The sequence below is a fragment of the Streptomyces sp. NPDC051315 genome (assembly GCF_044455165.1).
Lineage (GTDB): Bacteria > Actinomycetota > Actinomycetes > Streptomycetales > Streptomycetaceae > Streptomyces.
On sequence record NZ_JBITEN010000005.1, the window covers coordinates 57,672 to 114,030 of the forward strand.

General features: G+C 73.1%; 51 protein-coding genes and 1 pseudogene (2 of these 52 only partly in view). 29 read left to right on the forward strand and 23 right to left on the reverse strand.

The features are described 5' to 3' along the window. Positions 1-951, forward strand: partial view of a wax ester/triacylglycerol synthase family O-acyltransferase gene (locus tag ACIBBD_RS11600; RefSeq protein ID WP_399419146.1) — the 3' portion only. The gene continues 372 nt to the left of window position 1, outside the view; only the last 951 of its 1,323 coding nucleotides appear in the window; its start codon lies beyond the left edge, outside the window; the stop codon is at positions 949-951. Positions 952-1,054: 103 nt separating this feature from the next. Beyond that, positions 1,055-2,560 (forward strand): SDR family NAD(P)-dependent oxidoreductase, encoded by a 1,506-nt coding sequence (locus ACIBBD_RS11605; RefSeq protein ID WP_399419147.1) that lies wholly within the window; start codon positions 1,055-1,057, stop codon positions 2,558-2,560. A 118-nt stretch (positions 2,561-2,678) separates the two neighbouring features. On the opposite strand, the gene ACIBBD_RS11610 is transcribed toward ACIBBD_RS11605, so the two are convergent. Further along, positions 2,679-3,128, reverse strand: coding sequence for a hypothetical protein (locus ACIBBD_RS11610; RefSeq protein WP_399419148.1), 450 nt, complete (start codon positions 3,126-3,128; stop codon positions 2,679-2,681). Positions 3,129-3,586: 458 nt separating this feature from the next. Here ACIBBD_RS11610 and ACIBBD_RS11615 point away from each other — a divergent pair, with 458 nt between their 5' ends. Then, entirely contained in the window at positions 3,587-3,760 is a 174-nt protein-coding gene (locus tag ACIBBD_RS11615; RefSeq protein ID WP_107483793.1) for a hypothetical protein, read from the forward strand. 26 nt (positions 3,761-3,786) lie between these two features. On the opposite strand, the gene ACIBBD_RS11620 is transcribed toward ACIBBD_RS11615, so the two are convergent. Both ACIBBD_RS11620 and ACIBBD_RS11625 read right to left on the reverse strand, forming a co-directional pair. Further along, positions 3,787-5,181 carry an amidase gene (locus tag ACIBBD_RS11620; protein WP_399419149.1) on the reverse strand — a complete coding sequence of 465 codons (1,395 nt, stop codon included), beginning with the start codon at positions 5,179-5,181 and terminating at the stop codon, positions 3,787-3,789. Positions 5,182-5,278: 97 nt separating this feature from the next. Next, positions 5,279-5,986 (reverse strand): FadR/GntR family transcriptional regulator, encoded by a 708-nt coding sequence (locus tag ACIBBD_RS11625; protein WP_399419479.1) that lies wholly within the window; start codon positions 5,984-5,986, stop codon positions 5,279-5,281. 146 nt (positions 5,987-6,132) lie between these two features. On the opposite strand from ACIBBD_RS11625, the gene ACIBBD_RS11630 reads away from it, so the two are divergent. From ACIBBD_RS11630 to ACIBBD_RS11645, 4 genes are all read left to right on the forward strand, one after another. Continuing rightward, positions 6,133-7,476 carry an L-fuconate dehydratase gene (locus tag ACIBBD_RS11630; RefSeq protein WP_399419150.1) on the forward strand — a complete coding sequence of 448 codons (1,344 nt, stop codon included), beginning with the start codon at positions 6,133-6,135 and terminating at the stop codon, positions 7,474-7,476. Continuing rightward, a complete protein-coding gene (locus ACIBBD_RS11635) occupies positions 7,473-8,231 on the forward strand; it encodes an SDR family NAD(P)-dependent oxidoreductase (RefSeq protein ID WP_399419151.1) in 759 nt (252 codons plus the stop codon). The genes ACIBBD_RS11630 and ACIBBD_RS11635 overlap by 4 nt, the downstream gene beginning before the upstream one ends. Further along, entirely contained in the window at positions 8,228-9,220 is a 993-nt protein-coding gene (locus tag ACIBBD_RS11640) for an aldo/keto reductase (protein ID WP_399419152.1), read from the forward strand. The genes ACIBBD_RS11635 and ACIBBD_RS11640 overlap by 4 nt, the downstream gene beginning before the upstream one ends. A 106-nt stretch (positions 9,221-9,326) precedes the next feature. After that, positions 9,327-10,205, forward strand: a complete 879-nt coding sequence (locus ACIBBD_RS11645; RefSeq protein ID WP_399419153.1) for an amidohydrolase family protein — start codon at positions 9,327-9,329, stop codon at positions 10,203-10,205. On the opposite strand, the gene ACIBBD_RS11650 is transcribed toward ACIBBD_RS11645, so the two are convergent. After that, positions 10,148-11,569 (reverse strand): lipase maturation factor family protein, encoded by a 1,422-nt coding sequence (locus ACIBBD_RS11650; RefSeq protein WP_399419154.1) that lies wholly within the window; start codon positions 11,567-11,569, stop codon positions 10,148-10,150. The genes ACIBBD_RS11645 and ACIBBD_RS11650 overlap by 58 nt on opposite strands. A gap of 184 nt (positions 11,570-11,753) precedes the next feature. On the opposite strand from ACIBBD_RS11650, the gene ACIBBD_RS11655 reads away from it, so the two are divergent. Continuing rightward, positions 11,754-13,841 (forward strand): SpoIIE family protein phosphatase, encoded by a 2,088-nt coding sequence (locus ACIBBD_RS11655; protein WP_399419155.1) that lies wholly within the window; start codon positions 11,754-11,756, stop codon positions 13,839-13,841. A gap of 31 nt (positions 13,842-13,872) precedes the next feature. Next, on the forward strand, positions 13,873-14,736 hold the full coding sequence (locus tag ACIBBD_RS11660) for an Fpg/Nei family DNA glycosylase (RefSeq protein ID WP_399419156.1): 864 nt from the start codon (positions 13,873-13,875) through the stop codon (positions 14,734-14,736). A gap of 137 nt (positions 14,737-14,873) precedes the next feature. Here ACIBBD_RS11660 and ACIBBD_RS11665 read toward each other — a convergent pair whose 3' ends face one another. From ACIBBD_RS11665 to ACIBBD_RS11685, 5 genes are all read right to left on the reverse strand, one after another. Next, positions 14,874-16,820 (reverse strand): caspase domain-containing protein, encoded by a 1,947-nt coding sequence (locus ACIBBD_RS11665; protein ID WP_399419157.1) that lies wholly within the window; start codon positions 16,818-16,820, stop codon positions 14,874-14,876. Between the two features lie 3 nt (positions 16,821-16,823). Then, positions 16,824-17,210, reverse strand: coding sequence for a hypothetical protein (locus tag ACIBBD_RS11670; RefSeq protein ID WP_399419158.1), 387 nt, complete (start codon positions 17,208-17,210; stop codon positions 16,824-16,826). A 232-nt stretch (positions 17,211-17,442) separates the two neighbouring features. Then, positions 17,443-18,096 (reverse strand): zf-HC2 domain-containing protein, encoded by a 654-nt coding sequence (locus ACIBBD_RS11675; RefSeq protein ID WP_399419159.1) that lies wholly within the window; start codon positions 18,094-18,096, stop codon positions 17,443-17,445. A 141-nt stretch (positions 18,097-18,237) separates the two neighbouring features. Further along, positions 18,238-18,756: a hypothetical protein gene (locus tag ACIBBD_RS11680; protein WP_399419160.1), complete on the reverse strand. Its 519-nt coding sequence runs from the start codon at positions 18,754-18,756 to the stop codon at positions 18,238-18,240. A gap of 137 nt (positions 18,757-18,893) precedes the next feature. Continuing rightward, positions 18,894-19,442 carry a sigma-70 family RNA polymerase sigma factor gene (locus ACIBBD_RS11685; protein WP_399419161.1) on the reverse strand — a complete coding sequence of 183 codons (549 nt, stop codon included), beginning with the start codon at positions 19,440-19,442 and terminating at the stop codon, positions 18,894-18,896. Positions 19,443-19,663: 221 nt separating this feature from the next. On the opposite strand from ACIBBD_RS11685, the gene ACIBBD_RS11690 reads away from it, so the two are divergent. After that, entirely contained in the window at positions 19,664-20,815 is a 1,152-nt protein-coding gene (locus ACIBBD_RS11690; protein WP_399419162.1) for a CapA family protein, read from the forward strand. 79 nt (positions 20,816-20,894) lie between these two features. Here ACIBBD_RS11690 and ACIBBD_RS11695 read toward each other — a convergent pair whose 3' ends face one another. Continuing rightward, positions 20,895-21,356, reverse strand: a complete 462-nt coding sequence (locus tag ACIBBD_RS11695) for a universal stress protein (protein WP_399419163.1) — start codon at positions 21,354-21,356, stop codon at positions 20,895-20,897. Positions 21,357-21,527: 171 nt separating this feature from the next. Between ACIBBD_RS11695 and ACIBBD_RS11700 the strand changes: the two genes are divergently transcribed. Next, a complete protein-coding gene (locus tag ACIBBD_RS11700) occupies positions 21,528-22,367 on the forward strand; it encodes a polysaccharide deacetylase family protein (RefSeq protein ID WP_399419164.1) in 840 nt (279 codons plus the stop codon). Positions 22,368-22,504: 137 nt separating this feature from the next. On the opposite strand, the gene ACIBBD_RS11705 is transcribed toward ACIBBD_RS11700, so the two are convergent. Further along, positions 22,505-23,176 carry a class F sortase gene (locus ACIBBD_RS11705; protein WP_399419165.1) on the reverse strand — a complete coding sequence of 224 codons (672 nt, stop codon included), beginning with the start codon at positions 23,174-23,176 and terminating at the stop codon, positions 22,505-22,507. Between the two features lie 1,075 nt (positions 23,177-24,251). Here ACIBBD_RS11705 and ACIBBD_RS11710 point away from each other — a divergent pair. Next, positions 24,252-24,653 (forward strand): annotated as a pseudogene (locus tag ACIBBD_RS11710) (hypothetical protein); the annotation flags it as partial. Positions 24,654-24,770: 117 nt separating this feature from the next. On the opposite strand, the gene ACIBBD_RS11715 reads toward ACIBBD_RS11710, so the two are convergent. Both ACIBBD_RS11715 and ACIBBD_RS11720 read right to left on the reverse strand, forming a co-directional pair. Beyond that, a complete protein-coding gene (locus tag ACIBBD_RS11715) occupies positions 24,771-25,535 on the reverse strand; it encodes a hypothetical protein (RefSeq protein WP_399419166.1) in 765 nt (254 codons plus the stop codon). A gap of 21 nt (positions 25,536-25,556) precedes the next feature. Then, entirely contained in the window at positions 25,557-25,694 is a 138-nt protein-coding gene (locus ACIBBD_RS11720) for a hypothetical protein (RefSeq protein ID WP_399419167.1), read from the reverse strand. Between the two features lie 813 nt (positions 25,695-26,507). Here ACIBBD_RS11720 and ACIBBD_RS11725 point away from each other — a divergent pair. The 3 genes from ACIBBD_RS11725 (at position 26,508) to ACIBBD_RS11735 (ending at position 30,718) form a co-directional block, all read left to right on the forward strand. Further along, complete coding sequence (locus tag ACIBBD_RS11725) at positions 26,508-27,497, forward strand: SCO0930 family lipoprotein (protein ID WP_399419168.1); 990 nt, start codon at positions 26,508-26,510, stop codon at positions 27,495-27,497. A gap of 276 nt (positions 27,498-27,773) precedes the next feature. Then, positions 27,774-28,586: an SAM-dependent methyltransferase gene (locus tag ACIBBD_RS11730; protein WP_399419169.1), complete on the forward strand. Its 813-nt coding sequence runs from the start codon at positions 27,774-27,776 to the stop codon at positions 28,584-28,586. After that, positions 28,583-30,718 (forward strand): putative bifunctional diguanylate cyclase/phosphodiesterase, encoded by a 2,136-nt coding sequence (locus tag ACIBBD_RS11735; RefSeq protein ID WP_399419170.1) that lies wholly within the window; start codon positions 28,583-28,585, stop codon positions 30,716-30,718. The genes ACIBBD_RS11730 and ACIBBD_RS11735 overlap by 4 nt, the downstream gene beginning before the upstream one ends. 355 nt (positions 30,719-31,073) lie before the next feature. Here the strand turns inward: ACIBBD_RS11735 and ACIBBD_RS11740 are convergent, their stop codons facing one another. After that, positions 31,074-31,919, reverse strand: a complete 846-nt coding sequence (locus ACIBBD_RS11740) for a LysR family transcriptional regulator (protein ID WP_399419171.1) — start codon at positions 31,917-31,919, stop codon at positions 31,074-31,076. 126 nt (positions 31,920-32,045) lie between these two features. Here ACIBBD_RS11740 and ACIBBD_RS11745 point away from each other — a divergent pair, with 126 nt between their 5' ends. Beyond that, positions 32,046-32,936, forward strand: a complete 891-nt coding sequence (locus tag ACIBBD_RS11745; protein ID WP_399419172.1) for an NAD(P)H-binding protein — start codon at positions 32,046-32,048, stop codon at positions 32,934-32,936. Positions 32,937-32,977: 41 nt separating this feature from the next. Here the strand turns inward: ACIBBD_RS11745 and ACIBBD_RS11750 are convergent, their stop codons facing one another. After that, the gene (locus ACIBBD_RS11750; RefSeq protein WP_399419173.1) at positions 32,978-33,862 is read right to left on the reverse strand and encodes a LysR family transcriptional regulator; all 885 of its coding nucleotides are present in this window, start codon (positions 33,860-33,862) and stop codon (positions 32,978-32,980) included. A gap of 120 nt (positions 33,863-33,982) precedes the next feature. Here ACIBBD_RS11750 and ACIBBD_RS11755 point away from each other — a divergent pair, with 120 nt between their 5' ends. The 6 genes from ACIBBD_RS11755 (at position 33,983) to ACIBBD_RS11780 (ending at position 40,866) form a co-directional block, all read left to right on the forward strand. Then, positions 33,983-34,654 carry a succinate dehydrogenase gene (locus ACIBBD_RS11755; protein ID WP_399419480.1) on the forward strand — a complete coding sequence of 224 codons (672 nt, stop codon included), beginning with the start codon at positions 33,983-33,985 and terminating at the stop codon, positions 34,652-34,654. A 2-nt stretch (positions 34,655-34,656) separates the two neighbouring features. After that, positions 34,657-36,603 (forward strand): fumarate reductase/succinate dehydrogenase flavoprotein subunit, encoded by a 1,947-nt coding sequence (locus ACIBBD_RS11760; RefSeq protein WP_399419174.1) that lies wholly within the window; start codon positions 34,657-34,659, stop codon positions 36,601-36,603. Next, entirely contained in the window at positions 36,600-37,349 is a 750-nt protein-coding gene (locus tag ACIBBD_RS11765; RefSeq protein WP_399419175.1) for a succinate dehydrogenase/fumarate reductase iron-sulfur subunit, read from the forward strand. Before ACIBBD_RS11760 ends, ACIBBD_RS11765 begins: the two co-directional genes overlap by 4 nt. A 108-nt stretch (positions 37,350-37,457) precedes the next feature. Then, positions 37,458-38,510 carry a hypothetical protein gene (locus ACIBBD_RS11770; protein WP_399419176.1) on the forward strand — a complete coding sequence of 351 codons (1,053 nt, stop codon included), beginning with the start codon at positions 37,458-37,460 and terminating at the stop codon, positions 38,508-38,510. Positions 38,511-38,668: 158 nt separating this feature from the next. After that, on the forward strand, positions 38,669-39,442 hold the full coding sequence (locus ACIBBD_RS11775; RefSeq protein WP_399419177.1) for a GNAT family N-acetyltransferase: 774 nt from the start codon (positions 38,669-38,671) through the stop codon (positions 39,440-39,442). Continuing rightward, positions 39,442-40,866 carry a 1-acyl-sn-glycerol-3-phosphate acyltransferase gene (locus ACIBBD_RS11780; RefSeq protein ID WP_399419178.1) on the forward strand — a complete coding sequence of 475 codons (1,425 nt, stop codon included), beginning with the start codon at positions 39,442-39,444 and terminating at the stop codon, positions 40,864-40,866. Before ACIBBD_RS11775 ends, ACIBBD_RS11780 begins: the two co-directional genes overlap by 1 nt. Here the strand turns inward: ACIBBD_RS11780 and ACIBBD_RS11785 are convergent. Further along, the gene (locus ACIBBD_RS11785) at positions 40,844-41,578 is read right to left on the reverse strand and encodes a hypothetical protein (RefSeq protein ID WP_399419179.1); all 735 of its coding nucleotides are present in this window, start codon (positions 41,576-41,578) and stop codon (positions 40,844-40,846) included. The genes ACIBBD_RS11780 and ACIBBD_RS11785 overlap by 23 nt on opposite strands. Positions 41,579-41,685: 107 nt before the next feature. On the opposite strand from ACIBBD_RS11785, the gene ACIBBD_RS11790 reads away from it, so the two are divergent. Further along, on the forward strand, positions 41,686-41,874 hold the full coding sequence (locus ACIBBD_RS11790) for a hypothetical protein (protein ID WP_399419180.1): 189 nt from the start codon (positions 41,686-41,688) through the stop codon (positions 41,872-41,874). A 52-nt stretch (positions 41,875-41,926) separates the two neighbouring features. Here ACIBBD_RS11790 and ACIBBD_RS11795 read toward each other — a convergent pair whose 3' ends face one another. The 4 genes from ACIBBD_RS11795 to rpmF all read right to left on the reverse strand — a co-directional run bounded on the left by ACIBBD_RS11795 (position 41,927) and on the right by rpmF (position 47,034). Next, positions 41,927-44,266, reverse strand: a complete 2,340-nt coding sequence (locus tag ACIBBD_RS11795) for an ATP-binding cassette domain-containing protein (RefSeq protein ID WP_399419181.1) — start codon at positions 44,264-44,266, stop codon at positions 41,927-41,929. Between the two features lie 297 nt (positions 44,267-44,563). Continuing rightward, positions 44,564-45,577, reverse strand: a complete 1,014-nt coding sequence (locus ACIBBD_RS11800; RefSeq protein WP_399419182.1) for an LLM class flavin-dependent oxidoreductase — start codon at positions 45,575-45,577, stop codon at positions 44,564-44,566. A gap of 93 nt (positions 45,578-45,670) precedes the next feature. Then, on the reverse strand, positions 45,671-46,858 hold the full coding sequence (locus tag ACIBBD_RS11805; protein ID WP_399419183.1) for a GTP-binding protein: 1,188 nt from the start codon (positions 46,856-46,858) through the stop codon (positions 45,671-45,673). Between the two features lie 5 nt (positions 46,859-46,863). Beyond that, entirely contained in the window at positions 46,864-47,034 is a 171-nt protein-coding gene (gene rpmF / locus ACIBBD_RS11810; RefSeq protein WP_399419184.1) for a 50S ribosomal protein L32, read from the reverse strand. A 115-nt stretch (positions 47,035-47,149) separates the two neighbouring features. Between rpmF and ACIBBD_RS11815 the strand changes: the two genes are divergently transcribed. Further along, positions 47,150-47,641 (forward strand): hypothetical protein, encoded by a 492-nt coding sequence (locus tag ACIBBD_RS11815; protein ID WP_399419185.1) that lies wholly within the window; start codon positions 47,150-47,152, stop codon positions 47,639-47,641. A 370-nt stretch (positions 47,642-48,011) separates the two neighbouring features. On the opposite strand, the gene ACIBBD_RS11820 is transcribed toward ACIBBD_RS11815, so the two are convergent. Then, positions 48,012-48,227, reverse strand: coding sequence for a dodecin (locus ACIBBD_RS11820; protein ID WP_399419186.1), 216 nt, complete (start codon positions 48,225-48,227; stop codon positions 48,012-48,014). 339 nt (positions 48,228-48,566) lie between these two features. On the opposite strand from ACIBBD_RS11820, the gene ACIBBD_RS11825 reads away from it, so the two are divergent. From ACIBBD_RS11825 to ACIBBD_RS11835, 3 genes are all read left to right on the forward strand, one after another. After that, complete coding sequence (locus ACIBBD_RS11825; protein ID WP_399419187.1) at positions 48,567-50,039, forward strand: sugar transferase; 1,473 nt, start codon at positions 48,567-48,569, stop codon at positions 50,037-50,039. A gap of 189 nt (positions 50,040-50,228) precedes the next feature. After that, entirely contained in the window at positions 50,229-50,789 is a 561-nt protein-coding gene (locus ACIBBD_RS11830; protein ID WP_399419481.1) for a putative colanic acid biosynthesis acetyltransferase, read from the forward strand. Continuing rightward, positions 50,786-51,913 carry a glycosyltransferase gene (locus tag ACIBBD_RS11835; protein ID WP_399419188.1) on the forward strand — a complete coding sequence of 376 codons (1,128 nt, stop codon included), beginning with the start codon at positions 50,786-50,788 and terminating at the stop codon, positions 51,911-51,913. Before ACIBBD_RS11830 ends, ACIBBD_RS11835 begins: the two co-directional genes overlap by 4 nt. A gap of 219 nt (positions 51,914-52,132) precedes the next feature. On the opposite strand, the gene ACIBBD_RS11840 is transcribed toward ACIBBD_RS11835, so the two are convergent. Then, positions 52,133-53,332, reverse strand: coding sequence for a glycosyltransferase family 4 protein (locus ACIBBD_RS11840; protein WP_399419189.1), 1,200 nt, complete (start codon positions 53,330-53,332; stop codon positions 52,133-52,135). Between the two features lie 49 nt (positions 53,333-53,381). After that, complete coding sequence (locus ACIBBD_RS11845; protein ID WP_399419190.1) at positions 53,382-54,362, reverse strand: NAD-dependent epimerase/dehydratase family protein; 981 nt, start codon at positions 54,360-54,362, stop codon at positions 53,382-53,384. Between the two features lie 256 nt (positions 54,363-54,618). Between ACIBBD_RS11845 and ACIBBD_RS11850 the strand changes: the two genes are divergently transcribed. Together ACIBBD_RS11850 and ACIBBD_RS11855 are read left to right on the forward strand one after the other, a co-directional pair. Beyond that, the gene (locus tag ACIBBD_RS11850; RefSeq protein WP_399419191.1) at positions 54,619-56,148 is read left to right on the forward strand and encodes a hypothetical protein; all 1,530 of its coding nucleotides are present in this window, start codon (positions 54,619-54,621) and stop codon (positions 56,146-56,148) included. Continuing rightward, a protein-coding gene (locus tag ACIBBD_RS11855) for a hypothetical protein (protein ID WP_399419192.1) crosses the window boundary here: on the forward strand, positions 56,145-56,359 show its 5' end (the start). It continues 1,336 nt past the right edge of the window; 215 of the gene's 1,551 nt are visible here — the first part of the coding sequence; it begins with the start codon at positions 56,145-56,147; the stop codon falls past the right edge of the window. Before ACIBBD_RS11850 ends, ACIBBD_RS11855 begins: the two co-directional genes overlap by 4 nt.

Here is a 56,359-nt window from a genome sequence, read left to right on the forward strand (position 1 = left end):
GGCGGCCGCTTCGCCGTCCTGTTCAAGTTCCACCACGCCCTCGCCGACGGCCTGCGCGCGCTGACACTCGCCGCGGCCGTCCTGGACCCGATGGACCTGCCCGCGCCCCGGCCCCGGCCGGCCGAGCCGGCCCGCCCTCTCCTGCCGGACGTGCGCAGACTCCCCGAGCTGCTGCGCGGCGCCCTGTCCGACGTGGGCCGCGCCCTCGACATCGGCGCCTCCGTCGCCGTCCACACCCTCGCCCGGCAGTCGACCGCCGCGCTCACCGCCGGACCCACCGGCACGAGGCGCACCGCCGGCGTGGTCCTCGACCTCGACGACGTGCACCGCGTCCGCAAGGTCGTCGGCGGCACCGTCAACGACGTCCTGATCGCGGTCGTGGCCGGCGCCCTGCGCCGCTGGCTCGACGAGCGCGGCGACGGCAGCGACGGCGTGGCGCCCCGCGCGCTCATCCCCGTCTCCAAGCGCCGCCCGCGCACCGCGCACCCGCAGGGCAACCGGCTCTCCGGGTACCTCATGCGGCTTCCCGTCGACGACCCGGACCCGCTCGGCCGGCTCGCCGCGGTCCGTACCGCCATGGACCGCAACAAGGACGCCGGGCCCGGCCGGGGCGCGGGCGCCGTGGCCCTGCTCGCCGATCACGTCCCCGCCCTCGGTCACCGCCTCGGCGGACCGCTGGTCAGCCAGGCGGCCCGGCTCTGGTTCGACATCCTGGTCACCAGCGTGCCGCTGCCCGGCGTCGGCCTGAAACTCGGCGGGAATCCGCTCGGCGAGGTCTACCCGTACGCCCCGCTCGCCCGCGGCCAGTCCCTGGCGGTGGCGATCTCGACCTACCGCGGGCACGTCCACTTCGGTCTGGTCGCCGACGCCGAGGCGGTCCCCGACCTCGACCGGTTCGCCCGGGCGCTGTCCGAGGAGGTGGAGACGCTCATCACGGCCTGCGGCTCTTGACCTGCGCGGGTTTGGAGGTGTGGCCCGGCGCTCCGTAGACTTCCCCGTTCGAAAGCGGGCGCGGTCGGAGCGCCGCACGGGTGAGCAGGGAAACGGCAGCGCCATGACGGTGACAGAGGACGGCTCGGCAATCACGGACGAAGCCGTGGACGAGGTCGTGTACGGGCCCGGGATCGACCCGGAGCGGCTCGCCGTCTGCCTGAGCGTGCTGGAGGAACTCGACAAGCTGGAGGTCGACCACCCGGACGCGATCGCCGTGCGCCGGGCCACCGCCGGCATCTACCGCACGGTCAAGCAGCGCCGCCGCCAGGAGCGGCGGGCCGCGAAGACCGCCCACGACAGGGCGGTCACCGAGGCCACCGCGACCGGCTCCGCCCAGCGCATCGACGACGAGACCGAGGGCCTCCTGCCGTCGTCGGCCACCGAGGAAGGCAGGATCGCGGGGATACTCCAGCGTCCGCGCTCGTGCTACACCTGCAAGGCCCGGTACGTCGAGGTCGACTACTTCTACCACCAGCTGTGTCCGGACTGCGCCCGCCTGAACCGCGGCAAGCGGGACGCCCGCGCCGACCTGACCGGCAAGCGCGCGCTGCTCACCGGCGGCCGCGCCAAGATCGGCATGTACATCGCGCTGCGGCTGCTGCGCGACGGCGCGCACACGACGATCACCACGCGCTTCCCGAAGGACGCCATCCGCCGCTTCAAGGCCATGGACGACTCGGCCGACTGGTTGCACCGCCTGGAGGTCGTCGGCATCGACCTGCGCGACCCGGCACAGGCCGTGGCCCTCGCCGACCAGGTCGCCGGGGCCGGCCCGCTCGACATCCTCATCAACAACGCGACGCAGACCGTTCGCCGCCTGCCCACCGCCTACGCCGCCCTGGTCGAGGGGGAGAGCGCCCCGCTGCCCGCCGGGGAACTGCCCGCCCACCACGTGATCGGCGCCTTCAACTCCGGCGCCGTCGACGGGCTGGCCGCGCTGCCCGTCGGCACCAGCGGCCTGGACGCGCAGAAGGTCGCCGATCTCGCCCTGGTCGCGGGCAACGCCAGCGTCGCCCGGCACCTCGACGGCACCGCCATCGACGCCGGTGGCCTGGTCCCCGACGTCGTCGAGACCAACACATGGGTGCAGACCATCGAGCAGATCTCCCCGGTGGAGCTGCTCGAGACCCAGCTGTGCAACTACACGGCGCCGTTCATCCTGATCAGCAAGCTCCGTCCGGCCATGGCCGACGCCGCCAGCAAGGCGACGAGCGGGCGCGCGTACGTCGTGAACGTCTCGGCGATGGAGGGCGTCTTCGGCCGCGGCTACAAGGGCGCGGGCCACCCGAACACCAACGCCGCCAAGGCCGCGATGAACATGGTCACGCGGACCAGCGCCCAGGAGATGTTCCAGACCGACGGCATCCTCATGACCTCCGTCGACACCGGCTGGATCACCGACGAGCGCCCGCACTTCGACAAGCTGCGCCTCGCCGAGGAGGGCTTCCACGCCCCGCTCGACCTGGTCGACGGCGCGGCCCGCGTCTACGACCCCGTCGTGCGCGGCGAGGCCGGCGAGGACCTGTACGGCGTCTTCCTGAAGGACTACGCGCCCGGCAAGTGGTAGTGCGCGAGCGGCCGTTGGCGGTGTCCGGCGGCCGCTCCACGCGGTGCCCCCGACGGCTGCCTCCCCGGCGTGGGCGGCCCTTCGAAGAGGCAACCGTTCCCCGGTCGCCGGGCAGGCGTCAGTCGACGGCCCCCAGCCGCGCGTGGTACGCCGCCACCAACTCCAGCACCGTCCGCCAGTCCTCCAGCACGCCCGCGTCGAACCCGGGGACCCACCCGTCCTCGTCCGCCTGCCGCAGACTGAGCAGGTCGTCGTCGTAGGTCGGTCCTTGCCAGGGGTGCCGCCGCAGCAGCCGCGCCACCCGCTCACCGAGCAAGGGCCGTACGGCGCCTGCCGCGCGCTCGGCCCGGCCGGCGGCGTCGGCGGGCCACAGCAGCCGGCCGATGGGGTGGACCAGGCCCGTGATCTGGAGTTCCTTGTCGGCGGGGCGACTTCGGCGCAGCAGCGCGGCGGTCTGCAGCGCGTGGTCGTGCAGGTCGACGCCCTGCGCGCCGTGCCCCGGCGCGTCCCGCACGCCCCGCCCCGCGTGCAGCAGGTCCATCAGCTCCTCGACGCCGCGCAGCTCCATGCGCCAGTCCTCCCGCGAGACGGCCGTAGCGGTACGTCAGCAGATCATGGCGACCTTGCGACCGGGCCAACGCCATCTGAACTGCGCGACGACACGGCGGTGGAGAGCGCCGCCGTAGTCCGTCCGGGTGAACCTCGAAGGGTGCACGGACGGGCGAAAGGGTTCAATTCACGTGCGGGGACATGTGGGTGACTCGCCATGGTTACCCCAAATTTTCAGCGCTATCGAGCGGCCCCCCGCTCATTTGGTTAGTCTGTAGGGGACGGACAGCAGAACGGAGTGCCACCACACCCACGGTCCGTCATGGGACAAGCCGGTTCACAACGGCCTGGTCTCCTCGGAGTTACCGGCGCCACCGCGTCCGAACTGCTTTCAGACAGACCCCAGGACGTGTCGAGCGCCGGACCCCGGACTGACCGGCACGCCCCGAGGGTGACCCGACACAAAAGGAGTGCGCGGTGACACCGGAGAAGACGAATCGCGAACAGCGCCCCAAGGAACGCACGGAGCGCGCGGGCCACCGGCCCGGGGACATCGGCAGCCTCGACGTGTGGGCCCGCTCGGCCCCCATCCGCCTGGCCGGCTACGAGGACGACCTCGCCGAGCCCCACATCCTGCCCAGCGTGGACTGATCCCGGGCGGGACCCCTCGCGATCGCCTACCGCATGGGCGTGCGCACCACGCCCATGCGGGACGCCTGCCGCTCCTCCCCAGCGAGCGGCGCCGTCCGTCGCCACGGACGCAGCTCCTCCAACTGCTCCGCCACCCGCAGCAGTTGCCCCTCCGACCCCGGCAGTCCCACCAACTGCACCGCGGTGGGCGCCCCCGACGGCAGCGTCCCGAACGGGACCACCGCCGCCGGCCAGCCGGTCACGTTCCACGCTGGTGTCAGCGGCGAGTGGTGCGAGTTCACCAGCACATTGCTCAGCCAGCCCCGCTCGTGCCACGGCGCAGCCTTCGGCGAGCGCCGCGCGAGCGCCGGGGTGAGCAGCACGTCGTACTCCGCGAAGAACGGCTCCAGCCGACGGCGCAGGTCGTCGCGCGCGGTGCCGCCGCGGACCCCGTTCAGGAACCGCCGGCCGAGTGCGGCGTGCACCCGGGTGCGCCGGACGAGCCGCCGCGCGTCCAGGGCCCGGGCGTCCACGGCCGTGCCCGCCGTCCAGTGCGCCAGCGCGGTGACACCCAGCGACAGCGGATACGGCGGCTCGGCCCGCCGCACCAGGTGTCCCGCCCGCACCAGCACCGCGGCCGCCTCGCGCGCCGCACCCACGTACGGCTTGCTCACCGTGACGCCGGGCAGGGGGCTGCGCAGGGAGGCGGCGATGCGGTGACTGCCCGGCTCGTCCGGTCGTGCGGCCGGGGTGCCGGCCAGGACCGACAGCATCAGGCGGGCGTCCTCGACCGTCGTCGCCAGCGGGCCGTTCTCGGACATGCCGAACCAGTCGCCCTCGCCGATCCCCGCGGGAACCACCCCGCGGCCCGGCTTGATGGTGACCAGACCGCAGTTGGCCGCCGGGATGCGCAGCGAGCCCATGCCGTCGTTGCCGAGGGCGATCGGTACCATCCCGGCGGCGACCGCGGCCGCGCTGCCGCCGGACGAGCCGCCCGCCGTGCGCGAGGCGTCCCACGGGTTGCGGGCGGTGCCGTGCACGCCCTCGGTGGTGCCGAAGACACACAGCTCCGGCACGTTGGTCAGCCCCACGACCACGGCGCCGGCCGCCCGGAGCCGGGCCACCGTGACGTGATCGGCCGCGGCGGGCGTGTCCGGGGTCGCGGCCGATCCGACGCGCATGGACTCGCCACGCACCGCGAGGTTGTCCTTGACGGCCACCGGTACCCCGGCCAGGGGCAGGCCGGCCAGGTCCGCCCGGGCGCCCACCTCGTCCGCCTCGGCGAGCGCCGCCCGCGCCCGCACCGTACGGAACGCCCCCACCCGGCCGTCCAGCTGTTCGATCCGCGCCAGATGTCCGGCCACCACCTCGCGGGGGGTGACCCGCTTCTCTCGTACGGCGGCTGCCACGGCGGCGGCGGTCCGGCCGACCCACTCGGTCACAGGGGCTCCTCGTCCACGGGTGCTACTCGCGAGTACGTGGGGAGAACTGTGCCGCGCCGGGAGCTCCGCGTCGAGAGGTGGTCCGGACGGGGCCCGGTCAGAGGTCGGGCTGAGCCCGCAGCCACTCCTCCACGGCGCCCACGTGCGCGGCCGCCGCCGCCCGGGCCGCCTCCGGATCGCGGGCGGCCAGGGCGCGGTGGATCGCGGCGTGCTCGCGGCGGGTGCGGGCGAAGGCCCCCTCCTCCCGGTGGCCGCGCCAGACGCGGGCGCGGAAGGTGCGTGAGGACAGGCCCTCCAGGATCGCCGCCATCGTCTCGTTGCCGGCGGCCGCCGCGATCTCCCGGTGGAAGGCCAGGTCGTGGGCGAGGATCTCCTCCGGGTCGTCCGTGGCGTCCATCGCCCGCACGTGGCCCTCGACGACGGCCAGTCGCTCCGGTGTGATGCGGGCGGCGGCCAGCGCGGTCGCCGTCGACTCCAGGACGCGCCGCACCTCCAGGAGCTCGACCAGGCGCGGCCCGCGCGAGAGGTCGGCCACCACCCCGAACGTCTCCAGCAGGTCGCCGGCCTGGAGCTGTGTCACGTAGATGCCGGAACCGTGCCGGGCCTCCAGGACACCCAGCACGGTGAGCGCCCGGATCGCCTCCCGCATCGAGCTGCGGGAGATGCCCAGCTGCGCCGCGAGGTCACGCTCGGTCGGCAGCCGCTGACCCGGCTCCAGCAGCCCCTCGGCGATCATCACCTTGATCCGCTCGATCGCGCGCTGCGTCACCGTCCCCCTCGGGGCGGCGGGCCCGCTCGGCGGCATCTCGTCGGCCTGGTCCACGTCACGTCTCCTGTCACCGGTGCGCCGCAGTCTAGCCACCGCAGTGGTCGGACCACTCAGGTCCACGAGGCGGTATTTACCTGTCACAGGGGTGTCAGAGGCAGCAAGTGGTCTGATAAATATGCGGCATGGCGTCCCCGACCCCCGCCCGCGTCACCGCGGTCGACACCCATGACATCCGCTTCCCCACCTCGCGCGAGCTCGACGGCTCCGACGCGATGAACCCGGACCCCGACTACTCGGCGGCCTACGTCGTGCTGCGCACCGACGCGCCCGACGGCCACGAGGGCCACGGGTTCACCTTCACCATCGGCCGGGGCAACGAGGTGCAGGTCGCCGCGATCGAGGCGCTGCGCGAGCACGTCGTCGGCCGGTCCGTCGACGAGCTCTGCGCCGACCCGGGCACGCTCAGCCGCGACCTCGTCGGCGACAGCCAGCTGCGGTGGCTGGGACCCGAGAAGGGCGTGATGCACATGGCGATCGGCGCGGTCGTCAACGCCGCCTGGGACCTCGCCGCCAAACGGGCCGGCAAGCCCCTGTGGCGGCTGCTCGCCGACGCCGACCCCGCATGGCTGGTCCGCCAGATCGACTTCCGCTACCTCACCGACGCCCTCACCCCCGACGAGGCACTCGACCTGCTGCACCGGGGCAGGCAGGGCGCCGCCGAGCGCGCCGCGCGCCTGCTGTCCCGGGGCTACCCCGCCTACACGACCTCCGCCGGCTGGCTCGGCTACGACGACGAGAAGCTGACCCGCCTCGCCGCCGAGGCCGTCGCCGACGGCTTCCGGCAGATCAAGCTCAAGGTCGGCGCGGACCTCGACGACGACGTACGGCGCTGCCGCGTCGCCCGTGCCGTGGTCGGCCCGGACGTCCGCATCGCGGTCGACGCCAACCAGCGCTGGGACGTCGACGAGGCGATCCGCTGGACCCGCGCCCTCGCCGTGTTCGACCCCTACTGGATCGAGGAGCCCACCAGCCCCGACGACATCCTCGGGCACGCGGCCGTCCGCGAGGCGGTCGCCCCGGTCAAGGTGGCCACCGGCGAGCACGTCCACAACCGCGTCGTCTTCAAGCAGCTCCTCCAGGCCGGCGCCCTCGACGTCCTCCAGCTCGACGCGGCCCGCGTCGGCGGCGTCAACGAGAACCTCGCGATCCTGCTGCTGGCGGCCAAGTTCGGCGTCCCCGTGTGCCCGCACGCGGGCGGCGTCGGCCTGTGCGAACTCGTCCAGCACCTGTCGATGTTCGACTACGTCGCCCTGACCGGCACCACCGAGGACCGCGTGATCGAGTACGTCGACCATCTGCACGACCACTTCCTCGACCCGGTGGTGATCAGGGACGGTCACTACACGGCACCCACCGCGCCGGGCTTCTCGGCCGCCATGCGGCCCGAGTCGATCGCGCGGTACACGTACCCCGGCGGCGCCTTCTGGGCCGCCGACCTCGAGAACCGGAAGGAGCCGGCGACGTGAGCGACTTCGAGGGACTCAGAGCCCTGGTGACGGGCGGTGCCTCCGGCATCGGCCGGGCCACCGCCGAGCTGTTGGCCGGGCGCGGCGCCACGGTCGCCGTCCTCGACCTCGACCCGTCGGGCGTCGACGAGCCGCTGCTCGGCTACCGGGCCGACGTCACCGACGACACCTCCGTCCGCGCGGCCGTGGCGGCGGCCGTCGCCGACCTCGGCGGACTGGACGTGCTCGTCAACAACGCGGGCGTCGGCGCCCAGGGCACCGTCGAGGACAACGACGACGCCGAGTGGCACCACGTCCTCGACGTCAACGTCGTCGGCATGGTCCGTACGGCCCGCGCCGCCCTGCCCCACCTGCGCCGTTCCGCGCACGCGGCGATCGTCAACACCTGCTCCGTCGCCGCCACCGCCGGGCTGCCGCAGCGCGCGCTCTACAGCGCCACCAAGGGCGCCGTGTACGCGCTGACCCTCGCCATGGCCGCCGACCACGTCCGCGAGGGCATCCGCGTCAACTGCGTCAACCCGGGCACCGCCGACACGCCGTGGATCGGACGGCTGCTCGACGCCGCCGACGACCCGGCCGCCGAACGCGCCGCCCTGGAGGCCCGCCAGCCCACCGGCCGGCTGGTCGACGCCGCCGAGGTCGCGGGCGCCATCGCCCATCTGGCGAGCCCGCTGTCCGGTGCCACCACCGGCACCTCCCTCGCCGTCGACGGCGGCATGCAGGGCCTGCGCCTGCGCCCGGCGGCCGACCGGTGAACACCCTCGGCCGCAGCGGCGTCCAGGTCACCGGCCTCGGTCTCGGCGCCGCCGGCATCGCCAACCTGTACACCGAGGTCGACGAGGAGCAGGCCCACGAGGCCGTGGCCGCCGCCTGGCGGCAGGGCATGCGCTACTTCGACACCGCACCCCACTACGGCCTCGGCCTGTCCGAACGGCGCCTCGGCGCGGCCCTGCGCGAGCACCCCCGCGCCGACTACACGGTCTCGACCAAGGTGGGCCGCCGCCTGGAACCCTCGGCGGACGGAGGCGACGACCTCGCCCACGGCTTCGCCGTCCCCGCCACCCACCGCCGCGTCTGGGACTTCACCGCCGACGGCATCCGCCGCACCCTCGACGCCGCGCTGGACCGCCTCGGCCTCGACCGGGTCGACGTCGTCTACCTCCACGACCCCGACGACCACGCCGAACAGGCCTTCCGCGAGGGCTACCCGGCCCTGGAGGAGCTCCGCGCGCAGGGCGTGGTCGGGGCGATCGGCGCCGGCATGAACCAGGCGGAGATGCTCACCCGTTTCGTCCGCGACACGGACGTCGACGTGGTGCTGTGCGCCGGCCGCTACACGCTCCTCGACCAGAGCGCCCTCACCAAACTGCTGCCCGCCGCCGAGGAACGGGGCGTCTCGGTGGTGATCGGCGGCGCGTTCAACTCCGGTCTGCTGGCGGACCCGAAACCGACGGCCACCTACGACTACGCGCGGGCACCGGGGGAGCTGATCGAGCGCGCCCTGCGTCTCCGGGCCGTCGCCGAACGGCACGGCACCACCCTGCGCGCCGCCGCCCTGGCCTTCTGCGCCGCCCACCCGGCCGTGGCGAGCGTCCTCGTCGGCGCCCGCTCGGCGGCCGAGGCCGACGACTGCGCCGAGCAGTTCCGGGCGCCCGTCCCCGCTGCCCTCTGGCAGGAGCTGCGGGAGACCGGCCTCCTGCCGCCCGACGCGCCGGTCCCCGACGCGCAGCCGGAGGAGCGCTGATGAGGACCGCCCCGCACACCGGGGTCCGCGCCGACCCGATCGCCGAGTACCGGGCCGCCCACCGCGAGGCCGGCGACGTCGGCCCGCCCGTCGTACCGGAGCCGCCGTGACCGTCGACGCGCACCACCACGTCTGGGACCTCTCCGTCCGCGACCAGGACTGGATCGACGACGACAGCCCGCTGCGGCGGACCTTCACCCTCGCCGACCTCGCACCCGAGGCCCGCGCCGCCGGCGTCGACCGCACCGTCCTGGTCCAGACGGTCACGGTGGCCGAGGAGACCCCCGAGCTGCTCGCCCTCGCGGCCGGGCACGAGCTCGTCGCGGGCGTCGTCGGCTGGACCGACCTGACCCGCCCGGACGTCGCCGAGGAACTCGCCCGGCTGCGCTCACTCCCCGGCGGCCGGTACCTCAAGGGCATCCGCCACCAGGTCCAGTCCGAACCCGACCCGCGGTGGCTGCTGCGCCCGGACGTGCACCGGGGCCTCGCCGCCGTCGCCGACGCGGGCCTCGTCCACGACCTGGTCGTCCTGCCCCACCAGCTGCCCGCCTGCGTCCGGGCGGCCGCCGACCATCCCGGCCTCACCTTCGTCCTCGACCACCTCGGCAAACCCCCCATCGCCTCCGGCGCCCGCGAACCGTGGGCCTCGGACCTGCGCGCCCTCGCCGCGCTGCCCAACACGGTCGCCAAGCTCTCCGGCCTGGTCACCGAGTCCGGCCCCGCCGCTCCGGCCCCCGACGACCTGCGCCCGTACGCCGGCATCGCCCTGGAGGCCTTCGGCCCGCACCGCCTGATGTTCGGCTCCGACTGGCCGGTGTGCACCCTCGTCTCCTCGTACGGCGAAGTCGTCACCGTGGCGGAGGAGCTGACCGCGGAGCTCGGCGAGGCGGAGCGGGCCGACGTCTTCGAGGGCACCGCCACGCGCGTCTACGACCTCTGCACCGCCGTCGACAGCCGGGTCGGCGGCAGATACTCGCGCACATAGGTCCGCTCCCAGCACGCGCCCGTCTCCCGCAGCTCCCGCCAGCTCGTGTACCGGTAGCGGAAGAGGCGGGCGCGGACGAAGCGCGGCGGCTCGTCCGGTGGGAAGGGGGAGCGGCGCAGCAGCCGGAGCGTGGCGCGGTCGTTCTCCAGCAGCCGCTCCACCAGCGCGCCGAACCAGGCGCCGGCGTACGCGGGGGAGAGCGCGGCGAACCACATCATCCAGTCCAGCCGCAGGTGGTAGGGGGCGAACTGGCGCGGCCAGTGCCGCGGGTCGCCCGGCTTGCCCCTGAACTCGTACTCCCGCCAGTCGGAGTCCTCGCGCGGCACGTCGTCGAGCGTGCCCTCGACCACCACCTCGTAGCGGATCCGGCTCACGCTGCCGAACGCGCCGTAGGTGTTGACCAGGTGGAGGGGGTCGAAGGAGCGGTTCATGACCTGGCCGCGGGAGAGCATGTTGAGGACCGGGCGGTGGCTGAGGAACAGCAGGAAAGCGGCCACGGCGAGGACCACCACCACGTACCAGAGCGGGGCGCCGGGCGCGGACGGCGGGTCGGCGGGCAGGGCCAGCGCGGGCACGGCCAGCACGATGGTGATCCAGTTCAGCCAGGAGAAGTTGCCGGACAGCACCAGCCACAGCTGCGTGAGGATCATCAGGGACGCGGCCGCCGTCGCCACGGGCTGCGGGGCGAACAGCAGGAACGGAACGACCAGCTGGGTGACGTGGTTGGCGGCCACCTCCACCCGGTGCACCGGCCTGGGCAGGTGGTGGAAGAACCAGCTCAGCGGGCCGGGCATCGGCTGGGTCTCGTGGTGGTGGTCCAGGCACGTCAGCTTCCGCCAGCAGGGATCGCCCCGCATCTTGATCAGACCCGCGCCGAACTCGACGCGGAACAGGATCCAGCGCAGCAGGAACAGCACGACGATCGGCGGGGCCACCTCGTCGTTGCCGAGGAACACCGCGAGGAAGCCCGTCTCCAGCAGCAGGGACTCCCAGCCGAACCCGTACCAGGTCTGGCCGACGTTGACGATGGACAGGTACAGCGCCCACGGCACCAGCCACAGCAGCATCGCGCCCCACAGCGGCAGACACCCGTCCAGCCCCGCCAGCAGCGCCACCGACACCGCGCAGCCCGACCACGCGCAGAGCGCGAAGAAGCGGTCCGAGTAGTGCCAGTGGAACAGGCTCGGCGCCCGCCGGAACGGCACCCGGGCGGTGAAACGCGGCACCGGCAGCATCCCCCGCTCACCCATCAGCGCACGGAACTGCAGGGCCGCCGTCAGGAACGCGACCAGGTACACGCCGGCCAGTCCCCGCTGGAAGACCTGCCGGCTCAGCCAGTACTCGGGTGCGGTGAACCAGTCCACAGTGGTGCGCTCCTCACTCCATTCTGACGCCGGTCCCCGTGCGTGTTCCTCACGTCGGCCCGGGCAACCCGGCGAGTGCGGCAGACGGACGGGGTGGAAGCGCGGACCTCGAGCGTGTCGCTGATCCGGGTCGAAAAACCTGATCCAGGTCGAAGAATCGGACAAATGCTGGCAAGGTGGCTCCATGGCTGATCGGGGAGCGAGCGCGCTGTCCCTCCCGGCCGACTGGCCCGCCCAACCGGATCCGATCCTGGCGCTCAACCGCATGGGCAGTTTCGACTGGGACCTGGACTCCGGGCTGTTCCACATGGACGCCCGCGCCCACGAGATCTTCGACGTGCTCCCCGACCAGTACGACGGCCGCCCGGAGAGCCTGTCCGCGCGCGTCCCGCCGGCGGAGGCCACTCGGCTGGACACCCTCGTCGCCCAGGCCATCAAGGACGGCAGCGAGAACTACGGCGCCTACTTCCGCGTCCGCCGCCGCGACGGCTCCCTGTGCTGGACCCACACCCAGGGCTACATCCGACGGGACCGGACGGGCCGTCCCCGCAGGATCATCGGCATCGTCCGCGACGCCACCGAGGAACTGCGCGACCTCGCCGACCGCCGCGACGGGGCAGCGCTCGCCGTCGCGCGCCGCGAGCAGACCAACGTCGTGCAGCTGGCCACCGCCGCCCTGGCGCACGCCCGGACCGTGCAGGACGTGATCGACGTCCTCAAGGACACCCACGGCCTGACCCATCTCGGCGCGACCAGCCTCGTCATGGGCCTGGTCGAGGCCGACCGCATCCGGCTGATCGCCGAGGGACCCGCGGGCAGCTTCGTCCCCGGCACCCTCGTCACCAGGATCGACGAGCCGTACCCGATGAGCGAGGTCGTGCGCACCCTCACCCCCCGCTTCATCGAGTCGCCGGACGAGTTCTCCGCCGCCTACCCCGTGCTGTGGCCGCACATCACCGACCTGAAGATCACCTCGGCCGCCTATCTGCCGCTGATCGTCCAGGCCCGCCCGATCGGCTCCATGGGCCTGCTCTACAGCGACCGGCACGGCTTCACCCCCGAGGAACGCAACATCCTCGTCGCCCTCGGCAGCAGCATCGCCCAGAGCCTGCAACGGGCCATGTTCTACGAGCAGGAGAAGGACATCGCCCAGGGCCTCCAGCAGGCCATGCTGCCCCGGACCATCCCCAGCGTCCCCGGTGCCGACGTCGCCGTCCGCTACCGCGCCGCCACCATCGGAGGCTCCCGCGGCCGGGACATCGGCGGCGACTGGTACGACCTGGTCCCCCTGCCCGGCGGCCGCGTGGGCGCCGTCATCGGTGACGTCCAGGGCCACGACACGCACGCCGCCGCCGTCATGGGCCAGCTGCGCATCGTCCTGAAGGCGTACGCCTCCGAGGGCCACACCCCGGCCACCGTGATGGCCCGAGCCTCCGTGTTCCTGCACGAACTGGACACCGACCGCTTCGCCACCTGCCTGTACGCGGAGGCCGACCTGTCCACCGGAGTGGTCCAGGTGGTCCGGGCCGGCCACATCGACCCGCTGGTGCGGGGCACCGACGGCGGCTGCCGGCGGATCCCCGTCCCCGGCGGGCTGCCGCTCGGCCTGTCCGCCGAGTTCGGCAGCCTGGAGTACCCGGTCTCCACCCTCGAGCTCGATCCCGGCGAGACCCTTCTGCTGTGCACCGACGGCCTGGTCGAGCAGCCCGGCGCCGATCTCGACGACGGCATGCGGACCCTCACCGCCCTCGTCGCCGCCGGCCCCGACGACGTACGCCGGCTCGCCGACCGTCTGATCGACATGGCCGAGGAGCGCGGCGGCGACGACGACGTGGCCCTGCTCCTGCTGCGCCGCCGGGGCCTCGACAGCCCTCGGGCCGGAGGCCGCCTCCAGCAGCGCGTCGCTCCCGGCGACCCCGAGGCCCTCACCTGGGCCCGGCACATGATCCGCGGTGCCGTCGGCGCCTGGGGCGGCCGCGACCGCACCGACGAGATCGAACTGGTCGCCGACGAACTGATCACCAACGCCCTCATGCACACCGAGGGCGCCGCGATCGTCACCGTACGGGTCCTCGACGGCTCCCAGCGCCGTCTGCGCGTCGAGGTCGAGGACTCCTCCAGCGCCCTGCCGCGCCGCCGTGAGGCGGGGGTGTCGGGCGTCTCCGGACGGGGCCTGCTCCTGGTGGACCTGCTCACCGACGTGTGGGGCGTGGAGGCGCGGGGCGGTGGCAAGTGCGTGTGGTGCGAGTTCGTGGTGGAGCGGCGGACCTGAGGACTCCGTCCCCGGATGGCACTCTGGACGTATGCCGGAACTCCCCGAGGTCGAAGCGCTCAAGGACTTTCTGACCGAGCACCTGGCCGGCCACGAGATCGTCCGGGTGCTGCCCGTCGCGATCAGTGTCCTGAAGACCTACGACCCGCCCCTGACCGCCCTGGAGGGCCGGGAGGTCACCGCGGTGCGGCGGTACGGCAAGTTCCTCGACGTGGCGACGGCCGGCGACCTGCACCTGGTCACGCACCTCGCCCGCGCGGGCTGGCTGCACTGGAAGGACCGCCTCCCCGACGGCCCGCCCCGCCCCGGCAAGGGGCCCCTCGCGCTGAGGGTCGCGCTGGAGACCGGCGCGGGCTTCGACCTCACCGAGGCCGGCACCCAGAAACGCCTCGCGGTGTACGTCGTGGGCGACCCGCGCGAGGTTCCCGGGGTGGCCCGTCTCGGCCCCGACCCCCTCGCCCCCGACTTCGACGAGGAGCGCTTCGCCGCCCTCCTCGGGGGTGAACGGCGGCAGCTCAAGGGAGCCCTGCGCGACCAGGGCCTGATCGCGGGCGTCGGCAATGCCTACAGCGACGAGATCCTGCACGCGGCGCGGATGTCCCCCTTCAAGCTCGCCGCCTCCCTCACCCCGCGCGAGACCCACACCCTCTACGAGGCCCTGCGCTCCACCCTCACGGACGCGGTGGAACGCTCCCGGGGCGTGGCGGCCGGCCGGCTCAAGGCGGAGAAGAGGACCGGTCTGCGCGTCCACGGCCGCACCGGCGAACCGTGCCCGGTCTGCGGCGACACCATCCGTGAGGTCTCCTTCAGCGACTCCTCACTGCAGTACTGCCCGACCTGCCAGACCGGCGGAAAGCCCCTGGCGGACCGGAGACTGTCACGGCTGCTGAAGTAGCCGACGGGAGCCGGCGGCTGCGGGAGCCGGCGCGGACGGGCGGGAGCCGAGCGGCCGGCGAAAGCCGCGGCGGGCCGGTGGCGGGCGGGACGCACCGGCACAGTCGGGCGGTCCCGGGACCCGGGCGGTCCGGCAGGTCACTGCATGTCGCGTGCCACGAAGTAGGCGATGAACGCCAGCGCGGCAAGGACGAGGGCGGGGATCGCCAGGCCCTTCGTCACCGTGGTCATGGTCTCCGTGGCGCTCGCCGCGGCGGGGGTGCAGTGGTCCCGCCGCACGGTCAGCTCGTGCCGGGCGAGCGCGCCCGACAACAGCGCCGCCGCGGCGGTGAGCAGCGACGTGGTGAGGGGCGCGAGCATCCCCGCCTCCTGGACGTGGTCCCGCAGGTAGCCCACCTGCCCCTCGGCGCGCCGGTTGTCGACGGCCTCCACCGCTGCCTGGACGGCGATCACGAGGGTGACGAGCGCGGTGACGGCCAGGGCGAGGGCCGCGACCGCGAGGGCGGGCGCGCGCCGTGACCCGGGCCGCGTCGCTCGGAACCCGGGCCGAGTCGGTCCGGACGGGATCGAGCCCGGCGGAGTCGACCCGGGCGGGATCACCCCGGGCGTGAGCGGTTCCGGGGGAACCGTGCCGGGCGGGGACGTGCCGGGCGGCGGTTCGGGCGCGGCGGGCTCCTGGGTGATGCCGGCGGGCTCGTCCGGAGTGGGCTCGACGGGCTTGGGCTGGACGAGGACCGTGTCCGGCGCGGCGCTCGGTCCGGTGGGCGGCGGAGGCAGCCGGGGTGGCTCGGGGAGGTCGGGCGCGTGTTCCGGCTCGGGCTCACGTGCGGGAGCGACCACCGCCTCCACGTGGACCACCGCGTCGTCGGCCACCCCCTTCAGCACGATGTCGCCGGACAGGTGTCCCTCGGTGGGTGTCTCCACGCGGACCTTGAGACCGTCCTCGGACGGTTCGACGCGCAGCCAGGACTCGGTGGACTGAGCCACGCAGTGCTGGGCGAGGGGCGGGCCGCCCAGGGTCACCGACTGCGGCTGTGGCGACGATCCCTGCGGCACCAGGCCGAAGTCCAGGCTTTCCGGAGAGGGCGTCGGGCGGATCTCCCGCAGGGCCCGGCACGCCTGCTCGGCGATCTGCCGGATGTCGTTGCGCGAGATCTCCTCCAGGTTCTGGCGCGCCCCCTCGGCGATGGCCAGGGAGTCGTCGTGCAGCCGCGCGCGCAGCTCGACGACCGCACCCTGCCGGGTGAAGGCGTTGTCGCTGTTGACGGCGGCCAGCAAGGACGGCGGCGAGGGGATCACGGGGATCTTGATACGGCCCCGCGGGCTGTGCGCCAGATACAGGTCGCCCTGCATCTCCACGGTCCGGCTCGGCGTCTGGTTCGGGTTCTGCTCCCGTACGTGGTCGAAGACGTAGTCGTACAGGTCGTCGAGGGAGACCTCGCCGTCCGCGTCGAGATCGGCCTCACCGGTCTCCAGACCCTGCACCACCGCGTGGGTGAACACCGACGGCCGCGGACCGGTGGTGTCGGCGAGCTCGGGACCCTCGAAGGCGTACTCCATGGAGTTGGAGGCGGTGATGACGGCCCAGCCCCGCCCGCCGGGAGGCTTGTCTCCGGTGAAGGACTCGAGGACGTTCACGTCGCCGGCCGCGCGTACGGAGGACGACCCCCGGGAGAAGGCGCCGCCGTAGCAGCAGTCGAGGAACAGGACGGTGCTGCCCGCCCGGGTGCGGCGCATGCACCGGTGCACGAACTGGGCGGGGATCGCCGTGGCGTCCAGCAGCCGGGGGTCGGTGTCCCTGGCCGCGAAGTACAGCTCGCCGGACTCGCTCTTGAGCCCGTGGCAGGAGAAGTGCACCAGCAGGGTGTCGTTCCGCCGGCGGTCGTTGAAGAAGGCCTGGATGCGCCGGTTGGTGACGTTGACCGGCTCGTTGCGCACGACCTCGACCTCGAAGTCACCGATCCTGGGATCGCGCAGGACCTCGGCGAGGGCGGCGGCGTCCCGCGCCGGTGCCCTGAGCTTCTTGAGACCCTGGTCGTCGTAACGGTCGTTCGCGATGATCAGCGCGTGCCGGGAGTCCGTCATGAGTCAGGCCTCCGCCGGGGCATGGCGTCGCAGGAAGAGGTCGAACGCCTCCGTGACCTGTTCGTCGGTCGCCTCGGAGATCTCCAGGACGTCCTCGTCCAGTGTCAGGCGCAGCGACGGGCGCTCCTCCCGGCACCGGCCCAGCCAGCCCCTCAGGACGGTCACGACCTGGCTGAGGGCGGTGGCCGAGCTGCCCAGGGCCACCAGCAGGGACCCGATCTGGGTGACGTCCACGGCCCGCGCTCCGGCCGGGACCTCCCCGCCGGGAACGGCCCTGACATCGTCGACGTCGAGATCGAGGAGTTCCTCGCGCAGGTAAGCGGTCAGTTCCGCCACGCGTTCGGCTTCCGCGCCCTCCTCGGAGAGGAGGATCAGCAATTGGTTCTCCACGGCCCAGCCCCTTCGTCGTGCTCCCAGGGGCGGCGCGGAGCGGGCCCATCACCAGGCTCCACGTCCGCTCTCTCCAGTCTCCGGCCACCGCCGGGCCGGGGCAACCCAGGCCGGGGGACGGCGCGCTGACCGGGAAGGCACGTCGTGCCAGGGTGCGGCTCGGGCCTCGGGCGGGGCGGCGTCGCGGGCCTCGGGCGAGCCGCCGCGAGCAGCGCGCGAGCCGCCGGCGGAGTCATCGCGGCTCCAGGGTCACGAGCCGCTCGCCCTCCTTCGTGCGCACCTCGTACCGCGCGATCTCGTCGGGGTGCAGGGCCGAGCCGCCCTTCATCGTGTTGGGGCGGGCGTCGTGGTGCGGGACGTTCCAACTGGTGACCGTCTGCTCCGAGCCGTCCCGGCCGACGACGACCAGGTGGCAGGCGCGCGGGCCCGCGGCGTCCTTGACCCGCAACTCGACCTGGCTGCCGTACACCTCGTCCTCGATCGTCACCTGCGCCCACACCCCCGACCTCTCGTCCGTGGCGGTGACCCGTACGGTCTCCTCACCGCCGTCGGCGGCCCTGAGCGCGACCGCCGGCCCGGCGAGGGCGACCACCACGGACGCGGCCAGGGCGAACAGCAGCCGGCGTTTGGCGGCCCGGCGCCTGCCCGCCACCTCGCCCAGGAGCCGGTCCAGCAGCCGCGGCCCCGGCCCGGCGAAGGGGTGCACCGTGCGCGGTGTCGCCCGCCGGTACAACATCAACTGCCGGGTGGTGGGGCCGAACTCGGTGACCTCCGCCGCGCACCGAGGACACTCCATGAGGTGGTCCTCGAAGCGGAAGGCCTCCGCCTCGTCCAGCACGCCCAGCGCGTACGCGCCGACGTCGCGATGCCTCTCCAGGGACCTCATGCCGAAACCTCGTGCCGTTGAGTGCCAGTGGGGTTACTCCTTGCTCCCACCGGTACGGACCAGGCACACGAATCACTCAAGGGACGTACCGAATCGTGACCCGAGTATTCGGAGCGGTCGGGGCCGCGGATTGGTCGGAATCTAAAAAAGATGGATCGCGAGGTGCCCCAGGGGCAGTCCGAGCTGCCAGGCGGGCGTCCAGACCTTGGGTCCCTCGTCCTCGCCGGCCCCGGGCGGCGCGCCGCCCGGCACCGCGTTGAGGTCGGGGGCGAGCAGCTCGGTCTCCTCCAGCCAGCGCCAGGCCGCCGACGCCAGCTCCAGATCGGGAGCGGGTTCCCCCGACTCGGCTGCCTCGGCGGTCAGTCGGGCCATCCGTTCGTCGACCCAGTCCTGCCACTGCTGGTCGTAGGCGGTCAGCGAGAGCCAGGTCTCCAGCTGGGTGACGACCCGGATGCCGGGGAGTTCGCCGTCGGTGTCGGACAGGAAGATGGTCAGCGCCAGCGCGTCGCGCCCGGCGCGGAACTCGAAGGACGTCGGCGGCATCAGATCGCCGGTCCGCAGCAGTTCGTCGGCGATGTACTCGGCGTAGAACCAGGCCATGGGGACGGTGAGCGCACCGCCGCCGGAGCCGTCCGTGCTCTGATGACCTCTGTGCAGCATCCCTTCCTGCCTTCCTCCGGTGCGTGCGCGTCACCCGCTGCCGGGATCCCCCATCCGGAACACGGATAAGGACACCCGATTACTCAACCGAGGTGTTCGGCAAGGCGCTTTACGGAGGTTTGACTCGCCCGTGGGTTTCAGCGCAGGTCGGCCGCGTAACCCGGAAGCACCCGACGCAGGGCGCGCAGCGCGTAGTACGCGCGGGACTTCACCGTACCGGGCGGAATTCCGAGGGTTTCGGCGGCCTCCGCCACACTGGCCCCCTGGAAATACACCAGCACCAGGACTTCACGGTGTTCCGGAGTGAGTGTCTTCACAGCCTCGCGCACATCGAGGGCCGCGGCCGCCCGCTCGGCGTGGTCGGCGCAGACCGGCGCGTGCTCCAGCACCGCGTCCCCGACCTCCGCCGGCCGGGCCTGCCGGGCCCGCCGCGCGTCGATCGCAAGCCGCCGGGCCACGGTGAGCAGCCAGGGCCGTACGGAGTCGAAGGCGTCGGCGCGCAGTGCCTCGGGATGCTGCCAGGCGCGCACCAGGGTCTCCTGGACGAGGTCCTCGGCCCGCTGGCGGTCGCCGTCACACAGCCTCAGCAGCAGCGCGTAGAGCGGCCGGCCGTGCTCGCGCTGGAGCGCGGCGAGCTCGTGCTCGGCGGTCGTCGTCCTGGTGGTGAGGGTGGTTCCGGCCGTCATGGGCGTATGGCACCGCAGGGCGGCCGGGAGGGACAGGCCACGCACACGGATCTGCGACGGACGGTCGATCGCGTCGACGAACGGTTCGACGAACGGTCCGGGCTACGCCGATCGCGCGCATCGCGCGGGGCGACGGGAGCGCCGGGGGCGCGCTCCTCCGCGCATGGATTAGTAGTGAAGCGTGCGTAAATATGACAATCCGTATGAAACGGGGTGAGCCGGTGTTCGCACGCAGACACCAAGTGGCCCTGGTCCTGACGGCCGTCCTCGCGGCGGCCGCGGACTGCCAGGCCCACGACCACCGGTCGGCCGCCCGGCCGGGAGCCCCGGCCCCGGCCGCCGACCGCGACTTCACCCTCGTGGCCACCGGCGACGTCCTCCCGCACACCTCCGTCCTCGAACGGGCACGCTTCGACGCCGGCGGCAACGGCTACGACTTCCGCCCGATGCTCGACGGCGTCAAGCCCCTCGTCTCCGGCGCCGACCTCGCCCTGTGTCACCTGGAGACCGCCTACGGCGCGAGCGACGACCCCACCGGCCGCCCCCTCGTCACGTCCCCGCCCGAGATCGCCGACGCCCTCGCCGCCACCGGGTACGACGGCTGCTCCACCGCCTCGGACCACAGCCTCGACGACGGGGCCGCCGGCGTCCGCCGCACCCTCGACGCCCTCGACAGGGCCGGCGTACGTCACACGGGCACCGCCCGCACCGAGGCAGAGGCCGCCTCCGTCACCCTGCTGCGCGCGGGCCCCGCGAAGGTCGCCCACCTCGCCTACACCTACGACACCAACGGCCATCCGCTCCCCGAAGGGCAGCCGTGGGCCGTCAACCGCATCGACGAGAACCGGGTCGTCGCCGACGCCAGGACCGCCCGGGCGGCGGGCGCCGACGTGGTCGTCGTCTCCCTGCACTGGGGCACCGAGTGGCAGGATGCGCCGGACGACTTCCAGTTCACCCTCGCCCGGGCGCTCACCGCCTCCCGCACGGACGGCCGCCCCGACATCGACCTCCTCCTCGGCGCCCACGCCCATGTCCCGCAGGCGTACGAGAAGGTCAACGGCACCTGGGTCGTCTACGGCCTGGGCGACCAGGTCGCCGGTGACCTGTACAACCGGCAGGGCCTGCGCGACCCCCGCGGCAACCAGTCCAGCGCCGCCCGCTTCACCTTCACCGCCCCCACCCACCCCAAAGGCCGCTGGGAGGTGAAGAAGGCCGCGTTCGTTCCGCAGTTGTTCGACATCGACGCGGGCCGGGTGGTGAACCTCAACAAGGCCCTCGCGCAGGGCGCCGACGTCCGGGGCGTACGCGACCGGATCCGCGACGTCGTGCTCAGCCGGGGCGCGGCCGAGGACGGCCTGGCCATGGGGGAGTGACGAGACCTCCCCGGGGGCTCCCCGGGTGACGGAGGCGACGGTGGTGACAGCGACTCGGGTGAGCGGGGTGACGCGGGTGCTACGGCACCACCGTCACCGGCCACCGCCCCGCCTTCACCAGCCGCACCGCGACGGACCCCACGATGCGATGGCCCGCCTGCTCGGAGGCGCCCACCACCACCGCGTCCGCCTTCAGCTCGTCCGCCGCGCGCACCAGACCGTTGTAGGGGTCGCCACGGAAGGTGTGGAACTCCCAGCGCACGTCGAATATCCCCTTGAGCCGCTCGGCGGCGTCGCGGATCTGCGCCACGATGTCCTCGGCGATCTCGTCGGTCGTCTCCGCGACCGGCGCCCCGAGGACCGAGCTCGCCGCCATGACCGGCTGCACGTACACGACGGCGAGCAGCGCCCGCTGCCGCCGGGCCAGGCCGCCGGCGTAGGCCGCCGCCCGCAGGGAGGAGTCGGAGCCGTCCACGCCGACCAGGATGACCTTCGGGCCGTCCGTGCCCCGTTCGAACGCGGAGGAGTGCTGTTCCGTCACGCCACCGAGGCTATCGGAACCCGCAGGTCCGGCCCCCCGCGGGCGGTTCGACGGGCGGGCTCCGGCGGGTTCGGCAGGGTGGCGCCGAACACTGCGCCGGGCGGGTGGATTCATGCCGCCGGCCCGGTGTCGACGGGGTGCGTCGGGTCCCCGCCGGGCGACTGATGACTCATGCAGAAGGATCAGTTGTTCACGCGCCGCCGGATGCTGCTCGCCGGCACCGCCGCCGTCGGAGCGGTCGGCACCGCTGGACTGTTCGGGTGGGGAACGGGCGGCGAGCCCGGCCGCACCACCGCTCCGGCCGCCGGCGCCCCGGTGCGCCGCCTCCCGATGAAGCCCTCCGCCCACCGCCTCCAGCCACTGGCCGGATACGGTCCGCTTTCCGTCGCGCCCCGCCGCCCGCCCGTGCGGCGCACTCCGCTGCTGCGGATCTCCGGCCGCGGCCGGACCATGGTGCTGACCTTCGACGACGGCCCCGACCCCCGCTACACCCCCGGCATCCTCGACACCCTCGCCGAGTACGACGTACGGGCGATGTTCTTCGTGTGCGGGGAGATGGCCGCCGAGCACCCGTATTTGCTGGCCAGGATGGCCGACGAGGGGCACGTCGTCGGCAACCACACCTGGTCCCACCCTCTGCTCACCCGGCTCACCCGCCGTCAGATCCGCTCCGAGATGTCCCGCACCTGCGACGTCATCGAGGACGCCTACGGTGAGCGGCCCCGCTGGTTCCGCGCCCCCTACGGCGCCTGGAACCGCGCCGCCTTCCAACTCGGCGCCGAACTCGGCATGGAACCGCTGGCCTGGACGGTCGACACCCTCGACTGGACCACCCCCGGCACGCGCACCATCGTCGACCGGGTCGAGCAGGGCGCCGGCCCGGGCGTCGTGGTGCTCTCGCACGATGCCGGGGGCGACCGCAGCCAGAGCGTGCGGGCCCTGCGGACGTACCTCCCGCAGCTCCTGGACGCCGGGTACCACATCTCCGTCCCCCACCGGCGGCACCCATAGCGGGACACCCGGCGACCGCACCGGGCGGAACACCGGCGACGCACCGGGCGGGACACCCGGCCACCGCACCGGGAGGGGCCCCGGCGGACGCCCGGTCGGGGACGCCGGCGGGGCCCCTCCCGCCCGGTCGGGATGGCTCAGTGCACCTCGACCAGGCGGGCGAAGACGACCACGTTGCCGTCGTAGCCGTTCATCTTGGAGAAGCCGCCGCCGCAGGTGATCACCCGCAGTTCCGGGGATCCCTTGGAGGCGTAGACGCGGTCGCCGGGGAAGTTGTTCTTCTCGAAGACCTCGACTCCGTAGATCTCGAAGACCGCGGTCTTTCCGTCCTTGCGCGCCACCTCGACGCGGTTGCCCTTCTTCAGGGCGCCGAGGCCGTAGAACACGGCAGGTCCCTGCTGGTTGTCGACATGACCGACGACGACCGCCGTCCCCTTCTCGCCGGGGGAGACGGCGCCGGTGAACCAGCCGGCCAGGTTCGGGTCCTCCGGCGGCGGCGCGGCCACCCAGCCGTCCGTGTCCAGACCGACCGGCACGATGGGGGCGTCCACCTGGATGGCGGAGATCCGGACCCGGTCGGGCACGCCGTACGGCAGCGGTTCCGCGGCCCGCCCGAGGGTGCCTTGGGCGGCGTGGGCGTCGGCGGCCGCCGCCGAGGCGGGCTGCGGCGGGCCGACGTCGAACTCCCCCGAACCATTCCGGATGAGGGCGAGGCCGGACAGCAGAACAAGCGCTATCACGCCCCAGGGGGCGCGCTTCTTCGGCCGTTCCTCCTCTTCCGCCATCGCGGACAGCCCGTACCCGTACATTCGCCATCCCCTTTCGACGCGGCCGTCGCCACGTCCTTTCGCGCATACCAGGAACGCTACGTCCCGCACGGGAAACCGGCGACGGGGCAGAAGCGAACGGGTGGCCCCCGCGCTGTTCGGTGCGCCATCCGAGTCGCCGCCGACAGGAAATTTCTGACAGTCCGTGACCTGCGGCGATATCCCCCGTCGAGCTGTTCGCCCGGCGTGTCGTCTCACCAGGACGGACCACTCCCGAAATGCGGGGGAGTGCAGGGCATCTGAGGGTCATTGCGGGAGGCGTTTGCTCGCCGACATGCCGGGGACGGGCCCCGGGGCGCCTTCCGCGGAGGATCACATGCGAAACTCACGTGCCCTGGCGGCCACGGCCATCGCGGTCGCCGTCCTCGGGCTCGCCGCCCCCGTGGCCGTCGCGGACGGCATCCCCAACCCCGGCAGTCAGAACGACAACGGCTTCTTCGGCTCGGGCAACAACGAAGGGGGCGGCAACGGCTATCAGGGCGGGGGCCGCCCCGGAAACAATTTCCAGGGTGGCGGTAACGGGAACAACGACGGGGGCCGCCCCGGCAACAATTTCCAAGGTGGCGGTAACGGCGACAACGACGGGGGCCGTCCCGGAAACAATTTCCAGGGTGGCGGCAACGGCTATCACGGCGGGGGTCGTCCCGGAAACAATTTCCAGGGTGGCGGCAACGGGAACAACGACGGGGGCCGTCCCGGCAACAACGTGGGGGGTGGCAACGGCGACAACGACGGGGGCCGCCCGGGCAACGACTTCGGTGGCGGCGGTAACGGCGACAACGGCCACGGCGGCAATGGCGGGAACGGCAACGGTAACGGCGGCAACGGCAACGGTGACGGCGGCAACAACTTCCAGGGTGGTGGTAACGGCAACAACTTCGGCGGCAACGGCAATAACGGAAACAACGGCAACGGAAACCACGCCGGTGCCGGGGGCAATGGCAACCAGGCCGGTGCCGGCGGCAACGGCAACGGCAACGGCAACCACGCCGGTGCCGGCGGCAACGGCAACGGAAACCACTCCGGCAACGGCGGGAACAACAACAACTTCGGGGGGTCCCCGAGCAACATCGTGGCGCTGCCCAGCATCGTCGCTCGCGGCGGCCAGCTGACCGTCACGGTCAACGGCTGCCGCAGCGGCGGCACCATGAGCTCGGACGCCTTCCGCACGACCAACCTCACCTCGATCAGCGGCGCCGGCGGGACGTCACGGGGCACCGCGACGGTCAACAACAACGCGACCCCGGGCGCGCACAGCATCACGGTCAACTGCAACGGCAAGACCCTGACGAACCCGACCGCCTTCACCGTCCTCGGCGGTGTCCGCGGCGGTATCGGCGGCAGCAGCTCCAGCGGGGCCACCCCGACCGACATCGCCATCGGCGGCGGGCTCGTCGCCGCGGCCGTCGTCGGCGGCGGGATGTTCTGGATGCGCCGTCGCGCCGAACGCCGCACCTGAGCCCCCGCGGTGCACCCCTCGCCGTCGGGGCGGACGTCACAGCACGCACGGAACGGGCCTTCGCTCCGGTCCCTTCCGGGACCGGGGCGAAGGCCCGTCACGGGACGGCGGCGATGGTCAGCCCTTGGCGTCCGGGAAGAGGGCGAGGAAGGGCTCGGTGGTCGCGGTGATGCCCCGGCTGTAGGGCGCGTCGAAGTCCCAGATCAGGAAGAGCAGGAAGGCGATCAGGGCGGAGAACAGTCCGGCCAGGATCAGTTCACGGCTGGTGCGCCGGATCTGGAGCGCGAAGACCATGCCGATGGTGATGACGGCCCCGGCGACCAACCCGAACCACACCACCCCGGGCATGGTGGGATCCATCGAGTCCGCGCGGGCGGTCCGCGCCTGGTCGGCGGCGGTCATCTGGTCCAGGAGCGGCTGGTAGGCCTGCGCCTCGAAGTCGGACGCCGGCCGGTAGTCGGTGAGGTCGACCCGCAGGCGGTGGAGGAGTGCGTCGCCGCGCTCCGTCACCCGTCCCTCGTCGGCCATCGTCTTCCACTCGGTCGTGACGACGTGTCCGACATAGGCGTTGACATCCTCCCGAATGCGCTCACGCACACCGGCCGGGTACACCCGCACGCGCTCGTCGATCTCGTGCAGCGCCTGGGCCTCCGCCTGGACGTGGTCCTGGGCGATGCCGCGGGCCTCCCAGACCCCGGCGATGGCCAGGCCCAGGACGATGGCGTACACCACGCCGATCCACATGGTCATGTACTCGATGACGTCAGGGGTCTCGGAGGGGTCCTCGTCCTCGGCCGCCGTACGGTGCCGGACGAGGGTGATGACGACCACCACCGCGCAGGCGGCGACCATCGCGAGGGTGAGAACAAGCCATTCCGGCAAGAGGTGCCTCCAGGGGCGGCGTCAGCGCGGCCGCAGCGCGGCGACGGCGACCACCGCGGGCGCGGTGATGAGCAGGACGTAGGTGACCGGCGACGGGCCACTGCGGGTGGGCCGCGGACGCGGCGCCGAGTGGTACGCCGGGTAGTGCACGGGGGTCACGGAGGGACGTGGTGTGGGCTTCGGCGTCGGAGTGGGCTTCGGGGGCGGGGCGGGTGTGGGGCGCGCGCGGACGGGCTCCGGCGGAGGGAGCGGCGCCCCGGGCCGCGGTGGCGCGGGCGCGGGCGGAGGGGGTGCGGGCGGAGGGGGTGGCGGCGTGGGCCTCGCGCGCGGCGGCGGGGTCGGGCTCGGCGCTGGGGGAGGCGTGGGCGCCGGCTTCGGCGGCGGCGTCGGTTTCGGCGGCGGCGGTTTCGGTGGAGGTGTCGGCTCGGGCGGCGGGGGCGTCGGCTCGGGCGGCGGCTTCGGCTTCGGCGGGGGCGTCGGTGTGGGTACGGGGCACCCCGGCGGCGGGGGCCACGGGACATTCCCCGCGACCGCCACCGCCTCGGTGCCGTCCGGGCCCGTCGAGGCGTACGCGCAGGCGTCGGCCACCGCCACCCCGGCCGGCGCGCCCGCGAGGATCCAGGCCGCCGTCGCGAGGGCCAACGCCCGTGCGGCAAGGGCGGATCGGGTCGTTTCGGGTCCATGCACGACGGAGATCATGAGGCCTCGCACTCCCGCGTACGCCTGCGCGCGGGGGTGATTGCCCCGAACGGGGGAAGTCCGCCTCCGGCGGTTCGGCCGGTGGGCGTTCGCCTGTGCGGATCTTCGTACGCGTGTGCGGGCGGGGTGGCCGGAGCGGGCCCCGGTCACAGGTGGCGGAAAGAAAATCGTGCCGTGTTTGAACACAACGCCCACCGGCGTGCGTATCCATGGCCGTGCGGCGGCGCAGCAGGGCGCTGCAACACCCTTGTGATGATCGGGGAGTTGTTGACGATGAAGACCTCCTGGCGGAGCGCCTCACTCGTGGCGAGCGCCGTGTCCGTTCTGGCGCTGACGACGGCGTGCGGTCAGGAAAGCGGTACGTCGAACGCGAGCCAGAACGTGGGGGCCACGGCCCCGGCCGGCGGTATCGCGGGTGTGGGCAGCGGCATCGGCGGGGTCGGCGCCGGCACCGGAACCGGCACGAGCCCCAGTGCCAGCGCCCCGGCGGGCACGGGCGGTGTCGGTGCCGGCACCGGGACGGGCACGGGCACGGCGGGTGAGCTGTCCGTCTCCGCGAACGCGGAGCTCGGCAAGGTGCTGATCGACTCCAACGGCATGACCCTGTACCGCTTCGACTCGGACACCCAGGAACCGCCCAAGTCGAACTGTGACGGCGACTGCGCGACGACCTGGCCGCCCGTGCCCGCGGACGACGCCACGGCCGGCGACGGTATCGACAAGTCGCTGCTCGGCGAGGTCACCCGGTCCGACGGCACCAAGCAGCTGACCGTCGACGGCTGGCCCGTCTACCGCTACGCCAAGGACACCAACGCCGGCGACACCAACGGCCAGGGCGTGGGCGGCAAGTGGTTCGCGCTGGCCCCCGACGGCAAGAAGGCCAAGGTGTCCGACCTGCCCGGGCTGTCGGTGCGCAACGACCCCAAGCTCGGCGAGATCGTCGTCGACAAGAACGGCATGACGGTCTACCGCTTCCTGAAGGACAAGGCCTGGCCCGAGCCGGTGTCGAACTGCAACGGCGCCTGCCTGGAGAAGTGGCCGGCCGTCGCCCCGGTCGCCACCAACGACACCGAGGGCGTCCAGAAGAAGGGCCTGATGAGCTTCACCCGGTCCGACGGGGTCAAGCAGATGACGGTCAACTGCTCGCCGATCTACACCTTCTCCGGTGACAAGGCCCCCGGGGACATCAACGGCCAGGGCGTGGGCGGCACCTGGTACGCCGTGGCCCCCGACGGAAAGCTGGTCGGCGCGCCGGAGCAGTAGAGATCACCTCCCCAGGGCTGATCCCCGCAGCTGCCACGGCACGTACGACCCCCCGGTCCGCCCCCTCCGCGCCGCACGGAGGGGGCGGACCACTGTGCTGTCCGCGCCCCCGTCCTTCGGGTACTTTTCGGGGGCCCGGCCGACAGACGCCGATGCGGCACGTGCCGCAGGCAGTGACCGGGAACGGACGGTCAATTTCCGGTTCTGCTCGCTCGTTTGGCGGGCGATCAGTAGCCTCTGCTCGAACACCGGATCGCCTACGCCTTGGAGAGATGGATGGAGCGTCCCGCCTGGGCCCCACGGAGCATCGACATCTCCGTGCCCAGTGTCTCGCGGATCTACGACTACTACCTGGGCGGTTCGCACAACTTCGAGGTCGACCGGCAAGCGGCCCGCAGGGCCATGGAGTTCATGCCGGGACTTCCGAAGATCATGCAGGCGAACCGGGCGTTCATGCGCCGCGCGGTGCGCTACGCGGCGAGCGAGGGCATCACCCAGTTCCTCGACGTCGGGTCCGGCATCCCCACCTTCGGCAACGTCCACGAGGTGGCCCAGGCCGCCAGTCCCGGCGCCCGCGTCGTCTACGTCGACCACGACCCGGTCGCCGTGGCGCACAGCCAGGCCGTCCTGGAGGGCAACGAGGACGCGGACGTCGTCGCCGCCGACCTGTGCAAGCCGCACGAGATCCTCGCAAGTCCCCCGGTCGGTCAACTCCTCGACCTGGACCGTCCGGTGGCACTGCTCCTCGTTGCCATACTGCACTTCGTGGAGGACGAGGACGACCCGTACGCGGCGGTGGCCGAGCTGAGTGCCGCGCTCGCGCCCGGCAGCCTGCTCGTGCTCACGCACGCCTCGTACGAGGGAATCCCGCTGCCGCCCCGGCGGGCGGAGGGCGCGGTGGACGTGTACAAGGACATTCGCAACCCGCTGATCATGCGCTCGCGCGACGAGATCGCGCGGTTCTTCGAGGGGTACGAGATGGTGGAACCGGGACTGGTGCCGATGCCGCTCTGGCGGCCGGAGACGGCACCGGAGGACGAGGACCCGTATGCCTTCTCCGGTTTCGCGGGCGTGGGGCGTACTTCGTGACCGCCGCGCCGGACGGGCCGGAGGACAGACTGCGGCGGTTCGCGACGATCTGGAGCCGGGCGGTGTTCCCGGTGACGTCGACGTCGCTGACCCGGCCGGAGTTGGAGGAGCGACTCCTCCCGCTGGCCCGGCGGTTGAGCGAGGCACTGCTGGCCAGGTCGTTCGACGCCGGGGCCGCGAAGGAGGTCGGGGCGGCGCTGGTCGACGCGCACTGCACCGACCCGGACGCGCTGAGCCACAGCCTGGACTGCGTCGACGCCTACCTGGTGCTGTACTGCGGCGGGGACGGCCCGCAGGAGGACCTGCGCACCCGCTGCTCGCGGCTGCAGCACGCCATGGCCGCCGGGTTCGCGCAGGCGCTGCGCGAGCGCACGCTGGCCGAGCAGGAGGCCATCGCCCAGGCCGCGTTGCAGGCGCAGGGCGTGGTGGCACAGGCGCTGCACGCGAGCGAGGCCCGCTTCCGCGCCGTCTTCGAGGGCGCCGCCATAGGGATCGGCATCGCCGACCTGGACGGCAACGTCCTCCAGGTCAACGGGGCGATGCTGCGCATGTTCGGCGGCGGCGAGCAGGCGGTGCGCGGCCGCAACGTCCGCGAGTGGACGCACGCCGAGGACGCGCCCCAGGTCTGGCGGCTCTACGAGGAGCTGGTGCGCGGCGAACGCGAGCACTACCACGTGGAGAAGGCGTTCTACCGCCCGGACGGAACGGTCCTGTGGACCAATCTCACGGTCTCCCTGCTCCGCGACGCGGACGGCAACCCGCAGTACCAGCTGGCCCTCATGGAGGACACCACCGAGCGCCGCCTGCTCAACCTGCGGCTGCGCTACGAGGCCACCCACGACGCGCTCACCGGCCTGCCCAACCGCACCCTGTTCTTCGAACGCCTGGAGAAGGTACTGGCGGCCGGCGAGAACCAGCGCTTCGGCCTGTGCTACCTGGACCTGGACGGCTTCAAGACCATCAACGACAGCCTCGGCCACGCGGCAGGCGACCGGCTGCTCGTCGAGGTGGCCGACCGGCTCCAGTCCTGCGCCACCGCGCCGGGCGAGATGGTGGCCCGGCTGGGCGGCGACGAGTTCGTGGCGCTGACCACCGGCCCCGACACCCCCCGCGAGGTCGACGAGCTCGCCGCGCGCATCATGAACGCCCTGGTGGCGCCCGTACGCATCGACGGCCGGGAGCTGACCGTGCGCGGCAGTATCGGCATCGTCGAGGGGCCGGCGGGGGAGCGCAGCCCCGCGGAGGTGCTGCGCAGCGCCGACATCACCATGTACCGGGCCAAGTCGGCGGGCGGCAACCGCTTCGAGCTGGCCGACCCGGAGGCCGACGCCCGCGCGATCACCCGGCACGGGCTGACCACGGCGCTGCCGGCCGCCCTGGAGCGCGGCGAGTTCTTCATCGAGTACCAGCCGCTCGTCCACCTCGGCGACGGCAGTGTGCGCGGCGCGGAGGCGCTGGTGCGCTGGCTGCACCCGCAGCACGGCGTGCTCGGCCCCGACCGGTTCATCCCGCTCGCCGAGCACACCGGGCTGATCGTTCCGCTGGGCCGCTGGGTCCTGGAGCAGTCCGTGAGCCAGGCCCGCGCGTGGCGAGAACGCACCGGGGACACCAGCCCCCTGCGCATCAACGTCAACCTCTCCCCGTGCCAGCTCACCCACCCCGGGCTGGTGCAGGACACCGTCGACATCCTGGAACGCGCGGGCGTCGAGCCCGCGGCGCTCTGCCTGGAAGTGACCGAGTCGGCGCTGATCGGCGCCGACGACGACCTGCTCAAGCCGCTGCGCCGGCTCGCCGAGATGGGTGTCGACATCGCCCTGGACGACTTCGGCACCGGCTACTCCAACCTCGCCAACCTGCGCCGGCTGCCGGTGAGCGTGCTCAAGCTGGACCGGTCCTTCACCCAGAGCATGCAGCAGTTCCCGGCCGACCCCGTCGACCTCAAGATCGTCGAGGGGATCGTTTCCCTCGCCCACAGCCTGGGCCTCGCGGTGACCGTGGAGGGCGTGGAGACCGGCGCCCAGGCCGACCAGCTGCGGATACTGGGCTGCGACACGGCCCAGGGCTGGTACTACGCCCGCCCGGGCCCGCCCGACCGCCTGCACCAGCTGGCCCTGGTGGACGCGACCGGCTGACCGCGGGCCCCTTGTCCCGCTCCCTCCTGCCCCTCGCCCGACGCTTCCGGCACCACTGCCATCCGGCAGCGGACGGCGAGGGGTGATCTCCGGTCAGCCCACGTCGCCTTCCAGGACGGGGCCGGGCGGCATCCCGTCGAACCCGGTCCCTGCCGGCGATCCCGTCGACGGGGCTTTCGACGGCGGGGGCACCGCCGGGCGGGTTGCCCGTGCAGCCCTTCGTGCCCGTCCCCCTGTTCTCCCTCACTGCGCTGGTCACTCGGAGCTCCGGACACAAGGGGCGCCCGGCTCGCGGACTCCCCTTTCGTTCCGAGCCCTTGACCGCCGCTCGTGCGGTGACCTTCGCGTCCGCTCCTCACCCCGCCGCGCGTTCGGCGAGGTCGTCCGCCACGGCGACGGCGGCCCGTACCAGGGCCGCCGTCGCCGTCGAGCGGGACTGCTGCGGCCAGGCGACGGCCAGAACGGCCGGGGGTGCGTCGCGCACGGGGCGGTAGACGACACCGGGGCGGGGGTAGCGGTCGGCGACGGACGCGGGCAGCAGGGGGACCGCCTCGCCGAGGGAGACGAGGGTGAGGAGCTGGGCGAGGTCGGTGCCCCTGCCGCGGACCGCGTCGATGTACGCGTACGCCTCGTCGGCGCGCAGTCCCAGGTCGGCCAGGCACAGTCCGCCCCGCGCGGCCAGCGGATGGCTCGCGGCGAGGGCGGCGACGCGCGGTTCGACGGCCAGGTCCTCCGCGTCGAGGCCGGCACGGTCGTACGGCTCGTAGACCAGGGCGACATCGGCCACGCCCCGGCGCAGCAGCCGGGACTGCTCGTGCCACGCGCACAGCCGGACGGAGACCGGCACGGCGGCCGGGTCGGCCGCGTACCGGGCGAGGATCGCCTCCAGCAGTCCGCCGTCGCCGTCGGCCTTCACGGCGAGCTCCAGTTTCGGCCCGGCGGCGGCCGCACGCCGGGCCCGCCGACCGGCGGCCTCGAGCGCCTCCAGCGCGAACCGGGCCTCCGGCAGCAGGACTTCACCCGCCGGTGTCAGCGTCACGCTGTGCGTGGTGCGTTCGAAGAGCGTGGCGCCCAGCTCCTCCTCGAGCCGGCGGATCGCGCGTGACAGGGGCGGCGGCGAGATGCCCAACCGTTGCGCGGCACGGGCGAAGTTGAGCTCCTCGGCGACGGCGACGAAGTAGCGCAGCGGACGGGACTCCATGGGGGCCTGCCCTCCGATCGGTATTGCCCTGAGGGTAACAAGCGGGAGCGAACCGGTCCTTCAGTTCCCCGGGCACCGGCGGCAGGCTCGACGGCGCCCCAACGATCCCGATGGCAGGAGAAGTTCATGATTGTCGTCACCACCCCGACCGGGCAGATCGGCCGTGAGGTCGTCGCCCGCCTGCTCGACGTCCGACAGGGCTCGGCACCGGTCCGGGTGATCGTCCGCGACCCCGCCGCCCTCGCCCCCGAGGTGCGTGAGCGCGTGGAGACCGTCCAGGGGTCGCACGCGGACCCCGTCGTGCTGAAGGAGGCATTCCAGGGTGCCGACCGGGTGTTCTGGCTGGTCCCGCCGACCCCCACCACGGACGACGTCGACGGGCACTTCCGGGCCTTCACCGACCCGCTGGTCGAGCTGACCGGCGCCGAGGGCGTCACCCGGGTCGTCGCCGTCTCCACCCTCGGCCGCGGGGTCGCGCAGAACGCCGGACTGGTCTCCGCCTCGCTCGCGATGGACGAGGCGATAGCCGCCACGGGCGTCGCCTACCGGGCGCTGTGCGCGCCGTTCCTCATGGAGAACCTCCTCCACCAGGTGGCCCCGATCCGCGACACCGGTGTCTACTCCACGGCCCTGCTGCCCGACCGCGTCCTGCGCCTCTGCGCCGTCCGGGACGTCGCCGCCACGGCCGTACGGCTGCTCCTCGACGACACCTGGTCGGGGCAGGAGGACGTTCCGCTGGCCTCCCCCGACGACCTGACACCCGACGGCATGGCCGGGGTCCTGTCCGAGGTGCTCGGTCGGCCCGTGCGCGCGCGGTTCGTCACCAGCGCGCGGTACAAGGAGACCATGATGCGCTTCGGGGCAACCGAGGCCTGGGGACAGGCCCTCGCCGACATGGTCGACGCCCAGAACGCCCAGGGCCTCTACGGCGCCTCCCAGGCACCCACCCCCGACCTCGCCCCCACCACCTTCCGCCAGTGGTGCGAGGAGGTGTTCGGGCCGGCCGCCGAGAGCTAGAGCCCGTCCGGGGAACACGCCGGGGCGCGAGCCCTGGCCGTTCACCGCTCCAGCAGCATCCGCTGCAGCTCCCTCGCCGCCCGTGGCGGTGCCACGTCGCTGCGGTGCGCGAGGGCGATCGTCCGGTGCAGACCGGGCCGGGCGAGCGGGGTGACCCTGAGCCCCCGGCCCGAGCGGGCCGCCACCATCCGGGGGACGACGGCCACCCCGAGCCCCGCCCGCACGAACCCCAGCACCGCGTCCATCTCCCCGCCCTCCACCGCGAAATCCGGCTCGAAGCCCTCGGCGCGGCACGCGGCGACGGTCAGTTCGCGCAGGTCGTAGCCGTGGCGGAACATCACCAGGCGCTCGCCCTCCAGGTCGGCGATGCGGACCGTCCGCCGTCCTTCGCCGGGTCTCGGCGCCTCGGGGGAGGAGACCACCACCAGGTCCTCGCGCAGCAGCTCCACCGTCGTCAGCGCGGGGGACGGACTCGGCAGGGGCAGGACGACCAGGGCCAGGTCCAGGGCGCCGCGGGCCAGCTCACGGACCAGGTCGTGCGAGCCGCCCTCCTCGATCAGCAGCCGGATGCCGGGGTAACGGTCGTGGAAGGCGCGCAGGACGTCCGGCAGCAGCCCCGTGCACAGGCTCGGGGTCGCACCCAGCCGCACCCGGCCGCTGCGCAGCTGCACCAGCTCCTGCACCTCGTACCGGGCCGTCTCGGTGTCGGCCAGGATCCGCCGGGCCAGCGGCAGCAGCGCCTCGCCCGCGTCGGTGAGGGTGATGTTGCCGCGCGCCCGCAGGAACAGGTCCGCACCCAACTCCCGCTCCAGGGACTTGATCTGCTGCGACAGCGACGGCTGCGCGACGTGCACGAGCTCGGCGGCACGTGTGAAGTGCCGGGTCTCGGCCACCGCCACGAAGTACTGGAGCTGCTGGAACTGCATGCCGCCATGATAGGCGCGCCCTATCGAAACGAGGCGGACCATGTCTTGGACTGATGGCGTCCCGCGGGCCTAGCGTCCTGTGCCATGGCTCTGGCAACGCGGACGGACCGACGGCCGTCGATGGCGCGCACGGTGTGGGACTCCTCCGTCGGGAAGAAGACGGTGATGGCCGTCAGCGGCATGATCATGCTGCTGTACCTGGTCGCCCATGTGATCGGCAACCTCAAGATCTTCTTCGGCCCGGAGGAGTTCAACCACTACGGGCACTGGCTGCGCACGGTCGGCGAGCCGTTCATGCACTACGAGTGGACGCTCTGGCTGGTCCGCGTCGTGCTGGTCGTGGCGGTGGTCGCGCACGCCGTCTCCGCCTACCAGCTCAGCCGCCGCGACATCAGGGCACGCCCCACCAAGTACGTCCACAAGAAGCCGCGGGCGAGCTACGCGACGCGCACCATGCGCTGGGGCGGGATCATCCTCGGCCTGTTCATCGTCTGGCACGTCCTGGACCTGACGACCGGCACCGTGCACTCCGGCGGCTTCCAGGAGGGCCGCCCGTACCAGAACGTCGTGGACACCTTCTCCACCTGGTACGGGAACGTCGTCTACATCGTCGCGATGCTCGCCCTCGGCCTGCACGTCCGGCACGGCTTCTGGAGCGCCGCCCAGACCCTCGGCGTCGGCAGCCGCACCCGCGACCGCGCCCTGAAGACCTGCGCCAACGTCCTCGCGCTGCTGCTCACGGCCGGCTTCGTCGCCGTACCCGTGGGCGTCATGACCGGAGTGGTGAGCTGAAGATGACCTACACCGACTACGCGACCGGCGAACCCGTCGCCGACACCAAGGCCCCGTCCGGTCCGATCGACGAGCGCTGGGACAAGCGCCGTTTCGAGGCCAAGCTGGTCAACCCGGCCAACCGGCGCAAGCACACGGTCATCGTCGTGGGCACCGGACTCGCCGGCGGCTCCGCCGGCGCCACCCTGGCCGAACAGGGCTACCACGTCGTCCAGTTCTGCTACCAGGACTCCCCGCGCCGCGCCCATTCGATCGCCGCCCAGGGCGGCATCAACGCGGCGAAGAACTACCGCAACGACGGCGACTCGATCCACCGGCTGTTCTACGACACCGTCAAGGGCGGCGACTTCCGGGCGCGGGAGTCCAACGTCCACCGGCTCGCCCAGATCTCCGTCGAGATCATCGACCAGTGCGTGGCCCAGGGCGTGCCCTTCGCCCGCGAGTACGGCGGCCTGCTCGACACCCGCTCCTTCGGCGGCGTCCAGGTGTCGCGCACCTTCTACGCCCGCGGCCAGACGGGCCAGCAGCTGCTGCTGGGCGCCTACCAGGCCCTGAGCAGGCAGATCGCCGCGGGCACCATCGAGATGCACCCGCGCACCGAGATGCTCGACCTGATCGTCGTCGACGGACGGGCGCGCGGGATCGTCGCCCGGGACCTGATCACCGGGAAGATCGACACCTACTTCGCGGACGCCGTCGTCCTGGCCAGCGGCGGCTACGGCAACGTCTTCTACCTGTCGACGAACGCCATGAACTCCAACGCGACCGCCATCTGGCGGGCGCACCGGCGCGGCGCGTACTTCGCCAACCCCTGCTTCACCCAGATCCACCCGACCTGCATCCCGCGCACCGGCGACCACCAGTCGAAGCTGACGCTGATGAGCGAGTCGCTGCGCAACGACGGCCGGATCTGGGTGCCCAGGGCCAAGGGCGACACCCGGCCGGCGAACAAGATCCCCGAGGACGAGCGCGACTACTACCTGGAGCGCATCTACCCCTCCTTCGGCAACCTGGTCCCGCGCGACATCGCCTCCCGCGCCGCGAAGAACGTCTGCGACGAGGGCAGGGGCGTCGGGCCCGGCGGGCAGGGCGTGTACCTGGACTTCGCCGACGCCATCAAGCGCATGGGCCGCAAGGCCGTCGAGGCCAAGTACGGCAACCTCTTCGAGATGTACCAGCGGATCACCGACGAGGACCCGTACGAGGTGCCGATGCGGATCTACCCGGCCGTGCACTACACGATGGGCGGCCTGTGGGTCGACTACGACCTCCAGACCACCATCCCCGGCCTGTTCGCGATCGGCGAGGCCAACTTCTCCGACCACGGCGCCAACCGGCTCGGCGCCTCCGCGCTGATGCAGGGCCTGGCCGACGGCTACTTCGTGCTGCCGGCCACCATCAACGACTACCTCGCCCGCAACCCGCACCAGGGCCGGGTGACCGACGAACACCCCGCCGTGCAGGAGGTGCTGGCCGAGACCCAGGACCGTCTGAACCTGCTGCTGTCCGTCGACGGCGACCGCACACCGGACTCCTTCCATCGCGAGGTCGGCGAACTGATGTGGGAGTTCTGCGGCATGGCCCGCACCGACTCCGGGCTGCGCAAGGCCCTCGAACGCCTCCCGCAGATCCGTGAGGAGTTCTGGCGGCGCATCAAGGTGCCGGGCACCGGCGAGGAGTTCAACCAGTCCCTGGAGAAGGCCAACCGTGTCGTCGACTACCTGGAGCTCGCCGAGCTGATGTGCCTCGACGCGCTGCACCGCACGGAGTCCTGCGGCGGCCACTTCCGTGAGGAGTCCCAGACCCCGGAGGGCGAGGCCGCCCGCAAGGACGACGAGTTCGCCTACGCCGCCGCCTGGGAGTTCACCGGCACCGGCGAGGCACCCGTCCTGCACAGGGAAGACCTGGTCTTCGAGTACGTCCACCCCACCCAGCGGAGCTACGCATGAGGCTCACCCTGCGCGTCTGGCGGCAGAAGAACGCCGACGCCGACGGCACCATGTCCACGTACGAGGTGGACGGCATCTCACCCGACATGTCCTTCCTGGAGATGCTCGACACCCTCAACGAGGAACTCATCCTCAAGGGCGAGGACCCGGTCGCCTTCGACCACGACTGCCGTGAGGGCATCTGCGGCGCGTGCTCGCTCGTCATCAACGGCGACGCGCACGGGCCCGAGCGCACCACCACCTGCCAGCTGCACATGCGCTCCTTCCGGGACGGCGACACGATCGACGTCGAGCCCTGGCGGGCGTCGGCGTTCCCCGTGATCAAGGACCTGGTCGTGGACCGGTCGGCCTTCGACCGGATCATCCAGGCCGGCGGCTACATCACCGCGCCGACGGGTGCCGCCCCCGAGGCGCACGCCACGCCGGTGCCCAAGCCGGACGCCGACCTCGCCTTCGAGCACGCGGAGTGCATCGGCTGCGGGGCGTGCGTGGCCGCCTGCCCCAACGGCGCGGCGATGCTGTTCACCTCCGCCAAGGTCAACCACCTCAACGTCCTGCCCCAGGGGGCGCCCGAGCGGGAGACGCGGGTGCTGGACATGGTGGCGCAGATGGACGAGGAGGGCTTCGGGGGCTGCACCCTCACGGGCGAGTGCGCGACCGCCTGTCCGAAGGGCATCCCCCTGATGTCGATCACCGGCATGAACAAGGAGTGGCTGCGGGCCACCCGCAAGGTGGCGAAGCGCTAGCAGCCGCTCGACGAGAAGACGTTCGCCGAACAGCGCGGACGGGCGGGGCCGGGAGTGGTGCTCATCCCCGGCCCCGTCTGGCTCTTCGGCCCTCTGTACCCTGCGCGCATGATCTTTGGACGCAGGGGGAGGGAGCGGTTCCTCGACGCCCTCACGGGGTTCGAGGCCGCTGTCCGTGAGCAGGACACCGACGGCGCCGAGCGCGCCTTCCAGCAGGTGTACCGGGGTTTCCGGAAGGCGACGGACGAGGAGACCGGGCAGGCCGGGCCACGCCTGGCCGCACTGCTGCCGCAGGTGCCGCCCGGACCCGACGGGATGATCGCCGTCATGACGGGCGCCTGCGTCGAGAAGGGCGCCGACGCGTCGCGGTGCGCGCCGTACGTCCTCGACGGGCTCGCCGAGGCGCTCACCGCGGCCGGCGAATTCTGCGCACGCTGGGCGGCGAGCGGGGGCGGGGACCTCCCCGACCCGGAGTCCGACGCACCGGACGACGCCGTACTCGCCCGGGTCGGCCCCCGGGCGGCCGCGGCCTGGTGGACGCTGCCGCAGTGGGAGATGGCGTCCGTGGCGATGCTCAACCACGCCTCGGTGCGCACCGGCGCGGGGGCCGAACGCCGCACCCGGCTGCTGGAGTCCCTGCGCATCGTGCAGGAGGCGACCGGACACGACTTCAAGTGCCTGTGGTACGCCCTGCTGGTGCTGGACGAGGAGCCGCTGGTGGCCCTGCACCGGCCGACCGGCACCGGGTACGCGCTGCGGATGAGCGGCATAGGGGACACCTTCCAGTTGCACACCCTCCTCGCCGACGTCCTCGTGGGCGGCGGGCACCTGCCCGGCCGGGCCCCGTCCCCGCAGGAGGCCGCGGTGTGCCGCACCGCGCCCGGCCAGGTGCCGACCACCGGGTCGTTCAACCTCGTCGCGCCGGACGGAACCTGGCTCTGGAACGAGGGCACGCCCTGCGACATCCCCGTCGTCGACGGCGTACGCCTGCTCGTCCTGGACCCGCCGCCGTACGAGCGCGGCTGGCCGGCGGGGCGGTTCTTCCCCCACATGACGGGCGACCTCGTGCTCGAACGCGTCCTCGGCGAGGAGGAGACCCGGCGCCTGCTGGCGGGCTGCTCGCCCGCCCGCCGAGTGAACGGCACCGCACCTTCCGGCTGACGCTCCGGACACGCGGACGTGGACGGCCGTAACACGTCGGTGCCGTTCAACATCCCCACACCCGCGCTCCTGGCACAGGTCACGTACACGCCAACCGGCCTCGGAAGAAACAGGGGGTACCGCTCCGTCCCCACCTCGTGCGTGTCCAGGAGAGAGCCATGACCGGCGTTTCCACCCTCGCTCGGCCCCCGCAGTCCACGGCACCCGTCCGCTACACCGTCACCCTCGCCCAGGACGAGGCCGACGTACGGGCCGCGCAGCGGCTGCGGCACGACGTCTTCGCCGGGGAGATGGGCGCCCTGCTGACGTCCCCGCAGCCCGGCCTCGACGTCGACCCCTTCGACGCGTACTGCGACCACCTGCTGGTGCGCGACGCCGACACCGGGCAGGTCGTCGGCACCTACCGGCTGCTGCCCCCGGAGCGCGCCGCGGTCGCCGGGCGCCTGTACTCGGAGGGCGAGTTCGACCTGGCGTCGCTGGACGGGATCCGGCCCGGCCTCGTCGAGGTCGGCCGCTCCTGCGTGCACCCCGACCACCGCGACGGCGCCGTCATCGGCCTCATCTGGGCCGGCATCGCCCGCTACATGGTGGACCGCGGCCACGAGTGGCTGGCCGGCTGCTGCTCCGTACCGCTCGCCGACGGCGGCGCCCTCGCGGCCGGCACCTGGGACCGCGTGCGGGACAGGCACCTGGCGCCGGAGGCGTTCCGGGTGCGGCCGCTGCTCCCGTGGGTACCGCCGGCCGGCGTGGCGCTGCCCGCCCGCACCGAACCGCCCGCCCTGCTGCGCGGCTACCTCCGCCTGGGCGCCTGGGTGTGCGGCGAGCCCGCCCACGACCCCGACTTCGGGGTCGCCGACCTGTACGTGCTGCTGTCGATGCGCCGGGTCAACCCGCGCTACCTGCGGCACTTCCTCTCCCTCGTCCCGGCCTGATGAGCGCCTGGCTGCCCACCGCGCCCTGCACCCCGCGGGCGTGCGTCGAGGAGGCCGGGTCCGCGACCGCCGCACCCCGCGCCGTGCTGCGGCTCACGGCGGTGGTGCTGCTCGTCCTCACCGGGGTCCTGCTGTCACCGCTCGGCCGGGGGCGCCCCCGCTCGCGGGGGAGGATCCCGGCCGGGGCGGTACCGCGGTGGAGCCGGGCGGTCGTCCGGGCGGCGGGCGTCCGCGTCCGCACGACCGGCACCGCCGCGCCCGTCGGCGGGCTGCTGCTGGTGGCCAACCACATCTCCTGGCTGGACATCCCGCTGCTGGCCGCCGTCCGCCCGGCCCGCATGCTCGCCAAGGCCGAGATACGGCGGTGGCCGGTCGCCGGGGCGCTCGCCGCCCGCGGCGGCGTCCTGTTCATCGACCGCGACCGGCTGCGCGCCCTGCCCGGCACGGTCGCCCGGATCGCCGGGGCACTGCGCGCCGGGCGGGCCGTCGCCGTTTTCCCGGAGGGGAGCACCTGGTGCGGCCGCGCCCAGGGGCACTTCCGGCGGGCCGTGTTCCAGGCCGCCCTGGACGCCGGGGTCCCCGTCCAGCCGGTGCGCATCCGGTACCGGTACGCGGGGGGTGCGGCCAGCACGGCGCCCGCCTTCGTCGGCGACGACACCCTGCTCGCCTCCCTGTGGCGGGTGGTGAGGGCCCGGGGGCTGGTGGCCGAGGTCGAGACGGGACCGGTGATCGCACCGGAGGACCACCCCGACCGCGCGTCGCTCGCGGCCGCCGCCGCGGCCTGGGCGCTCGGCGCGCCGGGTGGCGTGCCGCGGGAGACGTCCGCGGCGCGCGCGGCCCGGTGGACGGACGGGGTGCACGCGGTGGACCCGGTGCGCGGGCCGGGCGGCGCACCTCACACGGCCACCGGACGTGCGCGCACGCGGGTCGGCGTGGGCGGTGGTGACCGGCCACCGGGTGTGTCCCCCGGGGACCGGCCGACTGGTGCCCCGCACGGGGCCCCGGCGGCGTCGGACGCTCGACCGGTCGGCGCGGGGCGCGGTGACCGGCCGCCAGCCGCACGACGCGGTCACCGGCCGGTCGGCGAGTTCCACGGTGACGGAACGACTGCGGGCCTTGGACCGGAGGGCTCGCGGGCGGTCTTCCCGTGGTCCGGGTCAGGAGTGGGTGCTGCCCCGGAGGCGAGTGCAGGTGTTCGACCGGAGGGCCCGTGGGCGGACTCTCCGCGGGGCGGGAGCGGAGCGGACGCCGGTTCGCAGGCCGCCGGTATGGGCGCCGCCCGGGAGGCCGCGACGGCGGGCTCCTCGCAGGGGGCCGCCGGTGCCTGCGCCGCGCCGCCCGCTCCTGTGGCGCCCGCTCCCGCCGCGTCCGCCCCCGGGGCGGTCGCCCCGGCCGTCCGCCCTACCCGTCCGCCGGCCGCATGAGCAGCAGGTCCTCGCCCCAGTCGTCCAGCACACCGCCGTGCCCGGCCGCCCGGGCCGCCGCCTCCACCCGGGCGAACAGTGCCCGCTGGGCGCAGACACCGGCGGTCGTCGCGATCTCGTCCGCGGCGTCGAGGAGGGCACCGGCGTCCCACCCCGGCAGCGGGTGGTGGGCCAGTTCCCAGCGCAGGTACTTGTTGTAGGGGCGGGGCCGGCGGTCGAGCGCGAACAGGAACTCCAGCAGGGAGCCCAGACTGTCGGCCGCGTCGAGGCGGGCTGCCAGTGCCTCGCCGTCGCGGGCGTTCTTGACCGACCGGTAGAGGGAGTTGGCGTACGCGTCGAGCCACCCGGCCGCGGCCCGGAACGCCTCGTCCGCCGTCAGCCGCGCCTTCGCGGCGAGGATCCGGCCGATCTCCCCGTCGAGCCGGTCCAGCACCACCCGCGCCCGGGCGAGCGCGTACCGCTCGAAGCCCGGCATCCCCGCCGCCCGCAGTCCGGCGAGCGACACGACCACCACGTCGAGCTCGCGGGTGCGACGACCCAGGTCAGGGGCGGGAGCCCCGTCCGCGAGGACGACGTACAGGTCGTGGTCGGAGTGCTCGGTCGCCATGCCCTCGTGGGCGTGCGATCCCTTGAGCACGAGGCCGACGACGGCCGGGTCGGCGGCCGCGTGTCCGACGAATTCCTGGTAGGTGAGGGGCGGTGGGGTGGTCATGATGCGATCATGACAGACCTCGGCCGGGCGGGGGCGGGCCGGGCGAGGGCCCACCGGGACGCACTGGGAGGATGAGGCGGACCGGAAGCGGAAGAAGGGGGAGGAGCATGGAAGTGCTCGTTCTGTCGTGTGTCCTCGCGCTCGTCCTGGGAGGCTGCGTCTGCGTGGTGTGGGCGGCGCGGGGCGGTCCGCGCTGGGTCCGCGCGGTGGCCGCCGTCACCGTGGCCGTGGGGCGCGTGATGAGCCAGGCCGGCGGCGGACGCCGCAGATCCGGCGGGACGTCGAGCGACGACTAGGACGGGTGCCCGGCCAGGCCCTGCTCGGCCCGGACACCCGGCAGCCCCGCCGTCAGCGTCCCGCCCCCAGCTCTCGTGCCAGGTACGGCGCCGTGGCGCTCCCCTCCGCCCCCGCCACCTCGGCCGGGGGCCCCGCCGCCACGATCCGCCCGCCCTCGTCGCCGCCGCCCGGTCCCAGGTCGATCACCCAGTCGGCGCCCGCGACGACCGACATGTCGTGCTCGACCACGATCACCGTGTGGCCGGCGTCGACCAGGCCGTGGAGCTGTCGCGTGAGGACCTCGACATCGGCCGGGTGCAGACCCGTGGTGGGCTCGTCGAGGAGGTAGAGGGTGGGGGCACGGCGGACGCGCTGGAGTTCGCTCGCCAGTTTGATCCGCTGGGCTTCGCCGCCGGACAGCTCGGTGGCGGGCTGACCGAGGCGGAGGTAGCCGAGACCGACGTCGAGGAGGGTGCTCAGGCTGCGGGAGACGGCCGGGGTGTCGGCGAAGAAGTCCGCCGCGGCCTCCACCGTCAGGTCCAGGACCTGCGCGATGGACAGGCCGCGGTAGGTGACCTCGAGCGTCTCGGGGCGGTAACGGGCGCCTCCGCAGTCCGGGCACGGCGCGTACGCGCTCGGCAGGAACAGCAGCTCCACGCTGACGAACCCCTCGCCCTGGCAGGTCTCGCAGCGCCCCCCGGCCACGTTGAAGGAGAAGCGGCCGACGCCGTAACCCCGTGCGCGGGCCGTGTCGGTGGCGGCGAACACCTTGCGCACGACGTCGAACAGACCCGTGTACGTGGCCAGGTTGGAGCGCGGAGTGCGGCCGATCGGCTTCTGGTCGACCGCGACCAGGCGTCCCACGCCCTCCCGTTCCCGCGTGATCTCGCCGACGAGCGTGGACTTGCCCGAGCCCGACACACCCGTGACCGCCGTGAGCGCACCCAGCGGGAAGGCGGCCGTCACCCCGCGCAGGTTGTGCCGGGTGACCGGGCCCACCTCCCACCACCCACGCGGCTCGCGCACGCGGCGAACCGGCGCGGGGGAGCGGTCGAAGAGGAAGCGGGCCGTCGCCGACTCCGCCACCGACGCCAGCTCCGCCACCGGACCGCTGTGCAGCACCCGCCCGCCGTGCTCACCGGCGCGCGGGCCGACGTCCACCAGCCAGTCCGCGGCACGCACCACGTCCAGATGGTGTTCGACCACGAACACCGAGTTGCCCGCCGCCTTCAGCCTCTCCAGCACCGTCAGCAGGGCCTCCGTGTCCGCCGGGTGCAGTCCCGCGGACGGCTCGTCGAGGACGTACACCACCCCGAACAGCCCGGAGCGGGCCTGTGTGGCGAGGCGCAGCCGCTGCAGTTCGCCCGCCGAGAGGGTGGGGGTGGACCGCTCGAGGCTGAGATAGCCGAGGCCCAGTTCGACGACGGGCGCGATGCGGGAGGTGAGGTCGTCGGTGAGGACACGGGCGGTCCCGGACGCCCCGGCGAGGACGCCCGCCAGTTCGGTCAGCGGCAGCGCGGCCAGCTCCGCGATCGTGCGGCCCGCGAAGGTCACCGCCAGCGCCTCGGGGCGGAGCCGGCTGCCGCCGCAGGCCGGGCAGGGCGCACTGGTCAGGAAACGCTCGGCCCGGGCCCGCAGGGTCGCGCTCCTGGAGTCCGAGAACGTCTTCATCACATAGCGGCGCGCGCTCATGTACGTCCCCTGGTAGGGCCGTTGGATCCGGTCCGCCTCGCGCACCGGGTGGACCGTCACCACGGGCTGCTCGTCGGTGAACAGGATCCACTCGCGCTGCGCGGCGGGCAGTTCGCGCCACGGGCGGTCCACGTCGTAGCCGAGCGTGTCGAGGATGTCCCGCAGGTTCTTGCCCTGCCACGCGCCCGGCCAGGCGGCGATCGCGCCGTCCCGGATGGACAGCGACGGGTCGGGAACCAGCGACTCCTCGGTCGTGCGGTGGACCTCGCCCAGACCGTGGCAGTCCGGGCAGGCCCCGGCCGCGGTGTTGCAGGAGAAGGCGTCCGAGTCGAGGCGGCCGGCGCCCGGCGGGTAGGTGCCGGCGCGGGAGAGGAGCATACGCAGGGAGTTCGACAGGTTGGTGACCGTGCCGACCGACGAGCGCGAGGTCGGCGCGGAGCGGCGCTGCTGGAGCGAGACGGCGGGCGGCAGCCCGGTGATCTCCCCGACCTTCGGCGCGCCGACCTGGTGGATCAGCCGGCGCGCGTACGGCGCCACCGACTCGAAGTACCGCCGCTGTGCCTCCGCGTAGATCGTCCCGAAGGCGAGGGACGACTTGCCGGACCCGGACACCCCCGTGAAGACGGCCACGACGTCCCTGGGGATGTCGACGTCCACGCCCTTGAGGTTGTGCTCACGGGCGCCGCGGACGCGGACGAACGCGTCGTGGGGACTGGGCATGCGGGGAACTCCGTCACGGGTCTGCGGCGGCGGGACGACCGCCGGGCGGGACAAACCCCGCGATTCTATGCGCGTGGGTGTCCGAAGCCCCGGGTGGCCGGCGTGGGTGCGGGGTCCCGCCGCCGTGCGGCCGCGGTGCGGGCCCTCGCCGCCGTGCGGCCGTCAGGGGCCGAGGTTCCGCACGTTGCCGACCGGGCGGCCGTCCCGGCGCAGCACCCACACGCAGGGCATCGCAGGGGGGGAGCGGGCCCCGCGGCCGGTTCCCGTACGCCGACAGCGGCTGCGCGGGGGCGGTCGTCACCCGGCGGCCCTTCCCTGGTGCACGATCGCGGCCAGTCGCCGGTAGGAGTCCAGCAGCGCCGGACGATCATGGGTGCTCGTCGTGACCAGGATCTCCGCGGCGTTCGTCTCCTTCAACAGCTCTTCCAGCTCGTCGGCGACCTGCTCCTCCGTGCCGGCGATGTGCCCGGTCAGCCCGGACTCGTAGAACTCGCGTTCCCTGGCGGTCATCGTCAGGGCCTCGACGCGCTCGGCCGGCGGCAGCGGCGGGAAGGTGCCGTGGGTGCGGGAGTACGCCATGGACCAGGCCTCGGGGATCAGCAGGCGCCGGGCCTCCTCGGGGGTGGCGGCCACCGCGACCGTGCCGGAGACGACGACGTACGGCTCGGCCGCCCACGGCGAAGGCCGGAAGCGGGCCCGGTAGAGGTCGATGCCCCGCCGCATCCTCTCCCGGTCGCGCAGGTCCCCGATGACCATCGGCAGCCCCGCCTCCGCCGCGATCCGCGCGCCCTCACCCATGGCCAGGACGAACGGCGGCACGGTCAGTCCCTCGGCCGGCCGGGCGTGCACGCCCGTCGGCGACGTACCCCGGAACCAGCCCAGCAGCTCCTGGAGCTGCCCGGCGAAGTCGCCCGCGTCGTCCTTGCCGCGCCCCAGCGCCCTGCGCACCCCGTCGGTGAAGCCCACCGACCGCCCGAGGCCCATGTCGATCCGCCCCGGGAACAGGGACTCCAGGACGCCGAACTGCTCGGCCACGACCAGCGGCCGGTGGTTGGGGAGCATCACTCCGCCGGTGCCGACCCGGATCGTGCGGGTCGCGCCGGCCACGGCGGCGGCCAGCACCGTCGGAGCGGAGCCGGCGACGCCGGGCACGCCGTGGTGCTCCGACACCCAGAAACGGTGGTAGCCGAGCCGCTCAGCCTCCCGCGCCAGCCGCACGGTGTCCCGGAGCGCCTCCGCTCCGGTGTGGCCCTCGCGGGTGCGGGAGCGGTCGAGGACGGAGAAACGGGCCGAGGCGATCACGGAGCTCATACCAGGGTTCAACACCCGGCGCCCCGAAGGATTCCTCCGGGGCGCGATGCCGAGCCGAGGCGTCCCCTCACGACGGTCGGGGAGGCCTCCCCCTCACGAGGGTCGGGACAGGGCGGCCCGCGGCCGGTCGGCGTGCTCGTGGTCGCAGGCGTCGTCGATGCCGTAGGTGTGCCAGGCGGGGAACGGGTCGACGGACGGCACAGGCTCCCCGTGCGCCATGAGGCAGTCGGTCAGGGCGGCCCGGAGCGCCTCTGCGCGCAGCCGCGTGCCGATGAGGACCAGCTCCTGCGCGTACGGGGCGTCGGTGTCGCGCGCGGCCGACGGTTCGAAGCGGGCCACCGAACCGGCCTGCGACCACAGCCCCGTCACGCCCGGGCGGGTGGCCAGCGTGAAGAACCCCTTCGAGCGCAGCACCTTCCCGTACGCCCCGCTGTCCAGCCCCTCGGTCACCAGGTCCCACAACCGGCCCGGGTGGAAGGGGAGTTCGGAGCGGAACACGGTGGAGGAGATGCCGTACTCCTCGGTCTCCGGCACGTGCTCGCCGTTGAGTTCCCGCACCCAGCCGGGCGCCTGCTGGGCCCGTTCCAGGTCGAAACGGCCCGTCCCCAGCACCTCCGTCAGGTCCACGCGGCCGTGGACGGCGGGGACGATCCGGGCGAGCGGGTTGAGCCGGCGCAGCGCGGCCCGCAGCCGGTCCGCGGCCTCGCCGTCGACCAGGTCCAGCTTGTTGAGCACGAGGACGTCGGCGAACTCCACCTGGTCGACGAGGAGATCGCTGACCGTGCGTTCGTCGTCCTCGAACGGGGCCAGGCCGCGCTCGGCGAGCTCGTCGCCGGCGTCCAGCTCGGTCAGGAAGTTCGCCGCGTCGACGACCGTGACCATGGTGTCCAGGCGGGCCACGTCCTGAAGGGTCGCGCCGTCGTCTCGGGCGAAGGCGAAGGTGGCGGCCACGGGCATCGGTTCCGAGATGCCGCTGCTCTCGATGAGCAGATGGTCGAAGCGCCCCTCCCGGGCCAGCCGCTCGACCTCCTCCAGCAGGTCGTCGCGCAGGGTGCAGCAGATGCACCCGTTGGTCATCTCGACCAGCCGCTCCTCGGTCCGCGACAGCGCCGCCTCACCGCCGCGCACCAGCGCCGCGTCGATGTTGACCTCGCTCATGTCGTTGACGATCACCGCGACCCGCAGGCCGTCGCGACCGCTCAGCACATGGTTGAGCAGCGTGGTCTTGCCCGCCCCGAGGAACCCGGACAGCACGGTGACGGGCAGCCGCTCGTACGGCATCCCGGTCAGTCCTCGGGGCGCAGCAGGCCGCGGTCGTACGCCTTCACCAGGTGCTGCGGGACCAGGTGGCGGACCCCGTCCACGGTGACCGGGACGAGCTGCGGCGTGGTCGCCTTCCACTGGGCGCGGCGATGACGGGTGTTGCTGCGGGACATCTTCCGCTTGGGCACGGCCATGGGGACCTCCTCGGTGGGGTGAGAGCACCGAGGACGCTACATGAAAATGGATCCCATTAACAATTACGCGTCGCGGTCGTGGCCGTGGTCGGACCGCGTGCTTAGGGTGAAGGGTGTGACCGACACCAGCAAGCGGCCGATCGCCGTGTTCGACCTGGACAACACCCTCGCCGACACCGCCCACCGGCAGCGGTTCCTGGAACGCAGGCCGCGCGACTGGGACGCCTTCTTCGCGGCCGCGCCGCAGGATCCGCCTCTCCCCGAGGGTGTGACGATGGCGGTGCGGAGCGCGCGGGAGTGCGAGGTCGTCTATCTGACCGGGCGGCCCGAACGCTACCGGCGGGACACGCTGGAGTGGCTCGAGCGGCACGGGCTGCCCGACGGGCGCGTGTACATGCGGCGCGATGACGACCGTCGGCCGGCCCGCCGTACCAAGCTGGAGACGCTGCGCGGGCTCGCCCGCGACCGGGAGGTGCGGGTCCTGGTGGACGACGACGAACTGGTGTGCGACGACGCCGAACAGGCCGGCTTCACGGTCTTCCGCGCACGGTGGGCGCTTCCCTCCGTCACGCTGCGGGTGGCGCAGGAGCGGGAGGGCCGTACCTGAGGCCGAGGGGCGCGCGTCAGGTCGTGGCCTTGTCCGGGTCGAGGTGGGTCGTGTCTGAGGACACCTTGTGCGACGCCGGGGGGCGGGCCTGAAGCCGTGGCCGTACCGGACGCCGGGGGGCGGGCCTGAAGCCGTGGCCGTACCGGACGCCGGGGGGCGGGCCTGAAGCCGTGGCCGTACCGGACGCCGGGGGGCGCGCCTGAAGCCGTGGCCGTACCCGACGCCGAAGGTCGCGCCTGGAGTCGTGGCCTCGACCCGATACCCGGGCCGTGCCTGAGACCGTTGCCCTACGTGGACCGGAGGGCTGCGCCGGCGCCCGCGCCCGCGTACGGGCGCCGGGTCCGGGGCCGTTCGCCTCGGGGGCGGCGCGTCACTCGGAGTCCTCCAGGCGGAAGCCGACCTTCAGGCCCACCTGCCAGTGCGCGATCTCGCCGTTCTCCAACTGGCCGCGCACCTGGGTCACCTCGAACCAGTCCAGGTTGCGCAGCGTCTGCGAGGCGCGGGTGATGCCGTTGCGGATCGCCTGGTCCACGCCGTCGGGCGAGGTGCCGACGATCTCCGTGACCCGGTAGGTGTGGTTCGACATGCGGGTGCTCCTCTCCGCGGCTGCGGCGGCTGGGCGTCACGTGTCCCGTGTCCATGCGTGTCCCGGGTCCACGTGTGTCTCGTGTCCACGTGTGTCCCGTGTTCACGTAGTCACTCCACCGTGCCCCAAGCCACGGCGGGGCGCGAGGCGTGTCCCCTCGTGTGGGCTCTCCGTCCGCCCGCCTCGGCTCTTCGGTCGGCCACGCACCAGAGGTGGTCGCAAAGACCGATATTCGTATGTATCGGATGATATAAGGATCATGTTCTTGGGGTGTGGTCGCCGGTGTCGGTGCTTCGGCGGCCACACCCGCGATCTGTGACTGGGGGTTTGAAGGAGACCATGCGGCGGTTCAGACTCGCGATGTCCCGACAGGCGCCGATCCCCATGGCGCGCCACCCCATCCACCGTGAGGAGACACGGGCCCGCTGGTACGCCCCCTTCTCGGTGTGTGTCGACCTCCTCGCCGCGGCCCTGCCGGTCGCGGCGGCGTTCGTGGAGGTCCACGAGCCCCACCCACTGCGCCTGGCGGCCGCCGCCGCCCTGCTGTGGCCCCTCATCGGCGTGGTCAGCAAGCGGTACACCCCGCAGGCCTGGGGTGACGGAGGCGGGCTGCGGGCCGTGATACGGGACTGGCTGGTCCTGGTCGGCGCCCTGGCGACGCTCCGTGTGGTCTGCGGACTGGACAGCGTGCCCGCCGAGGCCTTCACGGCGCTGATCCCCGCGCTGGTCCTCACGGGCGTCTGCCAGAAGCTGATCCACCGTCATCTGCTGGCCGCCCGCCGGGACGCCCGCGCCCTGCGCCACGTGGTGGTCGTCGGCGCGGCCCCGACGCTGGACGCCGTGGTCGAGCAGCTCGCCCAGCGCACCGACCACGAGTACGTGGTCGTCGGTGCCTGCCCGGTGGGCGAGGACGAGGTGCGCTCGGGCGTGCCGGTGTGCGGACGGCTGCCCTGCGAGACGCCCGAGACGCCGGAGGAGGACGCCGTGGCCGTGCTCGGGGCGGCCGACGACCTCGCGGCCGACCTGGTCTTCGTGGCACCCGGCCCGCACATGTCCGGTGAACGGGTGCGCCGGCTGTCCTGGGCTCTGCACGACCACGGACGCTCGCTGATGGTGCTGCCCGGCATCGTCGAGGTGGCCCGCCGGCGGGTGCGGCTGACCTCGGCGGCCGGTCTCACCCTGCTGCACATCGCCCCGCCGGCGCAGCGTGGTGTGCCCGCGCTGCTGAAGGCGGCCGTGGACCGGGCGGGCGCCCTGGCGCTGATCGCCCTGCTCTCGCCGCTGCTGCTCCTGCTGGCGCTGGCCGTCCGGCTGGGCTCACCCGGCCCGGTCCTCTACCGCCAGATCCGGGTCGGCCGGAACATGACGCACTTCCCCATGTGGAAGTTCCGCACCATGGTGGTCGGCGCGGACCGGATGAAGAGCGGGCTGGAGGCGGAGAACGAGAACGACGGGCACATGTTCAAGATGCGCCAGGACCCCCGGGTCACCCCCGTGGGACGCGTCCTGCGCCGCTACTCCCTGGACGAGCTGCCCCAGCTGTTCAACATCCTCTTCGGCCACATGTCCCTGGTCGGTCCACGGCCCCCGCTGCCGGAGGAGGTCGCCAAGTACAACGGCGTCGAGATGCGCCGGCTCAGCATCAAACCGGGCCTGACCGGCCTGTGGCAGGTGAGCGGACGGTCGGACCTGTCCTGGCGGGAGACGGTCGCGCTCGACCTGCGCTATGTCGACAACTGGTCGCTGGCCGGGGACATGAACGTCATGGTCCGCACCTTGCGCGCGGTGCTGGACGGGCAGGGCGCCTACTGAGGACGGGTGCGGCCCCCGCGGCCGCATCCGCCATCCGGGCACGTCTGCCGCCAACACGCAGTGATCACGGGGGCTCCGTCCCCGGGGGCGTGAAGGATCGCGGACGTGGACACACAGACCCCAGCCGCAACTCCGGCAGGCGCCCCCCACCGGGGTGACTCCGGCGGCGCCACGACGCACCGGCCCGTCGTGGCGCGCGCCCTGCGCGGCTTCACCGGTGCCGGATATGACAAGGGGCGCCCCCTGCCGGTGCAGGCCGCCTGGTTCGCCGCCCAGCATCTGATCTTCGTCAAGTGGTGGTTCCCGGCCCGCTGGCGCCCGGCCCTGCTGCGCGCCTTCGGCGCCCGCGTCGGACAGCGGGTGCTGATCCGGCGCGGGGTGCGGATCCACTGGCCGTGGAAGCTGGACGTCGGCGACGACGTGTGGATCGGCGAGGACGCCTGGATCCTCAACCTCGAACCGGTCACGATCGGCAGCGACTGCTGCGTCTCCCAGAGCGCGTTGCTGTGCACGGGCAGCCACCGTCGCCGTTCCGTCACCTTCGAGTTCGACAACGGCCCCATCCGGCTGGAGCCGGGCAGCTGGGTCGCGGCCCGCGCGGTGGTGCTGCGCGGCGTCACCGTCGGCCGGAGCGCGGTGGTAAGCGCCGGCGCCGTCGCCCACCGGGACCTCGCGCCGGGCGCGGTCCTGACGGCGGGCGGCGCGAACGGAACCTCTGCGTCCGCCTCCGTGAAGGGAGCCACGGCATGAGACTGGCCCACGTGGTCACGCTCGTCAGCGACGACGGGGCCTTCGGCGGCCCGACCAGCGTGGCCGTCGCCCAGCTCCAGGAGTGCGCCGCCCGCGGCCACGACGTGACGCTGGTGTCGCTGTGGCGGGGCAGGACACGGGCCGCGCAGCGCATCGGCGCCGTGCGTTTCGTCTCCCGTCCGGCATGGCGCCTCGTCCCGGGCCGGGGCTGCCTGGGACTCATGCACCCGCTGCTGCTGAGGGACCTGTGGCGGGCCATGGGGCGCGCCGACGCCGTGCACCTGCACGCCGGACGGGACCTCGTCTCCCTCGCCGCGCTCGCCGTCGCCCGGCTGCGGGGCAAGACCTTCGTCACCCAGACGCACGGCATGGTCGAGCCCCGCACCGGTGCCGTCGCGCGTGTCTTCGACCGTCTGTACGTCCCCCTGCTGCGCCGGGCCCGCTGCTGCCTCGTGCTCACGGAGCGGGAACGGCGCGCCCTGACCGAGGTGCTGGGCCCCGACCGGCCCCCGCTGGTGACCCTGCCCAACGGCCTTCGCCCGGGCGGCGACGGGGCGGGCGTGCGGCGGCGGAACGACAACGAGGTGATCTTCCTCGCCCGGCTCCACCCGCGCAAACGCCCCGAGGCGTTCGTCGAGATGGCCGCCCTGGTGCACAAGGAGTTCCCCGAGGCACGGTTCACGCTCTACGGAGCGGACGAGGGATCCCTGCCGGCGGTCGACCGGCTCGTCGCGGACCGCGGACTGGCCGACGTGGTCTCCTACGGCGGAGCGCTGGACCACTCCGCGGCGCTGGAGGCCTACCGCCGGGCCGCGGTGTACGTCCTGCCGAGCGTGCACGAGCCGTTCCCGATGACGGTGCTGGAGGCGCTGGCCGAGGGCACGCCGGTCGTGTGCACGGACAGCAGCGGCATCGCCGCCGAACTGGCGCGCAGGGAGGCGGCCCTGGTCACCGACGGCAGTCCGGAGGCCCTGGCCGACGCGGTGAGCCTGCTGCTGGCCGACGAGACGCTGCGCCGGCGACTGACCGACGCCGGCCGCCGCGCCATCGACGAGGTCTTCTCCATCCGCGCGGTCGTGGACCAACTGGAGGGCGTCTACCGGGGCCGCCCGGACCGCCGCTGACGCGGACCACGCGCCCGACCGCCGGCCACCCCGGCCCGCTCGCCGCGGGGGTGGGCGTCCGGCGGGCCTGTCGGTCCGGTGCGGTGGCCGGCCGGCGCTCGGGCCAGGGCGGCCGACCCGGCCGGAGCCGACGCGGCCCCTCACGGCCACCGCCGGCCGCCCCGGACCCGCCGGCCGTGTCGGTGGCGGGGCCGGGGCGGCCGGCGGATCGGGTGGGGCTCAGGGTGCCGGCGCGCGGCTCACCGTACGGAGGATGTCCTCGAAGCGGGAGGCGCAGTCCTCCAGGGCGAACTCCCGCTCGGCCAGGGCACGGCTCTCCTTGCCCAGCGACTCGGCGCGTGCCGGGTCGGACAGGACGTCCTGGGCCCAGGCGCAGGCCTCGTCGAGCGAGGACTCCTCCGGCGGGAAGACCGCGGACCCCGCCTGCCGGAGCAGGTGCGCGGCCAGGTTGTCGGCGGGCATCAGGCCGAGCACGGGGCGCCCGGCACAGAGGTACGACAGTGTCTTGGACGGGACCGAGAACTGCCCGGCGTCCGCCGCCAGGAGGACGACGAGGAGATCGCCCGTGCCCAGCACCTCGGGCAGCCGTTCGTAGGGCTGGAAGGGCAGCAGGGTCAGCTCGACGCCCCGGGCGGCCGCGGCCTCCCGGAGGACGGGCACGGCCGGACCGTCGTTGACGACGACCAGACGGACCGGAGTGCCCCGGTCGCGCAGCCGCTCGGCCAGCCGCACCAGCAGCACCGGGTTGTGCTTCAGGCCCAGCGTGCCGGAGTACAGCACCGTTCGTACCCCGTCCAGGCCCTGCTCGGCCGACCAGGCGTTGGTCCGGGCCACCGGGACGATCTCGTCCAGCGGCGCCCAGTTGGGGATGACGGTGACCTTGCCGGCGGTGCCCCACTGCTCGTGGATCCGCACGAAGGACTCGGCGATCACCACGATGGCCGCGGCCCGGCGCGCCGACCACTTCTCGCCCGCGCCGAAGACCTTGGCCGCGACACCCATCGACCGGGCGACATCGGCGGCGGCGAAGCTCTTCAGGGCGACGGCGGTGACGTCCTGGTGCCACAGCACCCAGGGGATCCGCAGTCGCCGCAGCACGGCCGCCGCCACCACCAGCACCGGGATGGGCAGGTTGGACAGCAGGGCCACGTCGGGCTTCTCGCGCCGTACCTGCCGGGCCAGTTCGAAGCCCAGCAGGGTCTCCTGGCGGAGCCGGCGGAAGTAGGCGTCCTTCCTGAGCGCCGTACCGTCCCCGATGGTGACGAAGCGCAGGCCCGGGGTGTCCCCGGCGAGGTTGCCCTTGCCGGAGACGTAGGCCGTGCACGTCGAGTGGGCGACTTCGTGGCCACGGCGCGCCAGTTCCCGGCTCAGCTGGGCCTGGAACGGGTGGCCGCTGTAGTCGTGGACGAGGATCCTCATCGGCTCTCCGTCTCCTGTGCTCGGTGTACGCGGTGTGCTCGGTCGGGCGTCACTGGCGGGCGCGCTTGACCTGGTCGTAGACCCAGGCGTAGGTCTTCTCCAGCCCGTCGAGCAGGGTGACCGACGGTTCCCAGCCGTAGATCTCGCGGATCAGGGTGTTGTCGGAGTTGCGGCCGCGCACGCCCTGCGGGGCGTCGAGCCGGTACGTGCGTTCGCAGCGCACGCCCGCGATCCGCTCGACGATGTCGACGAGCTGGTTGATGGTCACCAGCTCCGACGAGCCGAGGTTGACCGGGACGCCACTGTCCCCGTTCATGATCATCTGGCTGCCGTGGAGGCAGTCGTCGATGTACATGAAGGAGCGGCTCTGCAGGCCGTCGCCCCAGATCTCGAGCCGGTGGTCACCGGAGACGACCGCCTCGGCCACCTTCCGGCACACCGCGGCCGGAGCCTTCTCCCGGCCGCCGGTCCACGTGCCGTGCGGACCGTAGACGTTGTGGTACCGGGCGACGCGGGTGACGAACCCGTAGTCCTCGGCGTAGTGGCGGCACATGCGCTCGGAGAAGAGCTTCTCCCAGCCGTAGCCGTCCTCCGGCTGTGCCGGGTAGGCGTCCTCCTCCTTCAGCGCCGTGACGTCGGGGTCGGTCTGCTTGCCGGCGGCGTACACGCAGGCGGAGGAGGAGTAGAAGTAGCGTTCCACCCCGGCCTCGTGCGCCGCCTGCAGCATGTGGGTGCTGGTCAGCACCGACATCATGCAGGCGGCCTTGTTGTTCTCGATGAAGCCCATGCCGCCCATGTCGGCGGCCAGCATGTACACCTGGCGGGCGTCCCGGACGCCCGCGCGCGCACTGTCCAGGAGCGACAGGTCGGCGACCACGTTCTCGGCGTCCTGGTGGACCTGGTACCACTCGTGCCGGGGCTTGATGTCGATGGAGCGGACGGTCAGCCCCTGGGCGAGGAGGTCGCCCACGAGGTGACCACCGATGAATCCCCCGCCCCCGGCGACGACGACGTCGACCTGCTTGCTCATGCGCAACTCCCTTGGGAATCCGGTGATCTGATGTGAGGTCAGCCGGCTCGCCGCTGCCTGCGGCGCCGGTCCGGTACCGGGCTGGCGGCGACCTGCGCGATAAGCTATGCAGACTTGTCATGATTTGAGGTAATTGGCACGCCGCCGATTACTAAGATCACCCGATGACTCTGTTCGGGGGCTCATGGGCCGAAGTCAATGATTTCTGCGCGCCTGGGATGATTTGCCGAGTAAGCGCGCTATATATCTTTCGGTGATGTTTCAGCCTGAAAACTCGCTCGGCAGAGAGGTCGGGATGCAGGACGCTCGCGTCCGCAGCGCGGCTGCGGTCTTCCTCTGGACCGCGGCACTGACCGTCCTGCTGCCGTGGCTGATCCTCCAGTCGGACGGCGTGCGGATGACGCCCGCACTCGCTCTCCAGGGCGTCGTCGTGGCGCACAGCGGCGGTGCGCTGGCCCGGGTGCTCACCGCGGGCACGGTGCGCTTCGTCGCCTTCGGCTTCTGGGTCTTCGCCTACATCTGGCTCGGCCTCGCCCCCCTGGCGATGCTCGCCACGGACACGTACCCGTGGCCCTACCGGGGCAGCGAGGCGACCGCCTTCGAAGCGGTGGCCGTCGTCGAACTGGGGCTCCTCGCCTACAGTGCCGGAACGGCCCTCGCCGGCCGTCGCCGGCAGGCCCGGGGGACCGCCCGCCCGCCGGAGCCGGGGTTCCTGGAGAGACTGCTCGCCCGTCGGGTCGCGCCCTGGCGCCTGCTGGGGCTCTGCGGGCTCGCCCTCGCCTTCGCGGTCCTGGTGATCTCCAGCCAGCCCGGCCGGCTGCACGCGTACTTCACCAGCCGTCAGGCCATCACCGAGGCCGGCGCGATGGCCGACGCGCAGGACGCCTTCCTGCAGGTGCTGCTCACCTGGTCGCTGTCGGTGCCCGCCTTCTGGGCGCTGCTGGGACTGCTGCACGTACCGCGGGTGGCCGGCGGCGACCGCTGGCTGCGCGGCCTGCGCTGGCTGCTGCTGCCGGTGCTCCTCGTGCTGAACGCCGTCGTCAACAACCCCATCAGCAAGCCGAGGTTCTGGGTCGGCACGGTCCTGCTGACCCTTCTGTTCACCATGCCCCGGCTGTCCCGGCCCCGCACCTTCCGCCTCACGGCGGCCGCCCTCATCGCCGGGCTCCTGCTCGTCTTCCCCTACAGCGACTACTTCCGCTACAGCGACCGGGAGGACATCTCCGTCGTCTCCCTCGTCGACCAGTTCACCACCAACGGCGACTACGACGCCTTCCAGCAGATCCAGACCGGCGTCGACTACGCACAGGACAACGGGTTCTCCCCCCAGGACGCGCTCGGCCCGCCGCTGTTCATGGTGCCGCGCTCGATGTGGCCGGAGAAACCCGAGGACACCGGCATCGCTCTCGCCCGGTACGCGGGATACGACTTCCTCAACCTCTCCGCGCCGCTGTGGATCGAGAGTTACCTGTGGGCCGGCCCCTTCGCGGTGGTCGTCGTGTTCTGCCTGCTCGGCGCGGTCAGCCGGCGCGTGGACGACGTACGCCACCTGCTGCGACACCGGCCGGGCACGCTCGCGGCACTCCTGGTCCCGGCGTTCGCCTTCTACCAGATGGTCTTCCTGCGCGGCAGCCTGCTCGGCATCGCCGGCCCGCTGACGCTCCTGGTGACCGTCCCGCTGCTCATCAGCACCCGTACCGCCCGGGCATCCCGGTTCCCCTCATCGGCGGTGCCGACCGCACCCATCCGTCACGCATCGATCCCCGGAACAGGAGGGCACCCGTGACCGGCCCCATCCCATTCGACGACCGGTACGACGAGCCGGACCAGCTACGCGACCAACTGCGCCGCATCCTGCGCCACCGTGTCATGATCGCGCTGGGAATTCTTCTGGGAGTGCTGGGCGGGCTGGCCCTGTCCCTTCAGCGCGCCCACACCTACACCGCGACCAGTGAAGTCCTCGTACGCTCCACCACCGACCCGTTCAGCACGGTCGG

Bases quoted from the DNA above. Each gene is read 5' to 3' on its own strand.
- ACIBBD_RS11625 (WP_399419479.1), bottom strand. From the start codon at position 5,986: ATGCCGCCGAGCGGGCCCGCCGCCCCGAGGGGGACGGTGACGCAGCGC.
- ACIBBD_RS11755 (WP_399419480.1), top strand. From the start codon at position 33,983: ATGGCGCGCACGGTGTGGGACTCCTCCGTCGGGAAGAAGACGGTGATG.
- ACIBBD_RS11740 (WP_399419171.1), bottom strand. From the start codon at position 31,919: ATGGAGTCCCGTCCGCTGCGCTACTTCGTCGCCGTCGCCGAGGAGCTC.
- rpmF (WP_399419184.1), bottom strand. From the start codon at position 47,034: ATGGCCGTGCCCAAGCGGAAGATGTCCCGCAGCAACACCCGTCATCGC.
- ACIBBD_RS11680 (WP_399419160.1), bottom strand. From the start codon at position 18,756: ATGCTGCACAGAGGTCATCAGAGCACGGACGGCTCCGGCGGCGGTGCG.
- ACIBBD_RS11655 (WP_399419155.1), top strand. From the start codon at position 11,754: ATGGCTGATCGGGGAGCGAGCGCGCTGTCCCTCCCGGCCGACTGGCCC.
- ACIBBD_RS11805 (WP_399419183.1), bottom strand. From the start codon at position 46,858: ATGCCGTACGAGCGGCTGCCCGTCACCGTGCTGTCCGGGTTCCTCGGG.
- ACIBBD_RS11705 (WP_399419165.1), bottom strand. From the start codon at position 23,176: ATGTACGGGTACGGGCTGTCCGCGATGGCGGAAGAGGAGGAACGGCCG.
- ACIBBD_RS11840 (WP_399419189.1), bottom strand. From the start codon at position 53,332: ATGAGGATCCTCGTCCACGACTACAGCGGCCACCCGTTCCAGGCCCAG.
- ACIBBD_RS11730 (WP_399419169.1), top strand. From the start codon at position 27,774: ATGGAGCGTCCCGCCTGGGCCCCACGGAGCATCGACATCTCCGTGCCC.
- ACIBBD_RS11790 (WP_399419180.1), top strand. From the start codon at position 41,686: ATGGAAGTGCTCGTTCTGTCGTGTGTCCTCGCGCTCGTCCTGGGAGGC.
- ACIBBD_RS11825 (WP_399419187.1), top strand. From the start codon at position 48,567: ATGCGGCGGTTCAGACTCGCGATGTCCCGACAGGCGCCGATCCCCATG.
- ACIBBD_RS11775 (WP_399419177.1), top strand. From the start codon at position 38,669: ATGACCGGCGTTTCCACCCTCGCTCGGCCCCCGCAGTCCACGGCACCC.
- ACIBBD_RS11820 (WP_399419186.1), bottom strand. From the start codon at position 48,227: ATGTCGAACCACACCTACCGGGTCACGGAGATCGTCGGCACCTCGCCC.
- ACIBBD_RS11660 (WP_399419156.1), top strand. From the start codon at position 13,873: ATGCCGGAACTCCCCGAGGTCGAAGCGCTCAAGGACTTTCTGACCGAG.
- ACIBBD_RS11685 (WP_399419161.1), bottom strand. From the start codon at position 19,442: ATGACGGCCGGAACCACCCTCACCACCAGGACGACGACCGCCGAGCAC.
- ACIBBD_RS11770 (WP_399419176.1), top strand. From the start codon at position 37,458: ATGATCTTTGGACGCAGGGGGAGGGAGCGGTTCCTCGACGCCCTCACG.
- ACIBBD_RS11765 (WP_399419175.1), top strand. From the start codon at position 36,600: ATGAGGCTCACCCTGCGCGTCTGGCGGCAGAAGAACGCCGACGCCGAC.
- ACIBBD_RS11745 (WP_399419172.1), top strand. From the start codon at position 32,046: ATGATTGTCGTCACCACCCCGACCGGGCAGATCGGCCGTGAGGTCGTC.
- ACIBBD_RS11835 (WP_399419188.1), top strand. From the start codon at position 50,786: ATGAGACTGGCCCACGTGGTCACGCTCGTCAGCGACGACGGGGCCTTC.
- ACIBBD_RS11750 (WP_399419173.1), bottom strand. From the start codon at position 33,862: ATGCAGTTCCAGCAGCTCCAGTACTTCGTGGCGGTGGCCGAGACCCGG.
- ACIBBD_RS11850 (WP_399419191.1), top strand. From the start codon at position 54,619: ATGTTTCAGCCTGAAAACTCGCTCGGCAGAGAGGTCGGGATGCAGGAC.
- ACIBBD_RS11845 (WP_399419190.1), bottom strand. From the start codon at position 54,362: ATGAGCAAGCAGGTCGACGTCGTCGTCGCCGGGGGCGGGGGATTCATC.
- ACIBBD_RS11780 (WP_399419178.1), top strand. From the start codon at position 39,442: ATGAGCGCCTGGCTGCCCACCGCGCCCTGCACCCCGCGGGCGTGCGTC.
- ACIBBD_RS11610 (WP_399419148.1), bottom strand. From the start codon at position 3,128: ATGGAGCTGCGCGGCGTCGAGGAGCTGATGGACCTGCTGCACGCGGGG.
- ACIBBD_RS11800 (WP_399419182.1), bottom strand. From the start codon at position 45,577: ATGAGCTCCGTGATCGCCTCGGCCCGTTTCTCCGTCCTCGACCGCTCC.
- ACIBBD_RS11700 (WP_399419164.1), top strand. From the start codon at position 21,528: ATGCAGAAGGATCAGTTGTTCACGCGCCGCCGGATGCTGCTCGCCGGC.
- ACIBBD_RS11725 (WP_399419168.1), top strand. From the start codon at position 26,508: ATGAAGACCTCCTGGCGGAGCGCCTCACTCGTGGCGAGCGCCGTGTCC.
- ACIBBD_RS11630 (WP_399419150.1), top strand. From the start codon at position 6,133: ATGGCGTCCCCGACCCCCGCCCGCGTCACCGCGGTCGACACCCATGAC.
- ACIBBD_RS11760 (WP_399419174.1), top strand. From the start codon at position 34,657: ATGACCTACACCGACTACGCGACCGGCGAACCCGTCGCCGACACCAAG.
- ACIBBD_RS11785 (WP_399419179.1), bottom strand. From the start codon at position 41,578: ATGACCACCCCACCGCCCCTCACCTACCAGGAATTCGTCGGACACGCG.
- ACIBBD_RS11605 (WP_399419147.1), top strand. From the start codon at position 1,055: ATGACGGTGACAGAGGACGGCTCGGCAATCACGGACGAAGCCGTGGAC.
- ACIBBD_RS11665 (WP_399419157.1), bottom strand. From the start codon at position 16,820: ATGACGGACTCCCGGCACGCGCTGATCATCGCGAACGACCGTTACGAC.
- ACIBBD_RS11795 (WP_399419181.1), bottom strand. From the start codon at position 44,266: ATGCCCAGTCCCCACGACGCGTTCGTCCGCGTCCGCGGCGCCCGTGAG.
- ACIBBD_RS11675 (WP_399419159.1), bottom strand. From the start codon at position 18,096: ATGAGGTCCCTGGAGAGGCATCGCGACGTCGGCGCGTACGCGCTGGGC.